This window comes from Streptomyces sp. NPDC001292, assembly GCF_042896465.1.
Lineage (GTDB): Bacteria > Actinomycetota > Actinomycetes > Streptomycetales > Streptomycetaceae > Streptomyces.
On the sequence record NZ_JBIAXG010000032.1, the window covers coordinates 1 to 56,533 of the forward strand.

The window sequence follows — 56,533 nt, forward strand, 5'->3', positions numbered from 1 at the left end:
ACGCGGACGACCCTCCGCCTTGCGATGCACCGCACCAGACGCCGCGGGGCCCGCCCTCCGGGCGGACGGCGCTACTTTCGAAACACGCCCTAGCCGCCGATCGCCGACATCGGACGCTCCGGCTGGACGAACGACGGGTCGTCCAGGCCCGCTCCCGCCTTCTTGCCCCACATCGCCACCCGCCAGATGCGGGCGATCTCCTCGTCGGAGGCGCCGGAGCGCAGGGCGGCGCGCAGGTCGGTCTCCTCGGTGGCGAACAAGCAGGTGCGGACCTGGCCGTCGGCCGTGAGCCGGGTGCGGTCGCAGGCCGCGCAGAACGGGCGAGTGACGGAGGCGATGACGCCGACGCGGTGCGGGCCGCCGTCGACGATCCAGCGCTCGGCCGGGGCCGAGCCGCGCTCCTCGGCGCTCTCCGGGGTCAGCGCGAAGCGGGTGCGCAGCGAGGCGAGGATCTCGGCCGCGGTCACCATGCCCTCGCGTTTCCAGCCGTGCTGGGCGTCCAGGGGCATCTGCTCGATGAAGCGGAGCTCGTACTCGTGCTCCACCGCCCAGGCCAGCAGGTCCGGGGCCTCGTCCGCGTTCAGGTCGCGCATCAGGACGGTGTTGACCTTCACCGGGGTCAGGCCGGCCTCACGGGCGGCTTCGAGGCCCTCGATGACGTCGTGGTGCCGGTCCCGGCGGGTGAGCGCCTTGAAGACGTCCGGGCGCAGGGTGTCCAGGGAGACGTTGACCCGGTCCAGGCCCGCGCTCCTCAGGGCGGTCGCGGTGCGCCTCAGTCCGATGCCGTTGGTGGTGAGGGACGTCCGGGGACGGGGATCCAGGGCCGCGACCCGCTCGACGATGCCGACCAGGCCGGGGCGCAGCAGGGGTTCGCCGCCGGTGAAGCGGACCTCCGTGATGCCGAGGATGGTGACGGCTATGTCGATCAGGCGGACGATCTCGTCGTCGGTGAGCAGGGTCGTCTTGGCCAGCCACTGCATGCCTTCTTCCGGCATGCAGTACGTACAGCGCAGGTTGCACCGGTCGGTCAGCGAGACCCTCAGATCGGTGGCCACCCGGCCGTAGGTGTCGATGAGCATGTGGCCCCCTCCCTCGTCGCGGATCCCTGTGGCGTACCACTCGAAGTTCTCGTCATCTGCGAGCCTACGTGACACCGCTGACAACGACAGCGCCCAAAGTCACGAGATACGGCACGGCCGCGTCGTAGGGACCTACGATCCCCGCGACGCGGCCGCCTTGCACGGGTGGGCACTCAGTGCGCTCCGGTGCCCGTCATGGAGCGCACCTCCAGTTCGGCGTACTTGGCGTCGTCCGGGGTCTCCTTGGACAGGAGGGTGCCCACGACGCCGAGCAGGAAGCCGACCGGGATCGAGATGAGGCCCGGGTTCTCCAGCGGGAACCAGTGGAAGTCGACGTCGGGGAACATCGACGTCGGCTTGCCCGACACCACCGGCGAGAACAGCACCAGGCCGACCGCGGTGACCAGGCCGCCGTAGATCGACCACAGTGCTCCGGAGGTGGTGAACCGCTTCCAGAACAGGCTGTAGAGGATCGTGGGCAGGTTGGCGGAGGCGGCGACGGCGAAGGCGAGCGCGACCAGGCCGGCGACGTTCAGGTCGCGGGCCAGGGCGCCCAGGACGATCGAGACCGCGCCGATGCCGACGGTCGCCCAGCGGGCCGCGTTCACCTCCTGCTTCTCGGAGGCGGTGCCCTTCTTGATGACGTTGGCGTAGATGTCGTGGGCGAAGGAGGAGGACGAGGCCAGGGTCAGGCCCGCGACGACGGCGAGGATCGTGGCGAAGGCGACGGCGGAGATGGAGGCCAGCAGGATGGCGCCCCAGTTGGAGTCGACTCCGCCGAGGTGCAGGGCGAGCAGTGGTGCGGCGGTGTTGCCCGCCTTGTTGGAGGCGATGATCTCGTCGGACTTGATGAGCGCGGCGGCGCCGAAGCCGAGCGCGAGGGTCATCAGGTAGAAGGCGCCGATCAGGCCGATCGCCCAGATCACGGACTTCCGGGCGGCCTTGGCCGTGGGGACGGTGTAGAAGCGGATCAGGATGTGCGGCAGACCGGCGGTGCCGAGGACCAGGGCGATGCCGAGGGAGAGGAAGTCCAGCTTGGTGGTGCCCGTGGCGCCGTACTTCAGTCCGGGCTCCAGGAAGGCGCTGCCCTTGCCGCTGTTGGCGGCGGCCTCGCCGAGCAGGTCGGAGATGTTGAAGTTGAACTTCAGCATGACCAGGAAGGTGAGCAGCAGGGCACCGGCGATGAGCAGCACGGCCTTGACCATCTGCACCCAGGTGGTGCCCTTCATGCCGCCGATGGTGACGTAGACGATCATCAGCACGCCGACCAGCGCGACGATGCCGATCTTGCCTCCGTCGCTGGTGATGCCGAGCAGCAGGGAGACCAGGACGCCGGCGCCGGCCATCTGGGCCAGCAGGTAGAAGATCGACACGATGATGGTGGAGGTGCCGGCCGCGGTGCGGACCGGGCGCTGGCGCATCCGGTAGGCCAGTACGTCGCCCATGGTGTACCGGCCGGAGTTGCGCAGTGGTTCGGCGACCAGGAGCAGGGCGACCAGCCAGGCGACGAGGAAGCCGATGGAGTACAGGAAGCCGTCGTAGCCGAACAGCGCGATGGCGCCGGCGATGCCGAGGAAGGACGCGGCGGACATGTAGTCGCCGGAGACGGCGAGGCCGTTCTGGAAGCCGGTGAACTGCCGGCCGCCGGCGTAGAAGTCGGCGGCGTCCTTGGTCTGCCGGCCGGCCCAGACGGTGATGACGAGGGTCGCGACGACGAACACCGCGAACAGGGTGATGATCAGCGGCCGGTGCTCGCTCGCCTCTCCGGCGGCGAGAGTGATCGCGGGGCTCATGCTGCGTCCTCCATCCGGGACTTGATGGCCTCGGCCTTGGGGTCGAGCTTGGCGGCGGCGTGCCGCGCGTACCACCAGGCGATGAGGAACGTGGTGAGGAACTGGGCGAGGCCCAGGACGAGTGCGACGTTGATGTTGCCGAAGAGCTTGGTGCCCATGAAGCCGCCGGCGTAGTTGGAGAGCAGCACGTACAGCAGGTACCAGGCGGTGAAGGCGACGGTCAGCGGGAAGGCGAAGGATCGGTAGGAACGGCGCAGTTCACCGAACTCCGCGCTGTCCCGCACCGCGACGAACTCCTCGGTGGTCGGGAGTGGGGCCTGGGTCTTCGAGGGTGGCGGTGTCTCGGTGGCCACTTCGGTCTCCTCGCGTGTCGGATGCGGTTGGGCAGGGGCCCGATCGTGCTCGGGTTCCCCGCCCAAGGTCCACGGCGCCACGCGGTGACCGGTTCAAGTCCTGTTGGTTGTTTCGCAACCGGCCTGAACAAGTCATTGCCAAGTCATTGCTGGTGAGCAAGGCGGCGAGATAGTTTCAGCTTTCACGACCCGTCATGTACCTGCCTGTGCTGCCATCTGTAGCCCCGCAGGTCTGCACCCGGATGATGTGGAGACCCCATGGCTCATCTGCGTTCCAGACGCCGCCTCGCCCTGGCCGTACCGGTCGCGCTGTCGCTGACCGCGTCACTCGGCTTCCTGCCCTCGGCGGCGTCGGCGGCGCCCCGAGCGGCCTCGGCGGCGGAGGCGAAGGACGCGCCCACCATGTCGTACGTCGTCAACACCACGACGGACCGTCAGACGGTCGCCGGCGTACAGCGGGCGATCGCCGCGGCCGGCGGGAACATCGTCATGACGTACGACAAGATCGGCGTCATCGTCGTCCGCTCCGCGAACCCGGACTTCGGCAAGCAGATGCGCGAAGTGCGCGGGGTGCAGTCGGCGGGTGCCACCCGCACCGCGCCGCTGAGCGCGTCCGGGACCACGGACGAGGGCGCGGCGCAGTACCTGTCCAAGTCCGAGGTCGCGAAGCTGGAGAAGGCCGCCGGGACGGCGCAGCAGCAGAAGGGCTCGGTACCCCTCGAGCCGTTCGAGGACGAGCAGTGGGACCTGCGGGCCATCGGCGCCGACAAGGCCGCCGCGATCAACCCGGGCAGCCCGGAGGTCACCGTCGCCGTGATCGACACCGGCGTCGACGACACCCACGAGGACCTCGAGCAGAACTTCTCCCCCTCCCAGTCCGCGAACTGTGTCAGCGGCAAGGCGGACACCACGTACGGCTCCTGGCGGCCGGTGGACGCGGACCACTACCACGGCACGCATGTGGCAGGCGAGATAGCCGCGGCCCGCAACGGCATCGGGGTCGCGGGCGTGGCGCCCGGTGTGCGGGTCGCGGGCATCACGGTCGCCCAGCCGGACGAGGACCAGCTGTTCTACGCCGAGAGCGTCGTCTGCGCCTTCGTGTTCGCCGCCGACCACGGCGTCGAGATCACCAACAACAGCTACTACGTGGACCCGTGGAAGTACAACTGCCCCGACGAGGCGGACCAGAGGGCCATCCTCGACGCCGTCAACCGGGCTCAGCTGTACGCGCAGGGCAAGGGCACCCTGCACGTGGCCTCGGCGGGCAACTCCAACCACGACCTGGCCGCCGAGGCGATCGAGGACACCTCCAGCCCGAACGACTCGACCGAGGTGACCCGCACGATCGACCCGGGGAAGTGCCTCGACGTCCCGGCGCAGTTGCCGGGTGTGGTGACGGTCAGCGCCACCGGCGTGCAGAACCTCAAGTCGTACTACTCCAACTACGGCGACGGCGTCATCGACGTCGCCGCGCCGGGCGGCGACAGGTACCAGATCCCCGGCACCCCGTCGGGCAACGGCCGCATCCTGTCCACGATGCCGAACGGCGAGTACGCCTACCTGCAGGGAACGTCGATGGCGGCCCCGCACGTCGCCGGTGTCGCGGCGCTGCTGAAGTCGACGCATCCGAAGGCCACGCCCGCCCAGTTGCAGGCCCTGCTCAAGGCCCAGGCGGACAACCCCGGATGCCCGGTCGAGCCCTACGACCCGGACGGCAACGGCACCGTCGAGTCCTTCTGCGAGGGCAACAAGTACCGCAACGGGTTCTACGGCTTCGGCGTAGTCAACGCGCTCCACGCGGTCAAGTGACCGGCACGGCCCGTCACTTCCACATACTCCCCCCACGTTTCGCATGCGTGTCGCATGCCGCACTGCAATGGTTCGAAACACTGGAGTCCACATGAGCGTTCGCCTCACCCGGCGTACCGTCACCATCCCGCTCGGCATGGCCGTCGCCTCCGCTCTCGCGTTCCTGCCGAACGTGGCGTCCGCCACCGAGGACGGTCCGCAGGTGACCGCCGCGCAGAGCGTCTCCGCCGCCGACGGGGACGCGCTGAGCTACGTCGTCAACGTCCGCGCCGGGCACAGCTCCGCGGCCGTGCAGAAGGCGATCGGCGAGGCCGGCGGCTCGGTCGTCATCGCCTACGACCAGATCGGCGTCATCGTCGTCCACTCGAAGAACGCCGGCTTCGCCAAGGAGATACGCAAGAACCAGGGGGTCGAGTCGGCCGGTGCCACGCGGACCGCTCCGCTGTCCCCGCAGAGGACCACGGAGATGTGGGCACCGGAGGTGCTCACCGACGCGGAGATGCAGGCGGTGGCCGAGGCGGCCACCCCCGGTCAGGAGCCGCTGCAGGGACTGCAGTGGGACCTGCCGATGATCAAGGCGGACAAGGCCCACGAGGTCACGTTGGGCAGCCGTGACGTCACGGTCGGCGTCATCGACACCGGTGTGGACGACACCCACGAGGACCTCGAGCACAACTTCGACCGGGCGGCGTCCGTGAACTGCGTGTCGGGCAAGCCGAACACGGCCGACGGTGCCTGGCGGCCGAACAAGGGCGAGAGCCCGCACGGCACGCACGTCGCCGGTGAGATCGCCGCCGCGAAGGACGGCAAGGGCGTCGTCGGTGTCGCCCCGGGTGTGAAGGTGTCCGGCATCAAGGTGTCGACGCCCGGCGGCTGGTTCTACACGGAGGCCGTGGTCTGCGGCTTCGTCTGGGCCGCCGAGCACGGCGTGGACATCACCAACAACAGCTACTACACCGACCCGTGGCAGTTCAACTGCGGGGACGACCTCGACCAGAAGGCTCTGGTGGAGGCCGTGTCGCGCGCCACCAAGTACGCGGAGGGCAAGGGCACGGTCAACGTCGCGGCCGCAGGCAACGACAACTGGGACCTGGCCGGCAAGTCGATCCTCGACGTGGTCAGCCCGAACGACTCGACCGAGACGACCCGCACGATCGACCCGAAGAAGTGCCTGGACATCCCGGCGCAGCTGCCGGGCGTCGTCACGGTCGCCTCCGTCGGCGCCAAGGGCATCAAGTCGTCCTTCTCCAACTACGGCCAGGGCGTCATCGACATCGCCGCGCCCGGCGGCGACTCGACCCGCTACCAGGCGCCCGACGCTCCCGCCACCGACGGCCGCATTTACAGCACTCTGCCGGGCGGCGGGTACGGCTACATGGCCGGCACGTCGATGGCCTCGCCGCACGCCGCCGCCGTCGCCGCGCTCATCAAGTCGACCCACCCGGAGGCCAGGCCGAACCAGGTCAAGGAGCTGCTGGCCCAGGGTGCCGACAAGAAGGAGTGCACGGCCCCGTACGACATCAACGGCGACGGCAAGATCGACGCCGTGTGCCAGGGCGGCGACGGCAAGAACGCCTTCTACGGCGAGGGCGTCGTCAACGCCCTCAACGCCGTGACCAAGTAGACACGGGAGATGTCGGTCAGCCCTGCATAGTGCGGTCATGACTGACAACACCTTCGCGTGGTCCGCGCTGGGCGGCGATCCCGCCCTCCTGTCGCGGGTCACCACCGTGCAGCGGGAAGGCGCGCTTCCGGCGCGCCTTCCCGTACGGGATCTGGCACGCACATGCGTGTGTGTCTGCGCCCTGGCCGCCGCCGAACTCGGCGCACGGCGGGCGGGGCTCGCCGCGGTGCCGGCGGTTCGGGGGGACGACGGCGCCGTGGCCACGGCCTTCGCGAGCGAGCGGCACCTGCGGGTGGGCGGAAAGGCGCCCGTCGCCTTCGCGCCGCTGTCGCGGTTCTGGCGGACGGCGGACGGCTGGGTGCGTACGCACGCCAACTACCCGCACCACAGGGAGCGGTTGCTCCGCGCGCTGGACGTGCAGGACGACGTGGACCGGGTGGCGTCCGTGCTCGCCGGGCGGTCCGCGCGGGAGGTCGAGGAGGCCGTGTACGCGGCCGGAGGCCTCGCCGTCGCGCTGCGCACCCCCGAGGAATGGGCCGCGCACGAGCAGGGTGCCGCGGTGGCCGCCCGGCCGCTGGTCGAGCGGGAGCGGCTGGACGAGGCACACGCGCGCGTACTCGCGCCGGTGCCGAGCGCTCCCCTGCTGCCCGCCGCCGGACTGCGTGTTCTCGATCTGACCCGGGTCCTCGCGGGTCCCGTCGCCACCCGCACGCTCGCCCTGCTGGGCGCGGACGTGCTGCGCCTGGACGCGCCGGACCTGCCCGAGACGACCGACCTGCACACGGACACCGGGTTCGGAAAGCGGTCGGCGACGCTGGATCTCGCAGCGGACCGGGCGGTCTTCGAGGAACTGCTCGCCGAGGCGGACGTCGTGGTCACCGGGTACCGGCCGGGAGCCCTGGACCGGTTCGGGCTCTCTGCCGAGGCGCTGGCCGAGCGCCGGCCCGGCCTGGTCGTGGCACGGCTGTCGGCGTGGGGCGGATACGGGCCGTGGGGCGGGCGCCGGGGCTTCGACAGCCTCGTACAGGTCGCCACCGGCATCGCCGCGATCGAGGGTTCGCCCGAGCAGCCCGGCGCCCTGCCCGCGCAGGCCCTCGACCACGGCACGGGCTATCTGCTGGCGGCGGCGGTGCTGCGCGCCCTGACCGAGCAGACGCAGGAGGGCGGCACCCGGGTCGTACGGCTGTCCCTGGCACGCACGGCGTCCTGGCTGACGCGGACCGGTGCCGGGCCGATCCCGGCGGCGAACGCCGTGCAGGGCTCCGCGTACGACAGCCCCGGCCCCTGGCTCGGCGAGACGACCAGCCGGATCGGCCGTCTGCGCCACGCACGCTCGCCGGTCGCCTTCACCGACGCCCCGTCCGGCTGGTCCCGGCCGCCGGAGCCCTGGGGCGCGGCCGCGCCACGCTGGGTCTGACCGAGACGGGCGGCGCGCGGGCACCTGACGGCACGTGACGCCGGGTGTCGCCCGGGACGGAGCGCGCGAAGTCGCCGGGACGGGGCGCGGCAAGACGGCGTGGGCGGAACCGTGCTCCCCCACTTGGTCGCGCGCGCTTGCCCCGTTCGGGGTGGCTGGCGAAGATCGTTGCGTGACGCTCATACGACCGGCCGCCGGGACGGAGGAGGCACGAGGGACGGGGCGGCGCGGCGCGACGGTCCGGACCGTCGCCGTCCTCGTCCTGGTGGCGCTCGCAGCGCTCATACCCCTGCTCGGTCCGTCCGCCGCCCTGCACGGCACCGGGGAGGCGGCGGCCCCCGGCGTCGGCGGCACAGCGGTCCTGCGGACAGTGCTGTTCGCGGCGGTCTGCGTCCCCGTCGGCGAGTTGTTCGTGAACCGGCCGGCCGCCCGCCTGCCCGGGGCCCCGGCCGAACTTCCGCGCAGTTGGGCCCTCTACGCGGCCGCCGCCGGTTTCCTCGCCGCCCTGGGCCTCGCTTCCGTGGTGGCCACCGGCAACCTGGTGCCGCACGACCCGGCCCAGATCGACCTGGGCGGCCTCCACCGGACCCGGGACGGGGCACTGGCCCTGCTGGAGGTCAACGCGTTCCTCGTCACCGGCCTGTGCGCGGTCTCCCGGCGCCCCGCGACGCAGTTGTGGCCGCTCGCCGCGGTGGTCGTGGCCGAGGCGCTGCGCACGCACCCCGGGGCCGAGAGCACCCCGCGCCTCGGCTCCGCGCTGACCGTCGTGCACCTGGTCTGCGCCGCGCTGTGGGTGGGCGGTCTGCTGCACGTGCTGCGCACGCTGCGACTGTGGCGCGGGGCGGCCGCGGGTGCCGCTCTGCTGGGCCGCTACGCGCGCGTGGCGGCCGCCGCGCTCGCCGGGGTGACCGCGACGGGTGTGTGCAGCGCGCTGCGCCGGATGCCGGCGGACACGGTGCTGCACCAGTTGACGGCGACGGCCTACGGCCGCACCCTGCTCGCCAAGGTGATCCTCGTGGCCGGCGTCGCCCTGCTCGCCCTGTGGGCCCGGATCCGGCTGCGGCGGGCACCCGACCCGCTGACCGCGTGCGCCCCCGCGCGGGCCGAGGTCGCCGTCCTCGGCGCGGTCGTCACGGTGTCCGGACTGCTGACGGCGCTGCCGCTGCCGATCCGCTGGTGAACGGACTCGGCCGGCCCGGTGCGCGAAGGTGGGTCAGACCCCCACCGCACCCAGCAAGGTTCCCGCCACATAGGTCACCGCCATGGCCAGCGCCCCGCCGGCCACGTTCCGCAGCACCGCCCGGCCGGGCCTGGCCGCCCCCAGGCGAGCGCTGCTCCAGCCGGTGAGGACGAGGGCGGCCAGGACGGACGGCACGGTGACGCCCAACCGCCAGGCCGCCGGCGGCAGCACGATCGCCAGCAGGGGGAGCAGCGCGCCCACGGTGAACGCCAGGAAGCTCGCCCCGGCCGCGTGCCACGGGTTGGTCAGCTCGTCGGGGTTGATGCCGAGCTCCACGCTCGCGTGTGCCCGCAGCGCGTCCCGCTCGGTGAGCTGTTCCGCCGCTTCCCTGGCCACGTCAAGCGAGAGTCCGCGCGCCTGGAGCAGGTCGGTCAGCTCCCGCAGCTCCGCCTCGGGCTCCTCGCGCAGCTCCCGTCTCTCCATGGCGAGCGCGGCCATCTCCGAGTCCCGCTGGGTCGACACCGACACGTACTCCCCCGCCGCCATCGACATCGAACCGGCGAGCAGCCCGGCCAGTCCCGCGGTCAGCAGTGCCGAACGGGAGCCCGTCGCACCGGCCACGCCGACGACGAGTCCGGCGGTGGACACGATGCCGTCGTTGGCACCGAGGACGGCCGCCCGCAGCCAGTTGAGCCGCGCGCCGAGCGCGCCGCCGTGCGCCTCGTCATGCGTTGGTTCCGTCACAGGACGGAGGATCGCACGGTTCGTCCGCCCTGTCCCCGCACCGCTCGGCTCCGGTGGGCCCTGCCCGCTCGGGCTTCCGCCGCCGGGCGCACGGCCCTGATGTCCCGTCAGGCACGCCCCCGGTCCTGCCGGAGGCCGTTCACCGGCTCCGCGGGGCGACCGGTGGGCGAGGCTGTCAGTCGTGACCCGTATCCTCAGTGACCATGCTCGAAGACCGCACGCTCGCAGGGTTGTCCCCCACACCGTGGCCGGCCGCGTATCCGAAGGGATACGCGGTCGTTGACGTGGAGACCACCGGCCTGGCCCGGGACGACCGCATCATCTCCGCGGCGGTCTACCGGCTGGACGCGCGCGGCGAGGTCGAGGACCACTGGTACACGCTGGTCAACCCCGAGCGGGACCCGGGGCCGGTGTGGATCCACGGACTGACGAGCGAGGCCCTGGAGGGCGCCCCGCTGTTCGCGGACATCGCGGAGGAGTTCGCCGTGCGGCTGGCGGGCCGGGTGCTCGTCGCGCACAACGCGGTGTTCGACTGGCAGATGATCGCGCGGGAGTACGCGCGCGCGAAACGTGAGGCGCCGGTGCGGCAGCGGCTGTGCACCATCGCGCTCGCCAAGGAGCTGGACCTGCCGCTGCCCAACCACAAGCTGGAGTCGCTGGCGGCGCACTTCGGCGTCGTGCAGCAGCGGGCGCACCACGCGCTGGACGACGCGCGCGTGCTGGCCGAGGCGTTCCGGCCGAGCCTGCGGGCCGCGGCGGCGGGCGGGGTGCGGCTGCCGCTGCTGGAGTGCCGGCCGCTGACGGAGTGGTCGGACCGGCCGGTGCCCCGGCAGCAGTCGGGCGGCTACGGCGGCTACCGCTCGGGCAGTTGGCGCCCCTCACGCAAACGGCCCGCGTGCCCGTACCCCAACCCGGGCCGCTACGAGGAGGGCAAGCGCCTCAAGCAGGGCATGCGGGTGGCCTTCTCCGGCGACACCTCCACCGACCGGGAACTGCTGGAGGACCGGGCCACCGAGGCCGGGCTGCACGTGTCCACCAGCCTGTCCCGGCTCACCAGCCTGCTGGTGACCAACGACCCGGACTCGGGCACGTCGAAGGCGGTCAAGGCACGCCAGTACGGCACTCCGGTGGTGGACGAGGCGGCGTTCGGGCAGTTGCTCGGGGACGTGGAACCGGCGGAGAGCCGCTGACGGGCGTACGGGTGATTACCGGGCGACTCGCCCACGGTCCGCTCGCCCGCGCTGCGGCCACGGCTCACCCTGTGGCGCATGGCGAGATGTGAAGTATGCGGCAATGACTACGGAATGACCTTCGAGGTGCACGCCCAGGGATCGGTGCACGTCTTCGACTGCTTCGCCTGCGCGATCCACCGCATGGCACCGATCTGCGAGCACTGTCGTGTCCAGATCATCGGTCAGGGCGTCGAGGCCGAGGGCCACTGGTACTGCGGGGCGCACTGCGCCCGCGCCGAGGGGAGGGTCGGAATCGTCGACCGCGTTTGAGGACACCCCTGCCGAAAACACCCCACGGCCGCAGAGGTACCGTCGTGGGGTGTACCGCTTCCTGTTGACCCGCCAGTGGGTGATCCTCACCGTCGTCGCGATCGCGCTGGTCCCGACGATGATCCGGCTGGGTTTCTGGCAGTTGCACCGCCATGAGCACAAGGTCGCGCTGAACAAGGTGATCGCCGAGTCACTGGCCGCGCAGCCGGTGCCGGCCGAGTCGCTGACCTCGCCCGGCGCCACGGTCAAGCACGCCGACCTGTACCGCAGGGTCACCGCCAAGGGGCACTTCGACACCGCGGACGAGGAGGTCGTGCGCCGCCGCACCAACGCCGACGGCGATGTCGGCTACCACGTGCTGACCCCCTTCGTCCTGGACGACGGCAGGATCCTCCTGGTCAACCGGGGCTGGGTCCCCGCGGACGCCTCGCAGACGGCGTTCCCGAAGATCCCGGCGCCCCCGCGCGGAGAGATCACCGTCACCGGCCGGCTGATGCCCGACGAGACGACCGCGGAGAGCGGCATCAAGGACGTCAAGGGCCTGCCCGACCGCCAGGTGATGCTGATCAACAGCGCGCAGCAGGCCGAGCGGCTCGGGAAGCAGGTCCTCGGCGGATACGTCCAGCTCACCTCGCCCGCGTCCCAGGGCGGCAGCCCCCAGCTGCTGCCCGACCCCGAGCACGGCGACATCGGCCCGCACCTGGCGTACGCCATCCAGTGGTGGCTGTTCACGGCGGGCATCCCGGTCGGCTGGGTGGTCCTGCTGCGCCGCGAGGCGCGTGAGCGCGCGCAGGCGGCGGCGAAGGCAGCGGCGCCGGAGGCGGAACCCGCCGCGGTCGAGGTGTGCTGACCGGCCAGGTCGGTGACGCCCGGTCTGGCACACACATCCGCGGCGTTGTCGTCGGTCGCCGACTCCCCCAAGCTCTTGACGAGCAGGGCCCCCATCGCGTCGACTCCCTCCTGTGCCTTGCAGCCCCACGCACCGGAACCCCGCGCACCTGGGCTGACAGCCACCGCCGTTTTCTCCCGACTCGATCCGCCGGACAGGCCCAGGCGCTGGACGTCCCCTCCGGCCTCGCCCCGTGCCGGGACGACCGGGCAGGATAGGGGCCATGGATCTTGGACTGAAGGATCGGGTGTACGTCGTCACCGGCTCGACGCGCGGACTGGGCAACGCCACCGCGCGCGAGCTCGTCGCCGACGGCGCGAAGGTGGTCATCACCGGGCGGGACGGCGAGCGGGTCGCCGAGGCGGCGGCCGAGCTGGGCCCGAACGCCGTCGGGGTGGCCGTGGACAACGCGGACGCCGAGGCGCCTGCGCGGCTGATCGCGGCGGCGCGGGAGCACTTCGGCGGCTTCCACGGCGTGCTCGTGAGCGTCGGCGGGCCGCCGGCCGGTTTCGTCGCTGACAACACCGACGAGCAGTGGCAGGCCGCGTTCGAGTCGGTGTTCCTCGGCGCGGTGCGGCTCGCCCGCGCGGCGGCGGCCGAGCTGGAGCCGGGCGGGGTCGTCGGATTCGTGCTGTCCGGGTCCGTGTACGAGCCGATCCCGGGGCTGACCATCTCCAACGGGCTGCGGCCCGGTCTGGCCGGGTTCGCCAAGTCCCTCGCCGACGAGCTGGGACCGCGGGGCATCCGGGTCGTGGGTGTGCTGCCGGGCCGCATCGACACGGACCGCGTGCGCGAGCTGGACGCGCTGTCCGCGGATCCGGAGGCGACACGGGCGGCCGCCGAGTCGCGGGTGCCGCTGCGGCGGTACGGGGCGCCGGAGGAGTTCGGCCGGGCGGCCGCGTTCCTGCTGTCGCCCGCGGCGTCCTACATCACCGGTGTGATGCTGCCGGTGGACGGCGGGGCCCGGCACGGGTTCTGAGCGCGGCGCGGCCGGGACGCCGGGGCCGCGGGCGGGTCAGCTCACCCGTTCCGCACGGTGCCTGACCGCGCTCAGCCTCACCTCCGCCACAAGCGCCGTGAGGTTGGCGGAGTCCCGGGCGTGGGCGAGTGCCTGGCCGGTGAGGTGGTCCAGGGCCGCTCCCGGGTCCACGTGGGGTTCCAGGAGGAGCTGCACATGGGTCCTGGGGGCGCCGCGGCGGCCGGTCAGACGGACCTGGGCGCGGGCGACGCCGTCCGGCTGCTCGGCGTCCGCGGCCAGGACGCCCTCCAGGGCCCGGCCCCGCAGCAGGGCCGCCTCGCCGTCCCCGGTGTCGACGACCACCTCGGCGAGCCGCCGCCGGCGCACCACCACGACCAGCCACCACAGGGCCAGCAGCACCAGGACGGCCAGGGCGGCGAGAACGGCGGGCCACCACCAGCCGGCCTCCCGCCACCGCGTCCGCTCGGCGCTGCTCAGCAGTACGTCGTGCCGGCCGCCGTGGATCCACCACGAGGGCGGCCGTACGCCCAGCCCCACGGCGAGCACCGACCCGCCCACCACCAGCAGCACCAGCCCGACGAGCCCGGTCAGCACCCGGTTGACGATCCTGAGCACGTCCTCACCCCTTCCGCCCGGGCCGCGCGACGCACACCGACAGGGCGGGCGCCCGGGCCAGGCCCAGCCCCGCGACCGCCTCGGTGAGCACGGTGTCCAGGTCGGCGCGCACCTCCTCCAGCGCACGGAAGTGCGCGACCGCGCGGACGTCGGCCCTGCGGCGGCGCAGCCGTACGCGCACCGACCGCACTCCGGCGATCTCCATGGCCCGGTCGCGCAGCACCAGCGCGGCGGCGTCCCGGTGCAGCCCGGCCCGTACGTCGGGGTGGGTGCGCCGCATGGGCAGCAGGCGGCGCAGCCCCGGAGTGGCCGCCAGCACGATCAGCCACAGGCCGAGGACCGCGGTGACGCCCGCGCCGACGAGCACCCAGGTGTCGTCCAGCGGCCGCTGCGCCAGCTGCCGGGCCAGCTCCCGGCGCCAGCCCAGGCCGAGCCGGCCGGCGCGGACGGCCGCGATGTCGTACAGGAAGGCGCCCGCCACGATCAGGAGCAACAGCGCGACGATGCCCGCGGGCACCCGGCGTGCCGACCAGAAGCGGCCGCTGCGGCCGTCCGCGCCGTCCTGGACGGGCGGCGAGCCGTCGGTGTCCGGGGCGGCGGGCCGCCCGAGGGTGTCGTCCTTCTCGTTCTCGATGACCGGCAGGCGCTGCGTGGTGCCCTCGGAGCCCTGGGGCTCGCTCATCGCGTCCTCCCCTGTGCCGCGCCGTACGCGGGTGCCAGGTGCAGCCGTTCGACCCGGACTGCGACCTCCGGCACCTGCATTCCCACCAACGCGCCTACCCGCTCGACCACTTGGCGACGCACCGCACGGCAGCACGCGCCGATGTCGGCCGGGTAGGCGAGGTCGAGGACGATCCGGACGCGTGCGACGTCGTGGCGCACCACCACCGTGGCGTGCGGTGGCGCGGCGTCCGATGGCAGGGGGCCGAGCGCTTCGCGGGCCGCTCGCGCGGCGATCTTGGCGACGACACGGTCGGCGATCGTCGTCGCGCCGCGCTCGCCGGGCAGCAGGTCGGCCGGGGTGGTGCCCGGCTCGCTGTTCCCACCGCTCACCGCGGGTCACCTCCGGCGGTGGTCACGGGGGCGGAAGAAGTCGCCGAGTTCCAGGTCCCCCTCCAGGAACCGGCCGACGACGAAGCCGACGGCGCCCAGGGCCGCCACCAGCAGGAAGGCGCCGAAGCCGCCGAAGTACCCGGCGAAGCCCAGCGCCATACCGGCGATCATGCCGACCACGGCCATGCTCATTGCGCGCTCCTCAACTCCTCGGCCGTCGCCGGGCCGTCTTCCGGTCGCCCATCGTCATTGGTCCCTCAGTGGCGTGATTGGTCCCTCGGTGGCGTGGTGCCGACGGGTCACTGGATGCGCGGCTCGACCTCCTCTTCTTCTTCCTCCGGCAGCTGTACGTCGCTGACGGCGATGTTGACCTCGACGACCTCGAGACCTGTCATCCGCTCCACCGACGCGATCACGTTCTCCCGGACCGCCCGCGCCACCTCGATGATCGACACGCCGTAGTCGACGACGATCTCCAGGTCGAGCGCGGTCTGCACCTCGCCGACCTCGGCCTTCACCCCGCGGGTCACCGACTTCGTACCGCCCGGGACGCGGTCGCGCACGGCCCCGAAGGTCCGGGAGAACCCGCTGCCCATGGCGCTCACACCGACCACGTCGCGTGCGGCCATCCCGGCGATCTTCTCCACGACCCCGTCGGCGATGGTGGTCCGTCCCCGGGTGGCCGGCTCTCCCAGGCCGCGCCGGGTCGCCTGTGCTTTGCGGGTCGCGGTGGTCTCCGGTACCTCCCGCTCGCCCTCGGGGGTCCTCGTCCGGTCCTGTTCCGTGGTCATCGCCGTACGTCCTTTCGGTCGTCGTCCCGAACCACGGTAGGCGGACCGGCACGATCGCGCGCCCGGTGCGGCGTCGGTGTCAGTCGCCGGCGCCGGCGAGGTCCCGCAGGCGACGGGCCTGCGCCTCGCGTTCGGCGACACGCTGCTCCTCGTACGACCGTGCCTGGGCACCGCGCAGCAGCGCCTTGGTCTCGACCACGGCGTCACGGGGCGCGGCCAGGAGCGCCGCGGCCAGGTCCCGTACCGTCGCGTCGAGCTGGTCCGCGGGCACGGCGAGGTTCGCCAGCCCGGTGTTCACCGCCTCGGCGGCACCCACGTACCGACCGGTGAGGCAGATCTCCAGCGCGCGGGCATGGCCGATCAGCCCCACCAGCGGATGCGTGCCGGTGAGGTCCGGCACCAGCCCGAGGCTGGTCTCGCGCATGGCGAACTGCACGTCGTCCGCGACGACGCGCAGATCACAGGCCAGCGCCAGTTGGAAGCCCGCCCCGATGGCGTGCCCCTGGACCGCGGCGACGGACACGATGTCGTTGCGCCGCCACCAGGTGAACGCCTCCTGGTACTCGGCGATGGTCGCGTCCAGCTCGGCGTCGGAGCCACGCGCGAGGTCGATGAACGACGGCTCGCCGTCGAAGCCCTCGGGCGTGAACGCCTGCCGGTCGAGCCCCGCGGAGAAGGACTTGCCCTCGCCGCGCAGCAGCACGACGCGGACGGAGCCCGGCAGCAGCCGCCCGGCCTCGGTGAGCGCCCGCCACAGAGCCGGGCTCTGCGCGTTGCGCTTGGCCGGGTTGGTCAGCGTCACCGTGGCGATCGCGTCGTCGACGGTGAGCCGTACGCCGTCCTTGTCGAGTACCGGATCGAGGTCGTGCTCGGGCGAAGCCATGGTGCGCCTCCGACGGGTGCGGTCATCCTGGATGCCCTGCGGGCATCATAAGTGACTGCACAGTAACCATCCGGCCGATCGGAGAACCGACCGGGTGGTCACTCGAAAGCCGACGGGCCGCCCGCGGTTTCAGGCCGACGGGGCCTTCTTGCCCCGCGTCGCCCCGCCACGCCCACGGAGCGTGACACCCGACTCGCTGAGCATCCGATGGACGAAGCCATACGAGCGGCCGGTTTCCTCGGCCAACGCCCGAATGCTCGCACCGGCGTCGTACTTCTTCTTCAGGTCTGCCGCGAGCTTGTCGCGCGCGGCGCCGGTCACCCGGCTGCCCTTCTTCAGAGTCTCGGCCACCCGTGCCTCCTCATGGGAAGTGCGCTCTGGTCCCCTCATGATCACCCCTCCGGGGCCCGATGGCCACCCATTCGGCAAGGTCCGTGAGACCCACCCGTGACGACAGGAGCACATCCCCACAAGCGGAATCCGCTCTTCCGCGCCTCGGTGGCCGTACCGCCGATCGGGTTCTTCCGCGAAGTCCCTGGTCAGCGGCGTACGGCGGCCGAGCCCTTGGCACATAAGGGCTCGGCCGCGAAATCGATGGAGGACACACCTCGATACGAGGAGATCTCACACAGATGATGGATCACGGATGGGCCGAATGATCCATACGCCGTTGATCACTTGTTCGGTCAAGCGAGGGCGACGAGGTCCGCGTAGTCCGCGCCCCACAGGTCCTCGACGCCGTCGGGCAGCAGGATGATCCGCTCCGGTTGCAGCGCCTCGACCGCGCCCTCGTCGTGCGTGACGAGGACGACGGCGCCCTTGTACGTGCGCAGCGCGCCGAGGATCTCCTCGCGGCTGGCCGGGTCGAGGTTGTTGGTGGGCTCGTCGAGGAGCAGGACGTTGGCGGAGGAGACGACCAGGGTCGCCAGTGCCAGGCGGGTCTTCTCACCGCCGGAGAGGACCCCGGCCGGCTTGTCGACGTCGTCGCCGGAGAACAGGAACGAGCCCAGCACCTTGCGGACCTCGACGAGGTCCATGTCGGGAGCGGCCGAGCGCATGTTCTCCAGCACCGTGCGGTCCGCGTCCAGGGTCTCGTGCTCCTGGGCGTAGTAGCCGAGCTTGAGGCCGTGGCCCTCGACGACCCGGCCGGTGTCGGGCTTCTCCACCCCGCCCAGCAGGCGCAGCAGCGTGGTCTTGCCCGCGCCGTTCAGGCCGAGGATGACGACTCGGGAGCCCTTGTCGATGGCCAGGTCGACGTCGGTGAAGATCTCCAGGGAGCCGTACGACTTCGACAGGCCCTCGGCGGTCAGCGGCGTCCTGCCACAGGGCGCCGGCTCCGGGAAGCGGAGCTTGGCGACCTTGTCGGACTGGCGGACCGCTTCCAGGCCGCTGAGCAGCTTGTCCGCGCGGCGGGCCATGTTCTGCGCGGCGACCGTCTTGGTGGCCTTGGCGCGCATCTTGTCGGCCTGCGCGTTGAGCGCGGCGGCCTTCTTCTCGGCGTTGGCCCGCTCCCGCTTGCGGCGCTTCTCGTCGGCCTCGCGCTGCTGCTGGTAGAGCTTCCAGCCCATGTTGTAGACGTCGATCTGCGCGCGGTTGGCGTCCAGGTAGAACACCTTGTTGACGACCGTCTCGACCAGGTCGACGTCGTGGGAGATGACGATGAAGCCGCCGCGGTAGGTCTTCAGGTAGTCGCGCAGCCAGATGATCGAGTCGGCGTCGAGGTGGTTGGTGGGCTCGTCGAGGAGCAGGGTGTCGGCGTCGGAGAACAGGATCCGGGCCAGCTCGATCCGGCGGCGCTGACCGCCGGAGAGGGTGTGCAGGGGCTGGCCGAGCACCCGGTCGGGCAGGTTGAGCGCGGCGGCGATGGTGGCGGCCTCGGCCTCGGCGGCGTACCCGCCCTTGGTGAGGAACTCGGTCTCCTGCCGCTCGTACTGCTTGAGCGCCTTCTCACGGGTGGAGCCCTTGCCGGTCGCGATGCGCTGCTCGTTCTCGCGCATCCTGCGGATCAGCACGTCCAGGCCGCGCGCGGAGAGGACGCGGTCGCGGGCCAGCACGTCGAGGTCGCCGGTGCGGGGATCCTGCGGGAGGTAGCCGACCTCACCGGACCGGGTGACGGTGCCGGCGGCGGGGATGCCCTCGCCGGCCAGGACCTTGGTGAGGGTGGTCTTGCCGGCGCCGTTGCGGCCGACCAGGCCGATGCGGTCGCCCTTGGCGACGCGAAAGGTGGCGGACTCGATGAGGACGCGGGCACCGGCGCGCAGCTCGATGCCGGAAGCGGAGATCACGGACAGACTCCAGGGCTGGGGTGCCCCCTGCTGGAAGAGCTTGGGGGAGGGGTGGCGGGTGGGCGGCTGAGGACGTACCCGCCGTCTAATGCGCGAGGAGAATGGCCATGGGGGACAGTCTAACGGGGGTGGGCAAGCGCTTTTCCGGGTGTTCGCGCCAGGGCGTTGTCGGTGGCCGGTGCCAGACTGGGCGGCGCACCGGACTCCTCGGTGCGAACCGACTCACGAGGAAGTGATCGGCATGGCGGACACGGCCGGCGAACGCCCGAGCATCTACCCGACGCTGCTGTACGCGGACGCCAAGGCGGCCGTCAAGCAGCTGACGGAGGCCTTCGGCTTCACGGAACTCGTGGTGTACGAGGGGGAGGACGGCCTCGTGCACCACGCCGAACTGGTGCAGGGCAACGGCGCGGTGATGCTGGGCTCGAAGGGCCGCGGCGGCCGCTTCGACGAGGCGATGCGCGGCGCGGGCCCCACGGGGGTGTACGTCGTGGTGGACGACGTGGACGCCCACCACCGGCGCGCGGCGGACCACGGGGCGGAGATCCTGATGCCCCCGACGGACCAGGACTACGGCTCCCGGGACTACATGGCCCGGGACGTCGAGGGCAACATCTGGAGCTTCGGCACGTACGCCCCCCGCGTCGAGGGCTGACCGCCCCGGCGGCCCGGGAGACCAGTGCTCCGGCAGGCAACGCTCGCCCCGTCGCGACGCCCGGCACGCTCCCCCGAGCTCTTCGAGCAGAGGGGAAGGGGGGACCCCGCTCGCCGCACCGGGTGAAAGCCCAGGTACGTCCACTACGAGGACTTCCAGCCGGCACCCCCCAAGCTCTTCGAGCAGGGGGAACCCCCAGGGCACGCACCGGACGCCGCTCCTTGACGGGCGAACGTTGCCTGCCGCGGCACTAGCTGCCGCCGGTGTGGACCTGGAAGGCCGCCCGGCGGACGGCCTTGGCCAGCGCCGGGTCGGGGTGCGCGGCGGCGAGCGCGACCAGCACCTGCACGGTGCGGGGGTGGCCCACGGTGCGCACCTCGTCGAGCAGCATCGGGACGGTGGGCTGCACCGCGGCCTCCAGGTGCCGTACGAGCATCGAGGCCTCGCCGTGGTCGGTGACCGCGGCGGCGGTGTCCACCCACAGCCACGTGGCCTCCTCGCGGGTGAGCACCTCGTGGGCGTCCTCCGCGTCGACGCCGTCGTGCTCGGCGAGCCACAGCAGGGCGTACGGCCTGAGCGCCGGCTCGTCGAGCACGGCCCGTACGTCGGGCTCGGCGGGCGCGCCGACGACGCGCAGCGCCTCGAAGGCGAGCCCGCGCAGCAGGGCGTCCTCCCCGCGGGCGGCGCCGAGCAGCTCGGTGACGGCGCTGCCGACGGGCCGGGCGGCGAGCCAGGCGCGGTACTCGGCCCGGGCCGCGTTGGGCCGCAGCTGCGCGCAGCCGCGGAGCATGTCCTCGGCCGACTGCTCGATGTTCCCGGCGGGGCTCTGCGCGGCCACGCAGATCTGCTCCAGCTTCACCCACACCGCCCAGCTCCCGAGCGGGGTGAGTGTGGCCTGCCCGTCCCCGTCGGTCAGCGCCCCCACCGCCGCGAGGGCCCGCAGGGCCCAGTCGAGGAGGGGCGCCAGCGCGGTGCCCTCGGCGGCGGCATCGGCCAGTGGCCCCACGGCGCCCCCCGCCTCGCGAACGGCGGCAGCGGCACCGCCGGGCGCCGGGGCCCTCCCACCCTCGGCCCCGGAGACGGCCGCGGCCGGACCGCCCGGCACCTGGGCCTGCGCCCCGGACGCTGGAGCGGCGGCGCCGGCACCGTCGGGCGCCGGCGAGGCGGACTCGGGCCCGTGGATTGCCGAGGCCGACGCCCCGTCCTCCGGGCCGAGACCGGCACCGGGGCCAGGCGCGGAGGCGGCCGTGGCACCTTCCGGCGCCGGGGCCTTCGCACTGTCAGGGTCGGAGACGGCGGTGGGCCCGACGGCAGGGGCCGCCCGGAGGCCCGTCTGCCGCCCGGGGACGGCGCCCAGCACGGTGGCGGGCCCGGTAGCCGGGTCCGCGGAGGCGGAGGCCCCAGACGTGGCACCACCGTCGGAGTCGGAGACTGCGGTGGGCCGGGGGGCGGGGGCCGTGCGAAGGCCGGTCTCCGGGCCGGGGGCGGCACCCGGTGCGGCGGTGGGTCCCTCGGCCGCGGCCTGGGGCCCGGAGGCCGCGGTCGTGGCACCGTCCAGCGCCGGGCCGGCAAGGGCGGCGTCGGGGTCGTAGGGGACCTCGCAGCGGTCGGTGCGCAGTTCGGTGACGCGTTGCCTGAGGAGGTCGAGGAGCTGCTCGACGGGGACGGGGCCGGCGGAGAGCTGGAGGAAGGACAGGACCTGCGGCATGGCCGAGACGACCTCGGCGACGGCGGCCGCCTCGTGGCCCTCCGGTTCCGGGCAGGCGAGCGACCAGGCGTCGAAGAGGGCCACCCAGCCGCGCAGGACGGCGCTGTCGTCGCGGTTCCAGGCGCGCAGCCGCCAGCCGGGCCGGGCGATGTCGCCGTGCACCTCGATGAGGCCGGCGAGCCGGGCGGTGTCCCAGTCGGCGCGGACCTGAGCGGCGGTCAGGCCCAGATCGGCGGCCGCCCTTTCTGCGGTCGCGTCGGAGAGGGTGGCCTTGTCGTCGGTGGTCGGCCCCCCGCGGCCGGGCCCGAGGGCGGCGTCCGCCCACCGGGCGACGCGGGCCGCCCCGGCCAGACGGGAGCGCGCCATTCTGGCCAGCTCCGCGGGTGCCGGAGTGCCCTCCGGGGGGCGCGGGGCGGGGCGGCGCGAGTGCCGCTGGTTCACGGCTCGGGGGGCGGCGGCCAGGGGTCGTGGGCGGACGATGCGAAGCCTGGAGTCGCGCGGGATACGGGACGTCACGGGTGCAGTCTTCCGGTTGACGGTCGGAAAACCCAAACGGAATGTCACGGCGGGCGATCGAGAAGGCCAAGGCAGGGCCGGCAGGACGCCGACGGGGCACCATCCGGCCGGTTACGAATGGTCCCGGAGACCTGTCCCGACGCCGGTCCCGGGGCGAGTGACACGGGGCGAAACGGAACCGGCCCCCCTCACATCAGCGGTGTCAGGAAGCGTCGCAGGGCTTCCTCGTACCCCTCGGGGTCCGCGTTCCACATCGCGCCGTGCGGAGCGTTCGGCACCGTGTGCAGCGCGACCAGGTTGGGACGGCGTTCGGCGAGGCGGCGGGAGAGCTGCCAGGGAGCCACCTGGTCGCCCGGGCCGTGGAAGATCAGCGTCGGTACCGTGAGCCCCTCCGGGCCCGTCGTCTCGGCCAGGCGGTCGCCGTACAGACCGGTGCGCCCCTGCGCGGCGCGCACCGCGAGCGGCAGCAGCGGGCCCGGGGTGTGCCGCGCCCGGGCCAGGGCCCGCAGCGTCACCTCCCAGTTGAGCACCGGGGAGTCCAGCACCAGTCCGGCGATCCGGTCGCGCACCGCCGAGCGGGTGGCGGCGCGCAGCGCCATCGTGGCGCCGGTGGACCAGCCGTGCAGAACGATCCGCTCGGCCCCGTACCGCACGGCGTAGCGGATCGCCGCGTCCAGGTCCCGCCACTCGGTCTCGCCGAGGTGGTTCAGTCCGTCCGGCGGACGGGGCGCGCCGAGGTCGCCGCGGTACGCGAGGGCCAGCACCGGGAAGTGCCGGCGGTGGAGGAACCCCAGGATGTTCATGGGGAGTTCGCGGGTGCCGCCCAGGCCGTGCACCGCGATCAACCAGGTCTCGCGCACCCCGGGCACGAACCAGGCGGGCAGGGGGCCGAGTTCGCCCGGTACGTCGACGTCGGCGTGCTCGATGCCGAGGGCGGTGCGCGGGTTGCCGACGTGCAGGTTCGGGGTGAGCCACACCTTGTCGCCGCTGTGCAGGGTGCCGTGGGTGACGCGCTCCAGCCGGCGCACGACGGTGTCGGGCCGGTGCGGGGCGGTGGGCAGGACGGGGCCCACCACCGCGTGGGAACCGTTGCCGGCCAGGCCGTAGGTGCCCGGGCGCAGGGAGGCGAGGTCCCGGGTGAGGCTGATCTGGCCGGCGGCCGTGCCGTGCACGGTGAGCCGGGGTTCGGTGGGCAGGGGCCGGCCCGGGAGCGCCTTGAGCGCGGCGTCGCTGGCGAGCCGGCCCGCGGCGACGCTCGCCGCGCCGGCCGCCAGGGCTGCGGTGACGGCCGCGGCCGTCGCTTTGACAGTGGGCACGGCTCCAGTGTCCTGGCGCACCCGGTCACCGGCCAGTGGGACGGAGGGTCGGCGTGACATGTCCGCGCGGGTTCCATGAAGAGCGGCGTTCATTCCCGCGCGGCCCGCACACGGGGCTGCCGTCCCGCGCCGTCCCCGGTCCCTGCCCGGGGGCCCGCCCCTGCCCCCTGTCCCTGTCCCTGCCTATCCCTGTCCCTGTCCCTGTCCCATCCCCATCCCCATCCCCATCCCTGCCCCTGCCCCTGCCCTATCCCGATCCCTGCCCCGGCTGTCCGTACGCCCGCAGCCGCTCCCCCGCCTCCGCCAGTTGCTCCGGCGTCAGCAGAGCCGGTGTCAGGCCGGGGACGCAGGACGCCGCCAGCCACACACGGCACATCCACTCCAGTTGGGCCGTGCGGTCGTAGGCCTGGTCGAGGGTGGCGCCGTAGGTGACCGTGCCGTGGTTGCGCAGCAGGCAGCCGGTGCGGCCGGCGAGGGCGCGCAGCATGTTCCCGGCCAGCTCCTCGGTGCCGTACGCGGCGTACGGGGCCACGCGGACGGGCCCGCCGAGCGCGCCGGCCATGTAGTGGATCAGCGGGAGCTCGGTGACGAGGGTCGAGACGGCCGTCGCGTGCACGGCGTGGGTGTGGACGACGGCGCCCGCGTCGGTGCTGCGGTAGACCGCGAGGTGCATGGGCAGCTCGCTGGTCGGCACCAGGGTGCCGAGCACCTGCCGGCCGTCCAGGTCGACGCCGGTGACGTCGTCGTCCGTGAGCCGTTCGTAAGGGACGCCCGAGGGGGTGACGAGCACGGTGTCGCCCACGCGTACGGACACGTTGCCGGAGGTGCCGACGACCAGTCCGTCCGACACCGTGCGGCGGGCCGCCGCGACCAGCGCCCGCCAGGCGTGGGCCATGTCCTCCGACACGTCCGCTCGGGCCCCTCGTAGGTCCACCCGCTCCCCTTGTACGTCCGCTTGTACGTCCGCTCGGTCCCGCCGCTGTCCGGTCATGCGCCGATCCTGCCAGGACACCTCCCAGGACACCTCCCACGGGCGACCGCTCTCTCCCCGCCGGACCGCGAGAACGGACACCCCGATGACCGTCTCAGTTCATCTTCCGTTCACCCGGGTTACCTACGTTCAACGCGCCAATGACGCTCGAACGATTGCCTGGGTAAATGGAAAGCTTCTCGCTGATCCTCGCGATGGTGGTTATCACCGCACTCGCGTTCGATTTCACGAACGGTTTCCACGACACCGCCAACGCGATGGCCACGACCATCTCGACCGGTGCACTCAAGCCCAAGGTCGCGGTGGCCATGTCCGCCGTGCTGAACCTGGTGGGCGCCTTCCTCTCCGTGGAGGTCGCCAACACGATCTCCAAGGGTCTCGTCGACGAGGGCGGCATCCGTCCCGAGGTCATCTTCGCCGCCCTGGTGGGCGCGATCCTCTGGAACCTGCTGACCTGGCTGGTCGGACTCCCCTCCAGCTCCTCGCACGCCCTCATGGGCGGTCTGATCGGCGCCACCATCGCCTCGGCCGGCTTCAGCGCCGTGCACGGCGGTGTCCTGCTCACCAAGGTCCTCATCCCGGCGGTCGCCGCCCCTGTCGTCGCGGGTCTGGCCGCGCTGGTCTCGACCCGGCTGTCGTACGGCATCGGCAGCAAGTCGGACGGCAAGGCGGCCGAGAAGGGCCACCGCGCCGGACAGATCGCCTCCGCCGGCCTGGTCTCGCTGGCCCACGGCACCAACGACGCGCAGAAGACGATGGGCGTCATCACCCTCGCCCTGATCGCCGGCGGCGCCCTCGCCCCCGGCTCCAACCCTCCCACCTGGGTCATCCTCTCCGCCGGCGTGGCCATCGCGCTCGGCACCTACATCGGCGGCTGGCGCATCATCCGCACCATGGGCAAGGGCCTGACCGACCTCCAGCCGCAGCAGGGCTTCGCCGCCCAGACCAGCGCGGCCACCGCCATCCTGGCCTCCTCCCACCTCGGCTTCTCCCTGTCCACCACGCACGTCGTCTCCGGTTCGGTGATGGGCGCGGGTCTGGGCCGCAAGGGCGGCGTGGTCCGCTGGTCCACCGCGACCCGCATGGCCGTCGCCTGGGCGCTCACGCTGCCCGCCGCGGCCCTGGTCGGGGCCGGCGCGGAGGCCGTGACGCGCCTCGGCGACTGGGGCACCTGGCTCGTCGCCGTGTTCCTGGTGGCCTCCAGCGCCGCGATCTGGAAGATCTCCCGCCGCGAGGTCGTCGACCACACCAACGTCAACGACACCGAGGAGCCGGCCGGCGTGGTCACCCAGGCCATCGCCGCCGTCACCCCGCCCCCGGCCTCCCCGGTGACCGAGGAGCTCACGGCCACGATCCCCGCCCAGGCCTCCGCGTCCGCCGGTGACCCCGCGTCCGCGGCGACCCCGCCGGCCGCCGCCGTCTGAGCCCGCGCCACAGGCAGAAGGAAGAGAAGCAGATGAAGATCGACTGGGCGGCCCTCGGCTCCGTCTTCGGCGTCAGCCTCGGCGTCGCGGTGGGCCTCGTGGCCCTGTTCACCCTCGGCATCGCCGGTCTCTCCCACCGCGAGCGGGCCGTCGCCCAGGGCGACGGCGGCGGGGCCCTCGCGGTCACCGGCGCCTACGCCTGCTTCGCCGCGTGCGCCGCCGCCGTGGCCTACGGGATCTACCTGATCGTGGCCTAGTTGTAGTGCCCCGGCAGGCACCGCGCGACCAGGATCCGGGCAACCGGGTCCGAGCCGCGCCCCACCACGTCGCCCGCCCTTCCCGGACCGTCCCCACGACGGCCCGGGAAGGGCGGTTTCCCGTGTCCGGCGCGTCCCGCGGTGTGGGCCTCATCTCAGAACCCCTGCGCAGGTCAACGGCAGGTTGACGGGCGTTCGCGGTGCGTGGTGGACTGCCGGAGCCAAGTACGGCGGCAGAAGAGGAAGTCCGGTGCGAATCCGGCGCGGTCCCGCCACTGTGACCGGGGAAGAACCTCCCCGGGAGCCAGGAACTCTCACCGCCGGTCTCGTCGAACCAGGGCGTGGACACCCTGAGTGAGGACATATCGCCATGCGCGGCTGCCGACCGAGGTTCACCAGCGACTCACTGACCCACCCCACGACCGGCTGACCCGATGGGTGCCGATCGCGTCTTCGCGTACGGCGCCGCCGCCGGCCTCCTCGGTGACCTGCTCCTCGGCGATCCGCGCCGCGGGCACCCCGTCGCCGTGTTCGGACGGGCCGCGGGTGCCGTGGAACGCGCGCTGTGGCGGGACCACCGCGGCTGGGGCGCCCTGCACACCGCCGTGTGCGCGGGTGGTGTCGTGTCGTCGGCCGCGCTGGCCGCGTCCGCCGCACGTCCCTCCCGTGCCGCGTCCGTCGCGCTGACCGCCGCCGCCACCTGGACCGTCGTCGGCGGGACCTCCCTCGCCCGGGAGGCACGGGAGATCGGGCACGCGCTGCGGGCCGGGGACGTCGAGGGCGCCCGGGCGCGGCTGCCGCATCTGTGCGGGCGCGATCCGCAGGCGCTGGACACCGACGGGATCGCCCGGGCCGTCGTCGAGTCCGTCGCCGAGAACACCTCCGACGCGGTCGTGGGCGCGCTGGTGTGGGGCGCCGCCGCCGGTGTGCCGGGGCTCCTCGGCTTCCGCGCGGTCAACACCCTGGACGCCATGGTGGGGCACAAGTCCCCCCGGTACCGCCGCTACGGCTGGGCCTCGGCCCGGCTCGACGACCTCGCCGGATGGCCGGGGGCGCGACTGACCGCCGCTCTGGCGGCCGTTGCGGGCGACGACCCGCGCGGTGCCGTACGGGCCTGGCGCGCCGACGCCGGCAAGCACCCGAGCCCCAACGCCGGCCCGGTGGAGGCCGCGTTCGCGGGGGCGCTCGGGGTGCGGCTGGGCGGCACGCTCTCGTACGGCGGGCGCGTGGAGCACCGCCCGGTGCTCAACGGCGCCGGACGCGCCGTCCGGCCCGGTGACATCGAGCGCGCGGTACGGCTCTCCCGCCGCGTGGGCTGGCTCGCGCTCGGCGTGTGCGCGGGCGTACGGCTGCTGAAGAGAGGACGGACGTCATGAGCGGCGGTCTGCTCGTCGCCGGCACCACCTCCGACGCCGGGAAGAGCGTCGTCACGGCCGGGATCTGCCGGTGGCTGGTGCGCCAGGGCGTGAAGGTCGCCCCCTTCAAGGCGCAGAACATGTCCCTCAACTCCTTCGTCACCCGTGAGGGCGCCGAGATCGGACGGGCGCAGGCCATGCAGGCCCAGGCGTGCCGGATCGAGCCCACCGCGCTGATGAACCCGGTGCTGCTCAAGCCGGGCGGCGAGCAGAGCAGCCAGGTGGTGCTGCTGGGCAGGCCGGTGGGCGAGTTGAGCGCCCGCGGCTACCACGGCGGCCGGCAGCGAAAGCTCCTCGGCACCGTGCTGGACTGTCTCGCCGAGTTGCGGAGCACGTACGACGCGGTGATCTGCGAGGGGGCGGGCAGCCCGGCGGAGATCAACCTGCGCCGGACCGACATCGTCAACATGGGGATCGCGCGCGGCGCGCGGCTGCCCGTGCTCGTCGTCGGCGACATCGACCGCGGCGGCGTCTTCGCCTCCTTCTTCGGCACGCTCGCCCTGCTGTCGCCGGAGGATCAGGAGCTCGTCGCCGGGTTCCTCGTCAACAAGTTCCGCGGGGACGTCTCGCTGCTCGAACCCGGGCTCGACATGCTGCACCGGCTCACCGGACGGCGCACGTACGGCGTCCTGCCGTTCCGGCACGGGCTCGGCATCGACGAGGAGGACGGGCTCCGGGTCTCGCTACGGGGCGCTGTGCGGGAGTCCACCGTGGCGCCGCCGGTCGGCGAGGAGGTGCTGCGGGTCGCCGTCTGCGCCGTCCCGCTGATGTCCAACTTCACCGACGTGGACGCGCTCGCCGCCGAACCGGGCGTCGTCGTGCGGTTCGTGGACCGGCCCGAGGAACTGACCGACGCCGACCTCGTCGTCGTGCCCGGCACGCGGGGCACGGTCAGGGCGCTGGAATGGCTGCGGGAGCGGGGGCTCGCGCGCGCCCTGGCGAGCAGGGCGGCCCGGGGGCGGCCGGTGCTCGGCGTCTGCGGCGGCTTCCAGATCCTCGGCGAGCACATCGAGGACGACGTGGAGAGCCGGCGCGGACATGTCGACGGGCTGGGCCTGCTGCCCGTACGGGTCAGGTTCGCCCGCGAGAAGACCCTCACCCGCCCGCGGGGCGAAGCCCTCGGTGAACGGGTCGAGGGATACGAGATCCACCACGGGGTCGCCGAAGTCAGCGGCGGCGAAGCCTTCCTGGACGGCTGCCGGGTCGGGGCCGTCTGGGGCACGCACTGGCACGGCTCACTGGAGTCGGACGGGTTCCGGCGGGCCTTCCTGCGCGAGGTGGCGACCGCCGCCGGCCGCCGTTTCGTGCCGGCGCCCGACACCTCGTTCGCCGCGCTGCGCGAGGAGCAGCTCGACCGGCTCGGCGACCTGATCGAACAGCACGCGGACACGGACGCGCTCTGGCGGCTCATCGAGTCGGGCGCGCCGCAAGGACTGCCTTTCATTCCACCGGGAGCGCCCGCATGAGCACAGTGTTGTTGTTGTCGACCGCCGACACCGATCTGCTCGCCGCCCGAGCCTCGGCCGCCTCCTACCGGATCGGCAACCCGACTCGCGTGGACGTCGGTGAGGAGCTTCCGGGGCTGCTCGACGGCGCGGACATCGCCGTCGTACGGCTGCTCGGCGGCAAGCGCGCCTGGGAGGACGGGCTGGCCGCGCTGAAGGCCTCCGGGGTCCCGACCGTGCTGCTGGGTGGAGAGGCCGTACCGGACGCCGAGCTGATGGCGGAGTCGTCGGTGCCGGCCGGAGTGGTGGCGGAGGCGCTGAAGTACCTCGTCGAGGGCGGCCCGGAGAACCTGGCGGAACTCGCCCGTTTCCTCTCCGACACGGTGCTGCTGACCGGCGAGGGCTTCGAGGAGCCGCGGAGGATGCCCGAATACGGCGTCCACGGCGAACGTGCCCTCGTGGCCGGCCGCCCGACCGTCGGCGTGCTCTTCTACCGCGCCCACGAACTGAGCGGCAACAGCGCGTTCGTCGACACCCTGTGCGACGCGATCGAGGCGCACGGCGCCAACGCCCTTCCCGTCTACTGCGGTTCACTCCGTGGTGCGGACGCCGGGCTGTACGAGATCCTCGGGCGCGCCGACGCCCTGGTCGCCACCGTCCTCGCGGCCGGCGGCACGCACGCCTCGCAGGCCTCGGCGGGCGGCGAGGAGGAGGCCTGGGACATCGGGGCGCTCGCGGACCTGGACGTCCCGGTGCTGCAAGGGCTCTGCCTGACCTCCTCGCGCGCCGCGTGGGACGAGTCCGACGCCGCGCTGTCCCCCATGGACGCGGCCATGCAGGTCGCGATCCCGGAGTTCGACGGGCGGCTGATCACCGTCCCGTTCTCCTTCAAGGAGCGGGGCCCGGACGACGTGCCGGTGTACGCGGCCGACCCGGAGCGGGCCGCCCGGGTCGCCGGGATCGCCGTACGGCACGCGCGGTTGAGGCACAAGGCCGACGCGGAGAAGCGGATCGCCCTCGTCTTCACGGCCTACCCGACCAAGCACTCGCGGGTCGGCAACGCGGTGGGGCTCGACACTCCGGCATCGGCGGTACGGGTGCTGGACGCGCTGCGGGACGCGGGGTACGCGGTCGAGGGCCACCCCGACAACGGCGACGAGCTCATCCACCGCCTCATCGAGGCCGGCGGACACGACGTGGAGTGGCTGACGGAGGAGCAGCTGGCCGCCGCACCCGCGCGCGTGCCGCTGGCCGACTACCGGGCGTGGTTCGACCGGCTGGACCCGGAGCTGCGGGACGCGATGACGGAGGCGTGGGGCGAGCCGCCGGGCAGCCTGTACGTCGACGGCGACGACATCGTCCTGGCCTCCCTCCGGTTCGGGAACGTGGTCGTCATGATCCAGCCGCCGCGCGGCTTCGGCGAGAACCCGATCGCGATCTACCACGACCCCGACATGCCGCCGTCCCACCACTACATGGCGGCCTACCGGTGGCTGGAGAACTCGTTCGGCGCCGACGCGATCGTGCACATGGGCAAGCACGGCACGATGGAGTGGCTGCCCGGCAAGGGGCTGGGCCTGTCACGCGGATGCGCGCCGGACGCGGTGCTCGGTGACCTGCCGCTGGTGTACCCGTTCATCGTCAACGACCCCGGCGAGGGCACCCAGGCCAAGCGGCGCGGGCACGCCACGGTCGTCGACCACCTCGTCCCGCCGATGGCGCGCGCGGACACGTACGGCGACCTGGCCAAACTGGAGCAGCTCCTCGACGAGTACGCGCTCGTCTCCGACCTGGACCCGGTCAAGGCGCCCGCCGTACGGGCCCAGATCTGGACCCTGGTCAAGGCCGCCGAGCTGCACCACGACCTGCATGTGGACGAGCAGCCGGACGACGACGCGTTCGACGAGTTCGTCATGCACATCGACGGCTATCTGTGCGAGATCAAGGACGTGCAGATCAGGGACGGTCTGCACATCCTCGGCGGCGGCCCGGTCGGCGAGCCGCGGGTGAACCTGGTGCTGGCCGTGCTGCGCGCCTCGCAGGTGTGGGGCGGGCAGGCGAACGCGCTGCCGGGGCTGCGCGCCTGTATCGCGGAGCACTTCGGTCTGGTGGAGAAGGAGTTGCTGGCCGAGCCGGGCGCTCCGGTGAAGGTGCCGGTGGAGCTGACGGACCTGGTGGAGGGTCCCTCGCGCACGGCGGCGGACGCCATCGACCTGCTGGAGCAGCTGTGCCGACGGATCGCCGAGGGCATGGAGGAGCGCGGCTGGGCGGCCGACGCGGGTCCGGCGCTCGTACGGGAGGTGCTGGGCACCGAACTCCCGGACGCGGCGGCCGTGCTGGAGTTCGCCTGCACCGAGGTCGTGCCGCGGCTCGCCCGCACGACGGACGAGATCGGCCACATCCTGCGGGCGCTGGACGGCGGTTACGTCCCCGCGGGACCGTCCGGCTCCCCGACCCGGGGCCTGGTCAACGTGCTGCCGACCGGGCGCAACTTCTACTCGGTCGACCCAAAGGCGATCCCGTCGCGGCTGAGTTGGGAGGTCGGCCAGTCGCTAGCGGACTCGCTGGTGGCCCGCTATCTCCAGGACACGGGCGAGTACCCGGAGTCGGTCGGCCTGACGGTCTGGGGCACGTCCGCGATGCGCACCCAGGGCGACGACATCGCCGAGATCCTGGCGCTGCTGGGCTGCCGCCCGGTGTGGGACGAGGCCTCCCGCCGGGTGACCGGCTTCGAGGTGGTCTCCCTGGAGGAGCTGGGCCGGCCGCGCATCGACGTGACGGTCCGTATCTCGGGCTTCTTCCGGGACGCGTTCCCGCACGTCGTCGGGCTGATCGACGACGCGGTACGGGCGGTGGCGGAGCTGGACGAGCCCGCCGAGCGGAACTTCGTGAAGGCCCACGCCGACGAGGACACCGCCGGGCACGGCGACCGGCGCCGCGCCACGGCCCGCGTCTTCGGCTCCAAGCCGGGCGCGTACGGCGCCGGTCTGCTGCCGCTGATCGACGCGCGCAACTGGCGCTCCGACGCGGACCTCGCCGAGGTGTACGCGGTGTGGGGCGGTTACGCGTATGGGCGCGGGCTCGACGGGCGGGCGGCGCGCGGGGACATGGAGACGGCGTTCCGGCGGATCGCGGTGGCGGCGAAGAATGTCGACACGAGAGAACATGACATCGCGGACGCCGACGACTACTTCCAGTACCACGGCGGCATGGTGGCCATGGTGCGGCATCTGACGGGGGCGAGCCCCGAGGCGTACGTCGGAGACTCCGCCGTACCGGACCAGGTGAAGACGCGGACCCTCAGTGAGGAGACCCACCGGGTCTTCCGGGCACGTGTGGTCAACCCACGCTGGATGAGCGCGATGAGAAGGCACGGCTACAAGGGCGCCTTCGAGATGGCGGCGACCGTGGACTACCTCTTCGGGTACGACGCCACGGCCGGGGTCGTGGACGACTGGATGTACGAGAAGCTCAGCGCCGAGTACGTCTTCTCCCCGGAGAACCAGGACTTCATGCGCAAGTCCAACCCCTGGGCGCTGCGCGGCATCACCGAGCGGCTGCTGGAGGCGGCGGAGCGCGGGCTGTGGGCGGAGCCGGACCAGGAGACCCTGGACCGGCTCCGGGCGACCTACCTCGAACTTGAGGGAGATCTGGAGGGAGACGCGTGATCTCCCTGGGAACCCCCGCGCTGGCGGGGAGCAATCGACCAGTTCGTGATCGCGAGTGTCGACGTTCGGACCACCCCCGCGTCGGCGGGGAGCACATCCCCACTCTGACCAGCCTCGTGTCAGACCGCCGACCAACCGCCCCCGAGTCGCTCGGAGGAGTGATCATCGCGTGAGCGCGCCCTACCCGTTCACCGCCATCGTCGGTCAGGACGATCTGCGGTTGGCCTTGTTGCTCAACGCGGTTTCGCCGCGGGTGGGCGGCGTCCTCGTCCGCGGGGAGAAAGGGACCGCGAAGTCAACCGCGGTAAGAGCGCTGGCCGCGCTCCTACCGGACGTCGACGTCGTCTCCGGATGTCGGTTCTCGTGCGATCCCGGCTCCCCCGATCCCACCTGCCCCGACGGCCCGCATTCCGCAGGGGCCTTCGAGTCCCGGCCGACCCGTATGGTCGAACTGCCCGTCGGCGCCTCCGAGGATCGGCTGATCGGCGCCCTCGACATCGAGCGTGCGCTCTCGGAAGGCGTGAAGGCCTACGAACCCGGTCTGCTCGCCCACGCTCACCGCGGCATCCTCTACGTCGATGAGGTCAACCTCCTCTCCGACCACCTCGTCGACGGCATGCTGGATGCCGCCGCCATGGGTGCCTGCCACGTCGAGCGCGAGGGCGTCTCCGTACGGCACGCCGCCCGTTTCCTGCTGGTCGGGACCATGAACCCGGAGGAGGGCGAGCTGCGGCCCCAGCTCCTCGACAGGTTCGGGCTGACCGTGGAGGTCGCAGCCTCGCGGGAGCCCGAGGAGCGGGTGGAGGTCGTACGGCGCAGGCTGGCCCACGACGACGACCCGAAGGGGTTCGCCGCTCGCTGGGCCGCCGAGGAGGCCGCTGTGCGGCAGCGGATCGTCGCCGCGCGGGAGTTGCTGCCGTCGGTGCGGCTCGGGGACGGGGCGCTGCGGCAGATCGCGGCCACGTGCAGCGCTTTCGAGGTGGACGGGATGCGGGCCGACATCGTGATGGCGCGGACCGCGACCGCGCTGGCGGCCTGGGCCGGGCGCACCGATGTGCTCGCCGAGGACGTACGGCAGGCCGCTCTGCTGGCCCTCCCGCACCGGCGGCGGCGCAACCCCTTCGACGCGCCGGGGCTCGACGAGGACAAGCTCGACGAGACGCTGGAGCAGTTCGGGGACCCGGAGGACGACGATCCCGACCCCGACTCCGATCCGGACGGCGGCCCCGGCGGTGGCGGCGGGCAGCCGGCGCCCGACGACGGCGGCCCGCAGGACGGCGGCTCGGCCGCGCAGCCCGAGGCCGGCGACGGCGGCGAGCCGCAGCCCTCCGGTGCCGGCGCGGGTGAGCAGTCCGCCGTACGAGCCTCCGAGCCGTTCCGCACCAAGGTGCTGAGCGTGCCCGGCCTCGGCGAGGGCTCCGCCGGGCGGCGTTCGCGGGCGCGGACCGAGCACGGGCGCACGATCGGGGCGCGGCGGCCCCGAGGCGCCCTGACCAGGCTGCACCTGGCGGCCACCGTGCAGGCCGCCGCCCCGCACCAGCGGACACGTGGGCGCTCCGGGCCGGGGCTGGTGGTCCGCCGGGACGATCTGCGGCAGGCGACCCGCGAGGGGCGTGAGGGGAACCTCGTGCTGTTCGTCGTCGACGCCTCCGGCTCGATGGCCGCGCGGCAGCGGATGAGCGCCGTGAAGGGCGCGGTGCTGTCGCTGCTCCTCGACGCCTATCAGCGGCGGGACAAGGTGGGGCTGGTGACCTTCCGGGGCAAGGACGCCCAGGTCGCGCTGCCGCCGACGTCGTCCGTCGACGCCGCCGCGGTCCGGCTGGAGTCACTGCCGACGGGCGGGCGCACTCCGCTGGCGGCCGGGCTGCTGCGCGCCCACGAGGTGCTGCGGGTCGAGCGGCTGCGTGATCCCGCGCGGCGGGCGCTGGTCGTGGTGGTGACCGACGGGCGGGCCACCGACACAGGGGCGGCGCGAAGCGCCTCCGGCCGGGGTGGTGGTCGGACGGGTGGGACGGAGCCGGTGGCCCTGGCCGGGCGCGCGGCGCGGCTGTTCGCGGCCGAGGGGATCGCCTCCGTGGTCGTGGACTGCGAGTCGGGGCCGGTGCGGCTGGGACTCGCCGGGCAGCTCGCGGGTGAACTGGGCGGTACGGCCGTGACGTTGGACGAGCTGCGGGCGGACAGCATCGCCGGACTTGTCAGGGACGTCCAGGGGACTTCGAGGAGGGCCGCGTAATGCCTCAGGGGCAGCCGAGCGTCGTACCGGAGGACGGGCTGACGACCCGTCAGCGGCGCAACCGTCCGCTGGTCGTCGTGCACACCGGGGTCGGCAAGGGCAAGTCCACCGCCGCCTTCGGGCTGGCGCTGCGCGCCTGGAACCAGGGCTGGCCGATCGGAGTGTTCCAGTTCGTCAAGTCGGCGAAGTGGCGGGTCGGCGAGGAGCGCGCGCTGCGGGTGCTCGGCGACTCGGGCGAGGGCGGGTCCGTCGCGTGGCACAAGATGGGCGAGGGCTGGTCCTGGGTGCAGCGGGACGCACAGATGGACAACGAGCAGAAGGCTCGTGAGGGCTGGGAGCAGGTCAGGCGGGACCTGGCCGCCGAGACGTACCGGCTTTACGTGCTCGACGAGTTCGCGTATCCGATGCACTGGGGCTGGGTCGACACCGACGAGGTCGTGGACGTGCTGCGGAACCGGCCCGGGACCCAGCACGTGGTGATCACCGGGCGGAACGCGCCGCAGAAGCTGGTGGACTTCGCCGACCTCGTCACCGACATGTCCAAGGTCAAGCATCCGATGGACGCCGGGCAGAAGGGCCAGAGGGGCATCGAGTGGTGACGTGCCTGTCCGTGCCCCGGCTGGTCGTCGCCGCGCCCTCGTCGGGCAGCGGCAAGACCACCGTCGCCACGGGGCTGATGGCCGCGCTGACCCGGCGGGGCCTTTCGGTGTCCCCGCACAAGGTCGGCCCGGACTACATCGATCCCGGGTATCACGGGCTCGCCACCGGGCGTGCGGGGCGGAACCTGGACGCGTACCTGTGCGGGCCGGAGCTGATCGGGCCGTTGTTCCTGCACGGGGCACGCGGGTGTGACATCGCCGTCGTCGAGGGCGTGATGGGGCTGTACGACGGGGCCGCCGGGGAGGGAGAACTGGCGTCCACCGCGCAGGTGGCGAAGCTGTTGCGGGCGCCGGTGGTGCTGGTCGTCGACGCGTCGTCGCAGTCCCGGTCGGTGGCGGCGCTGGTGCACGGGTTCGTGACGTGGGATCCCGAGGTGCGGGTCGGAGGCGTGATCCTCAACAAGGTGGCCTCCGACCGGCACGAGGTGCTGCTGCGCGAGGCACTGGACTCGGTCGGGGTGCCCGTGCTGGGAGTTCTTCGGCGGGTCGAGCAGGTCGACACGCCCTCTCGCCATCTCGGCCTGGTGCCGGTCGCCGAGCGGCGGGCGGCGGCCGTGGACGCGGTGGCGGCGATGGCGGCGCAGGTCTCCGACGGGTGCGACCTGGAGGCGCTGGCCGCGGTGGCGCGCACTGCGGGGGCGTTGTCCTGTGCGGCTTGGGACGCGGCCGAGGTCCTGCCCCCCTCGAGCGGGGAGTGCCCCCGGGACAGGCCGAGAGTCGCCCTGGCCGGAGGGGCGGCCTTCACCTTCTCCTACGCCGAGCACGCCGAGTTGCTCGGTGCCGCCGGGGCCGAGGTCGTGCCCTTCGACCCGCTGCGGGACGAGCGACTGCCCGAGGGGACCCGCGGGCTGGTCGTCGGGGGCGGGTTTCCCGAGGTGTACGCGGCGGAGCTGTCCGCCAACGAGCCGTTGCGCGGAGCCGTCGCCGAGCTCGCGCTCGGCGGTGCTCCCGTCGCCGCCGAGTGTGCCGGGCTGCTGTATCTGTGCCGGCAGCTGGACGGGCAGCCCATGTGCGGGGTGCTGGACGCCTCGGCGCGGATGACCGGGCGGCTCACGCTCGGCTACCGGGACGCCGTGGCCGTCAGCGACAGCGTGCTCGCCGGGGCCGGGGAGCGGATGCGGGGGCACGAGTTCCACCGGACCGTCGTCGAGCCCGGCTGGGGGACGGGAGCGGCGGCCCCCGCCTGGGGCGTGCGCGTTCCGGAGCGGCGGGTCGAAGGCTTCGTACGGAAGAACGTGCACGCGAGTTATCTGCACACGCACTGGGCCGCCGCGCCCGGTGTCGCCCGTCGGTTCGTCGAGAGGTGCCGGACGTCATGAGCAGCAGGCTGATCGGAGTCGGGGTGGGGCCCGGCGATCCGGAGCTGGTGACCGTCAAGGGCGTCAACGCCCTGCGTGCCGCGGACGTCGTCGTCGTGCCCGTCATGGGCGCGTCCGACGGAACGGACGGCGGGGAACGGGGGCGTGCCGAGGCGACCGTGCTGCACTACGTGCCCGCGGAGAAGGTCGTCCGGGTGGTGTTCGCGCTGAACGAGCGGTCGGACCGGGCGCGGCGGGAGGCCGCGTGGGACGCGGCCGGGGAGCGGGTCGCCGGGCTGCTCGAAGCCCGCGGCACGGTCGCCTTCGCCACCATCGGCGATCCCAACGTCTATTCGACCTTCACGTATCTCGCGCAGACCGTCGTGGGGCTGGTGCCGGGGACCGTGGTGGAGACCGTGCCCGGGATCACCGCGATGCAGGATCTGGCGGCGCGTTCGGGGGCCGTGCTGACCGAGGGCACCGAGCCGCTGACGCTCGTGCCGGTCACCGCGGGGGCCGCCGTGCTCAAGGAGGCGCTGAGCGGGCCCGGGACCGTCGTGGCGTACAAGTTCGGGCGGCAGGCGCGGGAGGTGGCCGAGGCGCTGCGGGAGAGCGGGCGGATCGACGACGCGGTGTGGGGGTCGGCGCTGGGGCTGCCGGAGGAGTCGATCCGGCCGGCCTCGGGGCTCGACGGGGCCCCGCTGCCGTACCTCTCGACGCTCCTCGCGCCCGCGCGGCGCGAGGGCGGGCGGGGCGGCAAGCTGTGAGCCGTACCCGTGCGTGGGGGGACCGGTCACGCCGCCAGGCCGACCACCACCCAGATGAAGGCCACGCCCGCGACCGTGCACAGCAGGGTCGAGCGGGCGGGGTGCTCGTGGTGGGCCTCGGGGAGGATCTCGGCCGCGGCGAGGTAGAGCAGTGCCCCGCCGAAGAGGCCGAGATAGCCGCCGAGGAACCACTCCGGGATGCTGACGAGCGTGGTCGCGGCGGCGCCCGCCATGGGGGCCAGGGCGTCCGCGACGAGCATGGCGACGGCTTTGCGGCGCGCGTTGCCGTACAGGCTGGTGATGGTGAACGTGTTGAAGCCGTCGGCGAAGTCGTGGGCGATGACGGCGAGCGCGACCGCGGCGCCCATGCCGTCGTTCACCTGGAAGGCGGCACCTATGGCCACGCCGTCCATGGCGCTGTGACCGACCATGGCGGCCGCCGCCGTCAGGCCCACCTCGGGGGCGCGGTGGTTGTGCCGCTCGTCGCCGCCGTGCGCGGCCTGCCGCGCGGCCAGCAGGCGTTCCACCAAGTGGGCCACCAGGAACCCGGCCACGAACAGCAGCAGGGCCGCCGGTACGCCGAACACCTCCCGGCCGGCCGCGTGCAGCGCCTCGGGCAGCAGGTCAAGGCCGACCACGCCCAGCATCAGGCCGCCCGCCAGTCCCAGGACCAGGTGGCGGCGGTCGGTCACCCGCTGTGCCGTCCAGCCGCCGGCCAGCGTCATCAGGAACGCGCCGAGCGCGACGAAGACCGCCATGTGCCCTTGCTATCCGATCAGGCCCTGATCGCGCACGTCCGGCCACCGCTGCACCCCCGCACACCATGACATTTCGTACGAGAGGACCCGAACCCATGGCCGATGCCCCGACCGGCAAGGTGACCTTCGTCGGTGCCGGCCCCGGCGCCGCCGACCTGCTGACGTTCCGCGCCGCCCGCGCGATCGCCGAGGCCGACGTGGTGATCTGGGCGGCCAGCCTGGTGCAGGCCGAGGTGCTCCGGCACGCGCGGGAGGACGCGGAGATCCTGGACTCGGCGGCCATGTCCCTGGAGGACGTCGTCGCCGTGTACGAGCGGGCCCGCGCCGAGGGCCTGAAGGTGGCCCGCATCCACTCCGGCGACCCGGCGCTGTGGGGCGGCACCCAGGAGCAGCTCGACCGGTGCGCGGACATCGGGATCGCGACGGAGGTCGTGCCCGGCGTCTCGTCCTTCTCCGCCGTGGCCGCGCTGGCCCGGCGCGAGCTGACGATCCCGGAGGTCGCGCAGTCGGTCGTGCTGACCCGGCTCGGTGGCGGGAAGACGCCCATGCCGCCCGGCGAGGAGGTGCGCGAGTTCGCCCGGCACGGCACCACCATGGCGGTGTTCCTGTCGGCGGCCCGCAGCGGCCAGCTGGTCCGGGAACTGCTGGAGGGCGGCTACCCGACGTCCACGCCGGTCGTGGTCGCGTACCAGGCGACCTGGCCGGAGGAGCTGGTCGTCAAGTGCACGGTCGGCACGCTGGAGGAGACGGTCAAGGAGCACAAGCTCTGGAAGCACACGCTGTTCCTGGTCGGCCCGGCCCTCGACGCGCACGGCACCCGCTCGCACCTGTACCACCCAGGTCACTTCCACGGCCACCGCAAGGCCGACCCCGAGGCCCGCAAGGCCCTGCGCGCGCGGGGTGCGAGCACGTGATCACGGTCGTCGGTACGGGCACCGGGGCGGTGTACGGCACTCGGGTGCCTCCCGGCGCCGGGCTCGTCGTGGGCGCCCGGCGGCACCTGGACGCCGCACGGCTGCCGGAGGGCGCCGAACGGGTCGTCCTGGGTCCGCTGGCGCCCGCCCTCGACACCATCGGGGAGTACGTCGGCAAGGAGCGGCCCGTGCTCGTGCTGGCCTCCGGGGATCCCGGTTTCTTCGGGATCGTACGGGCGCTCGCCGAGCGGTTCGGGCCCGAGCTGCTGGACGTCCACCCCGGTGTCTCCTCCGTCGCCGCCGCCTTCGCGCGGATCGGGCTGCCCTGGGACGACGCGGTGGTGGTCAGCGCGCACGGGCGGGATCTGCGTACGGCGGTGAACGTGTGCCGGGCGCGTGCGAAGGTCGCCGTGCTGACCGGGCCGGGGGCGGGGCCCGCCGAGCTGGGCGCCGCGCTGGCCGGCACCTGCGGCGACCGGGTCCTGGTCGTCGCCTCCGCGCTGGGCGACCCGCAGGGCGAGCGCGTGGAACGGCTCACGCCGGCCGAGGCCGCCGCCCGCGACTGGGGTGCGGCGGTGAACGTGGTGCTGTGCCTGGCCGGGGCGCGGGCGCCGGGGCCGGCGCGTACGGTCGCGGGGCCGCCGGCCGCGCCGTCCCGATGGGCCCTGGAGGAGAGTGAGTTCGCCCACCGCGACTCGATGATCACCAAGTTCGAGGTGCGCGCCCTGGCGCTGGCCCGGCTCGGGCCGCGCCTCGGCGACCTGGTCTGGGACGTGGGCGCGGGCTCCGGGTCGGTCGCCGTCGAGTGCGCCCGGCTGGGCGCCGCCGTCACCGCAGTGGAGAAGACGGCCGACGGCGTGGAGCGGATCCGCGCCAACGCGGCGGCGCACGCGGTGGACGTGTCGGTGGTGCACGGGGCCGCGCCGGAGGCGCTGGACGGACTCACCGCCCCCGACGCGGTGTTCGTCGGCGGCGGCGGGCGCGCGTTGCCCGCCGTCGTGACCGCGTGCGCGCGGCGGGCCCGGCGGACCGTCGTGGTCGCCGTGGCGGCGCTCGACCGGGTGCCGCCCGTGCGCGAGGCGCTGGTCGACGCCGGATTCGCCTGCGACGGCGTGCTGCTCCAGTCCTCGCGGCTCGCGCCGCTGCCGGGCGACGTGACCCGGCTCGCGGCCACCAACCCTGTTTTTCTGCTGTGGGGCACGCGGCCCCCGGTGCGACATGAAGGAGGCGCTGAGTGATCGGCCTCATTTCCGCAACGGCGGCGGGCGCGGCTGCGCGGGACCGGCTGGCCGCGGCCTGGCCGGACCGTACCCGGGTGTACGACGGGCCCGTCGGGGACGCCGTGCGGACCGCCTTCGCCGAGTGCGGGCGGTTGGTGTGCTTCCTGGCGACGGGGGCGGTCGTACGGCTGGTCGCGCCGCTGCTGGGCGAGAAGGCCTCCGATCCGGGTGTGGTGTGCGTCGACGAGGGCGGCCGGTTCGCGGTGTCCCTGGTGGGCGGGCACGCGGGCGGGGCGAACGAACTGGCCCGCGCGGTGGGCGAGGTGCTGGGCGCGGAGCCGGTCGTGACGACCGCGACGGACGCCGTGGGGCTGCCCGGCCTCGACACGCTCGGGCTTCCGGTGGAGGGCGATGTAGCCGGGGTCTCGCGGGTGCTGCTCGACGGGGAGCCGGTCGTGCTGGACACGGAGGTGCGCTGGCCGCTGCCGCCGCTGCCGGTCGCCGCCGAGGGCGCGTACACGATCCGGGTCACCGACCGTGCCGCCGCCCCCGCCGAACGGGAGGTGGTCCTGCGGCCGCCGACCCTGGTCGTGGGCGTCGGCGCGTCCAGGGGTGCACCCGTCGAGGAGGTGATGGGCCTGGTCGGGGGCGCGCTCGCGGAGGCCGGGCTGTCCGCGGCGTCGCTCGCCGAACTGGCCACGGTCGACGCCAAGGCGGACGAGCCCGGCGTCGTCGAGGCGGCCCGGCGGCTCGGGGTGCCCCTGGTGACCCACTCGGCCGAGGAGCTGGCGGCGGTCGACGTGCCCAACCCGTCGCGGGCGCCCCTCGCCGCCGTCGGCACCCCGTCGGTCGCGGAGGCCGCCGCGCTCGTGCGCGGGGGTGAACTCCTTGTGCCCAAGCGGAAGTCGGAGCGCTCCGACGGGACGCCCGCGATGGCCACCTGCGCGGTCGTACGGCGGCCGGGCCGCGGGCGGCTCGCGATCGTCGGGCTGGGGCCGGGCGCGCGGGACCTGGTCACACCGCGCGCGAAGGCGGAGTTGTGGCGCGCTTCCGTGCTCGTGGGACTCGACCAGTACGTCGACCAGATCCGCGACCTGCTGCGGCCCGGCACCCGGATCCTCCAGTCGGGGCTGGGCGCGGAGGAGGAGCGGGCGCGCACAGCGGTCGCCGAGGCCCGGCGCGGGCACGCCGTCGCGCTGATCGGCAGCGGGGACGCCGGGGTGTACGCCATGGCCTCCCCCGCGCTCGCCGAGGCGTCCGACGACATCGACGTGGTCGGCGTTCCGGGGGTCACGGCGGCGCTGGCGGCCGGGGCGGTCCTCGGCGCGCCGCTCGGGCACGACCATGTGTCGATCAGCCTCTCCGACCTGCACACGCCGTGGGAGGTCATCGAGCGGCGGGTGCGGGCTGCGGCCGATGCGGATCTCGTCGTGACGTTCTACAACCCCCGCTCCCGGGGCCGGGACTGGCAGTTGCCGAAGGCGCTGGCGATTCTGGCCGCGCACCGGGAGCCGACGACGCCGGTCGGTGTCGTACGCAACGCCTCGCGGCCCGGCGAGTCCAGCCGGGTCACCACGCTGGCCGGTCTCGACCCGGAGACGGTCGACATGATGACGGTCGTGACCGTGGGCAACACCGCGACCCGCGAGATCGCGGGGCGCATGGTCACGCCGCGCGGCTACCGCTGGCAGGCACCCCGGGAGGAGCCCGAGTGAACCGCGTCGTACACCCGATCGAGCAGGAGTCGTTCCGGCGGCTGCGCGCCCGCCTGGACACCTCGCACTTCGCGCCGCTGACGCGGGCGGTGGTGGAGCGGGTCGTCCACTCCTCCGCCGACCTGGAGTACGCCTCCGACCTCGTCATGGACGAGGACGAGCTGGTGCGGGCGCACGCCGCGCTGCACGCGGGGGCTCCGGTGGTCGTGGACGTGGAGATGGTGGCCGCCGGGATCACCCGGCGCGACACCTTCTGCCGGTTGAAGGACGCCAGGTCCGGTCCCGGGATGACCCGTTCCGCGCACGCGATCCGGCTGGCGTACGAGGACGTCGGCCCCGGCGCCCTCTGGGTGATCGGCTGCGCCCCGACCGCCCTGGAGGAGCTGCTGAAGCTGGACGCCTCCCCCGCGCTCGTCGTCGGTCTGCCCGTCGGTTTCGTCGGGGCGGCCGAGTCCAAGGCAGCGTTGCGCGAGAGCGGGCTGCCCGCCGTGAGCAACGTGTCCGAGAAGGGCGGTTCGGCGGTCGCCGCGGCCGCGCTCAACGCCCTGCTGTACCACCCCACTTCGCTTGAGGAGACCCTGTGACCACCCCGCCGCCGCCCGCCCTGCTCATCGCCGGTCACGGCACCCGGGACGACGCCGGAGCCGAGGCCTTCCGCGACTTCGTACGGCAGTTGGGGCGTCGCCGGCCCGAACTGCCCGTCGCGGGCGGCTTCATCGAACTGTCCCCGCCGCCGCTGGGCGAGGCCGTGGCCGAGCTGGTGGAGCGGGGCGTGCGGCGGTTCGCCGCCGTACCGCTGATGCTGGTGTCCGCCGGGCATGCCAAGGGCGACATCCCGGCGGCGCTGGCCCGTGAGAAGGAACGGCACCCGGGGATCTCGTACGCCTACGGCCGGCCGCTGGGTCCGCACCCCGCGCTGCTGAGCGTGCTGGAGCGGCGGCTGGACGAGGTGGTCGATCCCTCCTGGGACCGCTCCGAGGTGACGGTGCTGCTGGTCGGGCGCGGCTCGACCGACCCGGACGCCAACGCCGAGGTGCACAAGGCCGCGCGGCTGCTGTGGGAGGGACGCGGATACGCGAGCGTGGAGACGGCGTTCGTGTCGCTCGCCGCACCCGACGTGCCGAGCGGCCTTGACCGGTGCGCGAAGCTGGGCGCGCGGCGGATCGTGGTCCTCCCCTACTTCCTGTTCACGGGCGTCCTGCCGGACCGGGTGCGGCGGCAGACGGCGGACTGGGCGGCGGCGCACCCGGAGGTCGACGTGCGCTCGGCGGACGTGATCGGGCCGGAGCCGGAGCTGCTGGACCTGGTGATGGAGCGGTACGAGGAGGCAGTGAAGGGCGATCTGCGGATGAACTGCGACTCGTGCGTGTACCGGATCGCGCTGCCGGGTTTCGAGGACAAGGTGGGCCTGCCGCAGCAGCCGCACTTCCACCCGGACGACGACGGGCACGGACACGGCCACCACCATGGAGGGCACGCTCACTCCCATGCGCACTGAGGATGCGGCCGGGCACGATCTGCGGCACCACGGGGACGCCGAGGTGCGCGACGGCGGGGCGGCACTGGTCGATCTGGCCGTGAACGTACGGGCGGACACACCGCCGGCGTGGCTGCGGGAGCGGATCGCCGCCTCCCTGACCGGTCTCGCCGCCTACCCGGACGGGCGGGCCGCGCGGGCGGCGGTGGCCGCGCGGCACGGACTGCCGGTGGAGCGGGTGCTGCTGACGGCGGGGGCCGCGGAGGCGTTCGTGCTGCTGGCGCGGGCGTTGAAGGTTCGGCGGCCGGTCGTCGTGCACCCGCAGTTCACCGAGCCCGAGGCGGCGCTGCGGGACGCGGGGCACACGGTGGACCGGGTGCTGCTGCGGGCGGAGGACGGCTTCCGGCTCGATCCGGCGGCCGTCCCCGAGGACGCGGACCTGGTGGTGGTCGGCAACCCGACGAATCCGACGTCGGTACTGCACCCGACCGCGTCCGTCGCCCAACTGGCCCGTCCGGGACGGGTGCTGGTGGTCGACGAGGCCTTCATCGACGCGGTGCCGGGCGAGCGGGAGGCGCTGGCGGGGCGGACGGACGTGCCCGGCCTCGTGGTGCTGCGCAGCCTGACCAAGACATGGGGGCTGGCGGGGCTGCGGATCGGCTACGTGCTGTCGTCACCCGAGGTGATCGCCGAGTTGGAACGGGCCCAGCCGCTGTGGCCCGTGTCCACTCCGGCGCTGGCGGCGGCGGTCGCGTGCGTGGAGCCGCGGGCGCTGGCGGAGGCGGAGGGCGCGGCCCGCCGCGTCGCCGCGGACCGGGCCCACCTGATGGCGGGCCTGGACTCCTTCGCGGGGCTCGGGGTGCGGGTGGTGCGGCCCGCCGAGGGCCCCTTCGTGCTGGTGCGCATGCCGGGGGCGGCGGACGTACGGCGACGGCTGCGCGCCCTGGGATACGCGGTGCGGCGCGGGGACACGTTCCCCGGGCTGGGCGAGGACTGGCTGCGGCTGGCGGTGCGGGACGGGGGGACGGTGGACGGTTTCGTCCGCGCCCTGGGCTCGGCGCTGTCTCCGCCCACCGGCCCCCGGCTCACCGGTCCGGGAAGTCCTGCCGGTCCAGGACTTCCCGGCTGAGCCACGAGGTCCCGGCCGTCAGCCCCGGCGCCGCCGTGCCACCGCCAGCGCGCCTCCCCCGGCCGCCAGCAGGACGGCGGAGCCCGCCGCCAGGTAGGGCGTGAGGGAGCTGCCGCCCGTCTCCGCCAGGTCGACGGCCTTCTTCTCGGGTGCGGCCTGCGGCTTCACGCCGGCGCCCTGGGGCTTCACGTCGCCGCCCTCGGGCTTGTCGTCGCCGCCCTGCTCGGCGGGCGGGGCCGACTCCTTCTCCGGCGCCGCCGGGGACTCGCACGTCGCCTTGGCGAGGGTGACCGTGCCCTCCACCTCGGCGACGTTCAGCTTGAGCGGGTTGACGGAGACCTTGAGTTCGAGGGCCGTCGCCGCGGCCGTGCGGGAGGTCGTCTCCCGCTTCGACAGGTCGAGGCGGACCTCGCCGACGCCGGGGACCCGGACGTGGGTCGTGCCGCCGGCGGTGAGCGTCACCCTCTTGCCGAGCACCGTCACGGAGCCCAGGACGTTGCTGCTCGCGACCGGGGACTCGCCGGCCTCGCAGGTCGCCTTGGAGGTCACCTGGTCGACCTCGATCAGGGACAGCAGGGGCAGGCCGGGGACGTGGATGCGGGCGTGGGCCAGTTGGACCACGCCCTCCGCCTTGTCCGCGGAGACGGTCGCGTCGGTCTTCGCCACGTCCGCGCGGATCACGCTGAAGGGCTTCCCGCCGTCGACGCCGTCGAGACGGGCGGTCAGCGCGGTCCGCTGCTTGCTCTGCGGTGCCTCGACCTCGTTGAGGGAGACGGCGAGCGGGACGTTCACCGTCTTGTTGAGCAGGGACACGTCCAGCCCGGTGCGCAGGACGGAGGCGCTCGCGTGACCCTCCTGCCCACCGGTCGCGTGCGCGGAGCCCGCGCCGGCCAGCGTCACCGGACCGGCGGCCAGGACGGTGGCCGCTGCTGCGGTGGCGCAACGGCGAGCGGACATACGGAAGTTGTTGCCGTTCAAGGTGTGGGACCCCCAGAAAGGAATGCTTGGGACCCCGAAAGGATTACGCACTGAGAGTGAATGGTCAGCGATCCTGCGTGACTTCACCCCTTCGTGGGGTTTCCGTGCATCCTTTCGATTCCTCCGGCACGGACGGTCCCACCGGCCCGTCGCACGTCCCCCTCCGTGCGAGCGCACTGGTCACCACACGGGCGCCCGCACCGGCGCGCACGCCCGCCATCGGCGACGTCAGACGTCGAGGCACGGTTCTCAGCCGGTCACGCGGCCGTTCAGGACCACCCGCCGCGGTGCCGCCAGTGCGCGGACGTCCGCGCGCGGGTCCTCGTCGTAGACGACGAGGTCGGCGGGGGCGCCCTCGTCCAGGCCGGGGCGGCCCAGCCAGCTCCGGGCGGCCCAGGTCGTCGCCGAGAGGGCTTCCAGGGGCGGGATGCCGGCCTTGACCAGTTCGGCGACCTCGGCCGCCGCCAGGCCGTGGGGCAGACTGCCGCCGGCGTCGGTGCCGACGTAGACCGGGATGCCGGCGTCGTAGGCGGCCCGGACGGTGTCGTAGCGGCGTTCGTACAGGCGCCGCATGTGGGCCGACCAGCGCGGGAACTTGGCCTCGCCGCCGGCGGCGAGGCGGGGGAAGGTGGCGATGTTGACGAGGGTGGGGACGATCGCGACGCCGCGTTCGGCGAACAGCGGGATCAGGTCCTCGGTCAGGCCCGTGGCGTGCTCGATGCAGTCGATGCCCGCCTCGACCAGGTCGCGCAGGGAGTCCTTTGCGAAGCAGTGGGCCGTCACGCGCGCGCCCAGGCGGTGGGCCTCCGCTATCCCCGCCTCGACCGCCTCGCGCGGCCAGCAGGCCGACAGATCGCCGAGGTCGCGGTCGATCCAGTCGCCGACCAGCTTGACCCAGCCGTCGCCTCGCCGGGCCTCCTGAGCGACGTAGGCGACCAGGTCCTCCGGCTCGATCTCCCAGGCGTAGTTGCGAATGTAGCGGCGGGTGCGGGCGATGTGACGGCCCGCACGGATGATCTTCGGCAGGTCCTCACGCTCGTCGATCCAGCGGGTGTCCGAGGGCGAGCCCGCGTCCCTCAGGAGGAGCGTGCCGGCCTCGCGGTCGGTGAGCGCCTGCTTCTCCGAGACGTCGTCGGGCACCGGTCCGTGCTCGTCGAGACCGACGTGGCAGTGCGCGTCGACCAGACCGGGCAGCACCCAGCCCTCGACGGTCGTCACTTCGGTCGCGCCGGCTGGACGGTCGTAGGAGATCCTGCCGCCGACCACCCACAACTCGTCCCGGACCCGGTCCTCGTCCGGGCCGACGAGCACCCGACCCTTCACGTGCAGCACCGCCTGATCGCTCATGCACCGCACCTTAGTGAGCCGGCGCCCGCGGCGGACCACCCGGTCCGAGGTCACCGGGTGAAAGCGGGGCAGACCCGCCGACTACGCTCGATGCGTTCACCCTCGCCCCTACGAAGAGAGCACCGCCGTGACGAACCCGTTCCTGGACCTCGCTCCGCTGAGCGCCGACCGCTTCGCCTCGATCGAGGAGCGGGTGGCACGGCTGCTGGACACCGAGCAGGATGTCGTGATCACGCAGGGCGAGGCGCTGCTGCCGCTGGAGGGCGCGATCAGGGGCACGGCCGGTCCCGGCACGACCGCGCTGAACGTGATCACGGGGCCGTACGGGCAGACGTTCGGCAACTGGCTGCGCGACTGCGGTGCGACGGTGTACGACCTGTCCGTGCCGTACCACACGGCGGTCACGGCGGACCAGGTCAGGGAGGCTTTCGCCGAGCACCCGGAGATCGACTTCGTGTCGCTGGTACACGCGGAGGCGGCGACCGGCAACACCAATCCGGTCGCGGAGATCGGCAAGGCCGTGTCGGAGCAGGGTGCCCTGTTCTACCTGGACGCCGTGGCCTCAGTCGGCGCTGAGCAGGTGCTGCCGGACGCGTGGGGTGTGGACCTGTGCGTGATCGGGGCGCAGAAGGCGATGGGCGGGCCGGCCGGGGTGTCGGCGGTGTCGGTCAGCGAGCGCGCCTGGGCCCGGATGGCGGCGAACCCGCAGGCGCCGCGCCGCTCCTACCTGTCCCTGCTGGACTGGAAGGAGCGCTGGATCGACGGCGGCCGCAAGGCGCTGCTGCACGCGCCCGCGCAGTTGGAGATGCTGGCGCTCGAGGCCTGCCTGGAGCGCATCGAGACGGTCGGCCTGGACGCGGTGATGGACCGGCACCGCCGCGCCGCCGCGGCGACCCGCACGGGTGCGCTCGCCCTGGGCGGAGGCCTGGAGCCGTACGTGCACGACGCGTCCGAGGCGGCCCCGGTCGCCACCACCCTGCGGGCCCCGTCGGACATCGACGCCTCCGAGCTGGTGGCCCGCGCCCTGGAGACCGACCCCGCCCTCCCGCTGGCCGCGGGCGGCGGCCCGCTCGCCAAGGAGATGATCCGCGTCAACCACTACGGGACGGACGCCACCCGGGACGTGGTCGAGGCCGCCCTGACGGCTCTGGCCGCCACCCTGACCGGCCATGGCGCGACCGTGGACGTTCCGGCCGCCCGGAACGCGGTCACGGAGGCCTGGCAGCGGTAGGCACGCGGGCGGCGGGCCGAACGGAGGCCGGGATGCGGGGTGTTCGTGACCGTGATGGAACATGACTGTGAAGTGCGCCCGGCACAACGGGCGGAACGGCATTCTTCAGAAGTGGATCGACGGGTTTACCGGGGTTTGTTGGCGAGATAATTCGGCAATTTAATTCGGGCAGCTTCCCGTATTCTCCTGCCCCGTTTCCTCAGGCCTAAACGCAGAGATTCCATGAACGCTCGGGGGAACAATTCGAAGGCCCCCGGGAGCGTTACGCGACTGTGATGCACTCCACAAACGCGACCCTTTTGCCCGGTAATTAACGGACAAATTGGGCCATACAGCCGCCCTCTCGCGCGATCACGCGCCCGCGCGATAACACATGTGCCTGGTTCACGTAAGGCTCCAGGGCGATGCATTTTTGAATGCTGCTCGGTAAGTTCATTCCACATGACTGCCGCCCAAGCAGACCTGCATTCCCCCCACACAGAATTGCCCGAGGCGCCCCGCATCGAGCGTCCCTCCCCCGCCGACGGCGCCGCACTCTGGCGACTCGCGAAGGAATCCGGGACGCTGGATGTGAACTCCTCGTACAGCTATCTCCTCTGGTGCCGCGACTTCGCCGCCACGTCCGCGGTGGCGCGCGGCGCCGACGGCGAGCCGGTCGGTTTCGTCACCGGATACGTGCGGCCCGACCGTCCGCACACCCTGCTCGTGTGGCAGGTGGCCGTGGACGCCGGCCACCGCGGCCGGGGTCTGGCGGCCCAGCTGCTGGACGCGCTCACCGCCCGGGTCGCCGCCGAGCGCGGGCTCACCTCCGTGGAGACCACGATCACCCCGGGCAACACCGCCTCCGAGCGGCTCTTCACCTCCTACGCCGCCCGGCACGGCGCCAAGGTCGAGCGCGAGGTCCTGTTCGGGGCCGAGCAGTTCCCGGACGGACCGCACGACCCGGAGGTCCTTCACCGGATCGGTCCGCTCTCCTTCTGACCGCGGCCTCTCCGGCTCCCCCCTCCGGCCAACCTCCGGTCCCAGCCACCTCTCCCCCCGCCTCCCTCTCACTCCCCACACCGAGGAGCGATTCGTCGTGACCATCACCCAGCCGGACCTGAGCGTCTTCGAGACCCTGGAGTCCGAGGTGCGCAGCTACTGCCGCGGCTGGCCGACCGTCTTCGACCACGCGCGCGGCAGCCGCATGTACGACGAGGACGGCCACGAGTACCTCGACTTCTTCGCGGGCGCAGGCTCGCTCAACTACGGCCACAACAACCCCGTACTGAAACGGGCGTTGATCGACTACCTGGAGCGCGACGGGGTCACCCACGGCCTCGACATGTCGACCACCGCCAAGCGCACGTTCCTCCAGACCTTCCAGAACCTGGTCCTGCGCCCCCGCGACCTGCCGTACAAGGTGATGTTCCCGGGCCCGACCGGCACCAACGCCGTGGAGTCGGCGCTGAAGCTGGCCCGCAAGGTCAAGGGGCGCGAGGCGATCGTGTCGTTCACCAACGCCTTCCACGGCATGTCGCTGGGCTCCCTGGCCGTCACCGGGAACGCCTTCAAACGGGCCGGCGCCGGCATCCCGCTCGTGCACGGCACGCCCATGCCGTTCGACAACTACTTCGACGGCCAGGTCCCGGACTTCCTGTGGTTCGAGCGGCTGCTGGAGGACCAGGGCTCCGGTCTCGACAAGCCGGCCGCCGTGATCGTCGAGACGGTGCAGGGTGAGGGCGGCATCAACGTCGCCCGGCCCGAGTGGCTGCGCGCGCTCAAGGAGCTGTGCGAGCGGCAGGACATGCTGCTGATCGTCGACGACATCCAGATGGGGTGCGGGCGCACCGGGGCCTTCTTCTCCTTCGAGGAGGCCGGGATCGTGCCCGACATCGTCACCGTCTCGAAGTCCATCAGCGGCTACGGCCTGCCGATGTCGCTGTGTCTGTTCCGGCCGGAGCTGGACGTGTGGGAGCCGGGCGAGCACAACGGCACCTTCCGCGGCAACAACCCGGCCTTCGTCACGGCCACGGCCACCCTGGAGGCCTACTGGACGGACGGCTCGGCGATGGAGAAGCAGACCCGCGCCCGCGGTGAGCTCCTCGAGAAGTGGCTGATCTCGATCACCGAGGAGAACCTCGCGGACGTCAGGGAGTACCGGGGCCGGGGCCTGGTGTGGGGCATGGAGTTCCACGACCCGGAGCGGGCCGGGCGGATCGCGCGGCGCGCCTTCGACCTCGGACTGCTCGTCGAGACGTCCGGCCCGCAGGGCGAGGTCGTCAAGCTGCTGCCGGCCCTGACCATCACCCCCGAGGAGCTGGACGAGGGCATGAGCATCCTCGCCCGCGCGGTCCGCGAGACCGCCTGACCACACAGCGACAGAGCGACAGAGCACCTACGACACAAGGAGGCACGCACCACCGTGATCGTCCGTTCGTTCAAGGACATCGAAGGCACCGACCGGCATGTGAAGGCCGCGTCCGGCACCTGGGAGAGCAAGCGCATCGTCCTCGCCAAGGAGAAGGTCGGCTTCTCCGTGCACGAGACGATCCTGTACGCCGGCACGGAGACGTCGATGTGGTACGCCAACCACATCGAGGCCGTCGTCTGCGTCGAGGGCGAGGCCGAGCTGACCGACCGCGAGACCGGGAAGACGTACACGATCACGCCCGGGACCATGTACCTCCTCGACGGCCACGAGCGGCACACGCTCCGCGTCAAGGAGGACTTCCGCTGCATCTGCGTGTTCAACCCGCCCGTCACCGGGCGGGAGGACCACGACGAGAACGGCGTCTACCCCCTGCTCACCGAGCCCGAGGAGGTGTGAAGACCCCATGACCGACGTCACCGACCTGTACCCCACCCGCGGCACCACCGAGGTGACCACTCCCCGCCAGGACCCGGTCGTCTGGGGCTCCCCCGACACGCCCGGCCCGATCGACACCGCCGGCCTCCAGGCGTTCGAGCGTGACGGCTTCCTCGCCGTCGACCAGCTGATCACCGAGGACGAGGTCGCCGTCTACCGGCGGGAGCTGGACCGGCTGGTGAGCGATCCGGCGATCCGGGCCGACGAACGCTCCATCGTGGAGCCGAAGTCCAAGGAGATCCGCTCGGTCTTCGAGGTGCACCGGATCAGCGAGGTGTTCGCCGGGCTGGTGCGCGACGAGCGCGTCGTCGGGCGGGCCCGGCAGATCCTCGGCTCGGACGTGTACGTCCACCAGTCGCGGATCAACGTCAAGCCGGGCTTCGGGGCCAGCGGCTTCTACTGGCACTCGGACTTCGAGACCTGGCACGCCGAGGACGGCCTGCCGAACATGCGGACGGTGTCCGTGTCGATCGCGCTGACCGAGAACCACGACACCAACGGCGGCCTCATGATCATGCCGGGGTCGCACCGCACGTTCCTCGGTTGTGCGGGGGCCACGCCGAAGGACAACTACAAGAAGTCGCTGCAGATGCAGGACGCGGGCACGCCGTCCGACGAGGCGCTGACCGCCCTGGCCGGGCAGTACGGCATCAAGCTGTTCACGGGCAGGGCCGGCTCGGCGACCTGGTTCGACTGCAACTGCATGCACGGCTCCGGTGACAACATCACGCCGTTCCCGCGCAGCAACGTGTTCATCGTGTTCAACAGCGTGGAGAACACGGCGGTCGAGCCGTTCGCGGCGCCGGTGCGGCGTCCGGAGTTCATCGGCGCGCGGGACTTCACCCCGGTGCGGTGAGACGAACCGGCCGGGGGTCCGGGGGTTGACCCCCGCAAGACACGGCATCGGCGCGCGGGACTTCACCCCGGTGCGGTGACCCCTGGGTGGTACGGGCCGGGGCCTCCTCGTGTGGGACGGGAGGCCCCGGCCCGTGTCCGTATCCCGGCGGCGGTCTCAGCCGGCCAGTGCGTCCAGCAGGCGGTCGACGTCGGCGGGCGTGTTGTAGAGGTGGAACGCGGCCCGCAGATTCCCCGCGCGCTGGGAGACCTCGATGCCCTTGGCACTCAACTCGCCCTGGCGGGAGCCGAGTCCGGGCACGGCGACGATCGGGGAGCCCGGCGCGCCGACGGGTTCGTGGCCGAGGGAGCGCAGCCCGGTGCGGAAGCGGTCGGCGAGGGCGACGTCGTGGGCGCGTACGGCGGACACGCCGAGTTCCTCGATGAGTTCGAGCGAGCGGCGGGCGCCGGCGTAGCAGAGGAGTGCGGGGCTCTCGTCGAACCGCCGTGCGGAGTGGGCGAGTTCCTCGACGGGGCCGTAGCAGCTGTCCCAGGGCCGCTCCCCGGCCACCCAGCCCGCGAACAGCGGGTTCAGGCCGCCGAGGTCGTCGGGGACGACCAGGAAGGCCACGCCCCGCGGGCACAGGAGCCACTTGAAGGCGACGGCGCTGACGTAGTCGTAGGCGTCCGCGTCGAGGTCCAGCCAGCCGGCGGCCTGGGAGGCGTCGACGTACGTGCGCGCGCCGTGCTCGCGCGCGGCCGCGCGGATGGCGGGCAGGTCGGCGATCCGGCCGTCGGCCGACTGTGCGGCGCTCACCGCGACCAGTGCCGTGCCGGGCCGTACCGCCTCGGCGATCCGCTCCAGCGGTGCGCTGCGCACCTTGAGGTCCCGGCGAACGTGGAAGGGGTGCACCAGGGAGCTGAAGTCGCCCTCCGCGGTGAGGACTTCGGCGCCCTCGGGCAGTGCGGCGGCGATCAGCCCGGTGTAGACGGCGACCGAGGCGCCGGCCGCCACACGCCGGTCCGGAACCCTGACCAGCCGGGCGAAGGAGGCGCGCGCGGCCTCGACGTCGGCGAACATGTCGGTCGGCTGCCCCGCGGCGGCCGCCGCCACGGCGGTGCCCAGGGCCTCCACCGTACGGACGGGCGGGAGACCGAGGGACGCGCTGTTCAGATAGGTGGTCTTCGGGGCGAACTCGGCGCGGACGAGGGTCTCGAAGGTTTCCATGGGTCCACTGTGCGGCCCGGCGCGGTCCCCGTCCATCGCGCGTTCACCGCGGAGTGCTCCGAAGGTTCCCTTATGCATCCGCCCCGACCTGCGGCTCGTCCTCGCCGCTCAGCTACGCGGCACCGCGCATCCGTCCGGGCCGCAGGCGTCCCCGTCCGCGTCGCCGCCCTGGAGGAGGGTCAGCGGGGAGCGCTCGCCCCATGCCTGGGTGAGGGCCTGGGCGAAGACCTCGGCGGGCTGGGCGCCGGAGACGCCGTACTTCCGGTCGAGCACGAAGAACGGCACACCGGAGGCGCCGAGTTGCGCGGCCTCCCGCTCGTCGGCGCGGACCTCGGCGGCGTAGGCGTCGGGGTCGGCGAGCACCTTGCGGGCGGCGTCGGCGTCGAGCCCGGCGGCGACGGCCAGCTCCACGAGCCGCTCGTCGCCCTCGGTGAAGACGGACCGCTCCTCGGCGAAGTTCGCCCGGTACAGCGCGTCCAGCAGCTCGCTCTGCCTGCCGTGCTCCTTGGCGAGGTGCAGCAGGCGGTGCATGTCGAAGGTGTTGCCGTGGTCCCGGTCCCGGGTGCGGTACGCGAGCCCCTCGGCGGCGGCCTGCCGTCCCAGGTTCTCCTCACCGTCGCGCGCCTGGGCCGCGCTCATCCCGTACTTCTTGGTGAGCATGGTGATCACCGGCTGGACGTCGTCCTTGGCCCGCCCCGGGTCCAGCTCGAACGACCGGTGCACCACCTCGACCTGCTCCCGGTGCGGGAAGGCCGCGAGTGCCCTCTCGAAGCGCGCCTTCCCGACGTAGCACCACGGACAGGCGATGTCCGACCAGATCTCGACGCGCATGCTCTCGGCTCTCTCCCGCTCGTACGGAAGCGGAGGTGGACGACCTCCGCCGGGTCCGTGAACGTTCAAGCAGCGGGTTTCATTCCCCGCTCACCGCGTAGCGCAGCCATGGACGATGCCCGCCCTCGGCGGGCACGGCCGCACGGATCGCCGGGCGTCGGCGCACGCTGTTCGCCGATCAGGCGGGGGAGGGCGCGGACGCCCGGCGATCCGGTCGCGTGCGGCTGCTCAGCGCTCCAGGCGGCCGTTGAAGCGGCGGGGCAGCCCGAGCGGGTTGTCGTCGCGCAGCTCGGGCGGCAGCAGTGCTTCCGGGGCGTTCTGGTACGCCACCGGACGCATCCACCGCTCGATCGCCGTACCGCCCACGGAGGTGGACGTCGAGGTCGTCGCGGGGTAGGGGCCGCCGTGGTGCTGGGCGGGAGCCACCGCGACACCGGTCGGCCAGCCGTTGACGAGCACGCGTCCGGCGAGCGGGGTCAGCCGGGCGAGCAGTTCGGCGCCGCGTCCCTCGCCGGCCGCCTCCTCGGCGGACAGGTGCACCGTCGCGCTGAGGTTGCCGGGCAGCCGCGACAGGACGGCCTCGACCTCGGTCTCGTCCTCGTAGCGGGCCACCACGGTGACCGGCCCGAAGCACTCCTCCAGGAGCAGGTCGTGCTCCCCCTCCTCGGTGAGCTTGTCGGCCGGGACGGTCAGGAAGCCCGCGCTGACCGTGTGCGCGCCGCCCGCGCCCGGGGTGACCGGCGACTCGACGCCGGGCAGTGCGGAGCGCTCGGCGATGCCGGTGAGGAAGTTGTCGCGCATCCGGTGGTCGAGCAGGACGCCCGGGTCGGTGTCGCTGACGGCGTCGGTGAGCGACTTGACCAGGCCGTCGCCCGCGGCTCCGGACGGCACGAGGACCAGTCCGGGCTTCACGCAGAACTGCCCGACGCCCATCGTCATCGACCCGGCCAGCCCGGCCCCGATGGTCTCGGCCCGCTCGGCGGCCGCCGCCTCGGTGACGAGGACCGGGTTGAGCGACCCCAGCTCGCCGTGGAACGGGATCGGCGCCGGCCGCGCGGCCGCCGCGTCGAACAGCGCCCGGCCGCCGCGCACGGAACCGGTGAAGCCGGCGGCCGCGACCAGCGGGTGCCGGACGAGTTCGATGCCCGCCTCGAAGCCGTGGACGAGACCGATCACGGCCTCGGGCACACCGTGGTGGGCGGCCGCCCCGCGGAGCGCCCTGGCGACCAGTTCGGACAGGGCCGGGTGGTCGGGGTGGGCCTTGACGACGACGGGGCAGCCCGCGGCGAGCGCGCTCGCGGTGTCGCCGCCGGCGACCGAGAAGGCGAAGGGGAAGTTGGAGGCGCAGTAGACGGCGACGACCCCGAGCGGCACCTTGTAGCGGCGCAGGTCCGGGATCGGCGGGGCCGCCGTGGCGTCGGGGTGGTTGATGATCACGTCGAGGAAGGCGCCCTCGTCGACGATGTCCGCGAAGGCCCGCAACTGGTAGCAGGTCCGCGCCAGTTCGCCGGTGAGCCGGACGGGTCCGAGCGCGGTCTCGGCGTCGGCGGCCTCGACGAGCCGGTCCCGGGCCCCTTCCAGCCGGTCGGCGGCGGAGCGCAGGAAGGCCGCGCGGACGGCGCGGTCGGCGAGCGCCCCGCGCGCCTCGTGCGCGGCCCGCACGGCGGCGTCCACCTCCTGCGCTGTGGCCTCCACCGCAACCTGTTCCCGCTGCTTCCCGGTACGGGGGTCGACACTCCAGACTGGTGCTGCCACCGCGGATCCCTCCACATGTCTTGCCGCAGTATCCGGCCGGTCCCTACGGTCGGCCGCATTCGGGTCACCACCAGGGCGTTCGACATGTTCGATATACTGAACGCCGTCTCTGATGGTGAATACACCGTCGGAGACTATATCTCCGGCTTCTCGTCGAACGAAGGGGTCCAGGGCGATGTCGGCAGGCGACGCGAGCGGCGGGGCGCAGGTCAAGTCGGCGGTACGGACCGTGGAGCTGCTCGAGTTCTTCGCCGGCCGGCCCGGTATGCACTCGCTGGCCGCGGTCCAGGAGGCCGTCGGCTATCCCAAGTCCAGCCTGTACATGCTGCTCCGCACGCTCGTCGAGCTGGGCTGGGTGGAGACCGACGCCACCGGCACCCGCTACGGCATCGGTGTGCGGGCGCTGCTCGTCGGCACCTCCTACATCGACGGCGACGAGGTGGTCGCGGCGGCCCGTCCCACGCTGGACCGGCTGTCCGACGACACCACCGAGACGATCCACCTCGCCCGACTGGACGGCACGAACGTCGTCTACCTGGCGACCCGCCAGTCGCAGCACTACCTGCGCCCCTTCACCCGGGTCGGCCGCCGTCTGCCCGCCCACTCCACCTCGCTGGGCAAGGCGCTGCTGAGCACGTACACGGACGAGCAGGTGCGCAAGATGCTCCCCGAGACCCTGCCCGCGCTGACCGAGCACACCATCACCGACCGCGAGCGGCTCATCGAGGAGCTGCATCAGATCCGCGAGCAGGGGTACGCCGTCGACCGCGAGGAGAACACCCTGGGCCTGCGCTGCTTCGGTGTGGCGATCCCGTACCGCACCCCGGCCCGGGACGCGGTCAGCTGCTCGGTGCCGGTGGCGCGCCTGACGCCGGCGCACGAGCAGACGGTGAAGGATGCTCTCTTCGACGCCCGTGACC

51 protein-coding genes and 1 riboswitch (1 of these 52 cut by a window edge) are annotated in these 56,533 nt (G+C 73.1%); of the genes, 30 read left to right on the plus strand and 21 right to left on the minus strand.

Features of this window, described 5'->3' with window-relative positions:
* Positions 1-89: 89 nt before the first annotated feature.
* From moaA to ACFY4A_RS28555, 3 genes are all read right to left on the minus strand, one after another.
* Positions 90-1,079, minus strand: coding sequence for a GTP 3',8-cyclase MoaA (gene moaA, locus ACFY4A_RS28545; protein ID WP_390832215.1), 990 nt, complete (start codon positions 1,077-1,079; stop codon positions 90-92).
* Positions 1,080-1,252: 173 nt separating this feature from the next.
* Positions 1,253-2,872 carry a cation acetate symporter gene (locus ACFY4A_RS28550; RefSeq protein WP_390832216.1) on the minus strand — a complete coding sequence of 540 codons (1,620 nt, stop codon included), beginning with the start codon at positions 2,870-2,872 and terminating at the stop codon, positions 1,253-1,255.
* Positions 2,869-3,225, minus strand: coding sequence for a DUF485 domain-containing protein (locus ACFY4A_RS28555; RefSeq protein WP_390832217.1), 357 nt, complete (start codon positions 3,223-3,225; stop codon positions 2,869-2,871). Before ACFY4A_RS28555 ends, ACFY4A_RS28550 begins: the two co-directional genes overlap by 4 nt.
* A 258-nt stretch (positions 3,226-3,483) precedes the next feature.
* Between ACFY4A_RS28555 and ACFY4A_RS28560 the strand changes: the two genes are divergently transcribed.
* The 4 genes from ACFY4A_RS28560 (at position 3,484) to ACFY4A_RS28575 (ending at position 9,255) form a co-directional block, all read left to right on the plus strand.
* Positions 3,484-5,034 (plus strand): S8 family serine peptidase, encoded by a 1,551-nt coding sequence (locus tag ACFY4A_RS28560; protein ID WP_390832218.1) that lies wholly within the window; start codon positions 3,484-3,486, stop codon positions 5,032-5,034.
* A 91-nt stretch (positions 5,035-5,125) separates the two neighbouring features.
* Positions 5,126-6,658 (plus strand): S8 family serine peptidase, encoded by a 1,533-nt coding sequence (locus tag ACFY4A_RS28565; RefSeq protein ID WP_390832219.1) that lies wholly within the window; start codon positions 5,126-5,128, stop codon positions 6,656-6,658.
* A 37-nt stretch (positions 6,659-6,695) separates the two neighbouring features.
* Positions 6,696-8,075 carry a CoA transferase gene (locus ACFY4A_RS28570; protein ID WP_390832220.1) on the plus strand — a complete coding sequence of 460 codons (1,380 nt, stop codon included), beginning with the start codon at positions 6,696-6,698 and terminating at the stop codon, positions 8,073-8,075.
* 172 nt (positions 8,076-8,247) lie between these two features.
* Entirely contained in the window at positions 8,248-9,255 is a 1,008-nt protein-coding gene (locus ACFY4A_RS28575; protein WP_390832221.1) for a CopD family protein, read from the plus strand.
* Between the two features lie 33 nt (positions 9,256-9,288).
* Here ACFY4A_RS28575 and ACFY4A_RS28580 read toward each other — a convergent pair whose 3' ends face one another.
* Entirely contained in the window at positions 9,289-9,999 is a 711-nt protein-coding gene (locus tag ACFY4A_RS28580) for a VIT family protein (protein ID WP_390832222.1), read from the minus strand.
* Between the two features lie 203 nt (positions 10,000-10,202).
* On the opposite strand from ACFY4A_RS28580, the gene ACFY4A_RS28585 reads away from it, so the two are divergent.
* The 4 genes from ACFY4A_RS28585 (at position 10,203) to ACFY4A_RS28600 (ending at position 13,369) form a co-directional block, all read left to right on the plus strand.
* Entirely contained in the window at positions 10,203-11,189 is a 987-nt protein-coding gene (locus tag ACFY4A_RS28585; RefSeq protein WP_390832223.1) for a DEDDh family exonuclease, read from the plus strand.
* A 78-nt stretch (positions 11,190-11,267) separates the two neighbouring features.
* On the plus strand, positions 11,268-11,501 hold the full coding sequence (locus tag ACFY4A_RS28590; RefSeq protein WP_390832224.1) for a hypothetical protein: 234 nt from the start codon (positions 11,268-11,270) through the stop codon (positions 11,499-11,501).
* A gap of 49 nt (positions 11,502-11,550) precedes the next feature.
* Positions 11,551-12,351: an SURF1 family protein gene (locus ACFY4A_RS28595; RefSeq protein ID WP_390832225.1), complete on the plus strand. Its 801-nt coding sequence runs from the start codon at positions 11,551-11,553 to the stop codon at positions 12,349-12,351.
* 262 nt (positions 12,352-12,613) lie between these two features.
* Complete coding sequence (locus ACFY4A_RS28600; protein ID WP_390832226.1) at positions 12,614-13,369, plus strand: SDR family oxidoreductase; 756 nt, start codon at positions 12,614-12,616, stop codon at positions 13,367-13,369.
* A 36-nt stretch (positions 13,370-13,405) separates the two neighbouring features.
* Here the strand turns inward: ACFY4A_RS28600 and amaP are convergent, their stop codons facing one another.
* From amaP to abc-f, 8 genes are all read right to left on the minus strand, one after another.
* Positions 13,406-13,984 (minus strand): alkaline shock response membrane anchor protein AmaP, encoded by a 579-nt coding sequence (gene amaP, locus ACFY4A_RS28605; protein WP_390832227.1) that lies wholly within the window; start codon positions 13,982-13,984, stop codon positions 13,406-13,408.
* A gap of 4 nt (positions 13,985-13,988) precedes the next feature.
* Positions 13,989-14,666 (minus strand): DUF6286 domain-containing protein, encoded by a 678-nt coding sequence (locus ACFY4A_RS28610; protein WP_390832228.1) that lies wholly within the window; start codon positions 14,664-14,666, stop codon positions 13,989-13,991.
* The gene (locus ACFY4A_RS28615) at positions 14,663-15,037 is read right to left on the minus strand and encodes an Asp23/Gls24 family envelope stress response protein (RefSeq protein ID WP_390832229.1); all 375 of its coding nucleotides are present in this window, start codon (positions 15,035-15,037) and stop codon (positions 14,663-14,665) included. Before ACFY4A_RS28615 ends, ACFY4A_RS28610 begins: the two co-directional genes overlap by 4 nt.
* 6 nt (positions 15,038-15,043) lie before the next feature.
* Positions 15,044-15,229: a hypothetical protein gene (locus ACFY4A_RS28620; protein ID WP_361411228.1), complete on the minus strand. Its 186-nt coding sequence runs from the start codon at positions 15,227-15,229 to the stop codon at positions 15,044-15,046.
* A gap of 107 nt (positions 15,230-15,336) precedes the next feature.
* Positions 15,337-15,828 carry an Asp23/Gls24 family envelope stress response protein gene (locus ACFY4A_RS28625; protein WP_390832230.1) on the minus strand — a complete coding sequence of 164 codons (492 nt, stop codon included), beginning with the start codon at positions 15,826-15,828 and terminating at the stop codon, positions 15,337-15,339.
* 79 nt (positions 15,829-15,907) lie between these two features.
* The gene (locus ACFY4A_RS28630; protein ID WP_390832231.1) at positions 15,908-16,711 is read right to left on the minus strand and encodes an enoyl-CoA hydratase/isomerase family protein; all 804 of its coding nucleotides are present in this window, start codon (positions 16,709-16,711) and stop codon (positions 15,908-15,910) included.
* A gap of 129 nt (positions 16,712-16,840) precedes the next feature.
* Entirely contained in the window at positions 16,841-17,062 is a 222-nt protein-coding gene (locus ACFY4A_RS28635; protein WP_029385158.1) for a helix-turn-helix domain-containing protein, read from the minus strand.
* Between the two features lie 335 nt (positions 17,063-17,397).
* On the minus strand, positions 17,398-18,996 hold the full coding sequence (gene abc-f / locus ACFY4A_RS28640) for a ribosomal protection-like ABC-F family protein (protein WP_390832232.1): 1,599 nt from the start codon (positions 18,994-18,996) through the stop codon (positions 17,398-17,400).
* A gap of 241 nt (positions 18,997-19,237) precedes the next feature.
* On the opposite strand from abc-f, the gene ACFY4A_RS28645 reads away from it, so the two are divergent.
* Complete coding sequence (locus tag ACFY4A_RS28645; protein WP_390832233.1) at positions 19,238-19,651, plus strand: VOC family protein; 414 nt, start codon at positions 19,238-19,240, stop codon at positions 19,649-19,651.
* Positions 19,652-19,901: 250 nt separating this feature from the next.
* On the opposite strand, the gene ACFY4A_RS28650 is transcribed toward ACFY4A_RS28645, so the two are convergent.
* From ACFY4A_RS28650 to ACFY4A_RS28660, 3 genes are all read right to left on the minus strand, one after another.
* Positions 19,902-21,725, minus strand: a complete 1,824-nt coding sequence (locus tag ACFY4A_RS28650; RefSeq protein ID WP_390832234.1) for a hypothetical protein — start codon at positions 21,723-21,725, stop codon at positions 19,902-19,904.
* A 338-nt stretch (positions 21,726-22,063) separates the two neighbouring features.
* Positions 22,064-23,191 (minus strand): alpha/beta hydrolase, encoded by a 1,128-nt coding sequence (locus ACFY4A_RS28655; RefSeq protein ID WP_390832235.1) that lies wholly within the window; start codon positions 23,189-23,191, stop codon positions 22,064-22,066.
* A gap of 247 nt (positions 23,192-23,438) precedes the next feature.
* Positions 23,439-24,182: a class II aldolase/adducin family protein gene (locus ACFY4A_RS28660; protein WP_390832236.1), complete on the minus strand. Its 744-nt coding sequence runs from the start codon at positions 24,180-24,182 to the stop codon at positions 23,439-23,441.
* A gap of 167 nt (positions 24,183-24,349) precedes the next feature.
* On the opposite strand from ACFY4A_RS28660, the gene ACFY4A_RS28665 reads away from it, so the two are divergent.
* The 9 genes from ACFY4A_RS28665 to cobI all read left to right on the plus strand — a co-directional run bounded on the left by ACFY4A_RS28665 (position 24,350) and on the right by cobI (position 37,348).
* Positions 24,350-25,606, plus strand: a complete 1,257-nt coding sequence (locus ACFY4A_RS28665) for an anion permease (protein ID WP_390832237.1) — start codon at positions 24,350-24,352, stop codon at positions 25,604-25,606.
* 32 nt (positions 25,607-25,638) lie between these two features.
* Entirely contained in the window at positions 25,639-25,863 is a 225-nt protein-coding gene (locus ACFY4A_RS28670; RefSeq protein WP_390832238.1) for a hypothetical protein, read from the plus strand.
* A 190-nt stretch (positions 25,864-26,053) separates the two neighbouring features.
* Positions 26,054-26,198: riboswitch (cobalamin riboswitch) on the plus strand.
* Positions 26,199-26,297: 99 nt separating this feature from the next.
* Complete coding sequence (locus ACFY4A_RS28675) at positions 26,298-27,239, plus strand: cobalamin biosynthesis protein (RefSeq protein ID WP_390832239.1); 942 nt, start codon at positions 26,298-26,300, stop codon at positions 27,237-27,239.
* The gene (locus tag ACFY4A_RS28680; RefSeq protein WP_390832240.1) at positions 27,236-28,744 is read left to right on the plus strand and encodes a cobyric acid synthase; all 1,509 of its coding nucleotides are present in this window, start codon (positions 27,236-27,238) and stop codon (positions 28,742-28,744) included. Before ACFY4A_RS28675 ends, ACFY4A_RS28680 begins: the two co-directional genes overlap by 4 nt.
* Positions 28,741-32,391: a cobaltochelatase subunit CobN gene (cobN, locus tag ACFY4A_RS28685; protein ID WP_390832241.1), complete on the plus strand. Its 3,651-nt coding sequence runs from the start codon at positions 28,741-28,743 to the stop codon at positions 32,389-32,391. The genes ACFY4A_RS28680 and cobN overlap by 4 nt, the downstream gene beginning before the upstream one ends.
* Before the next feature lie 169 nt (positions 32,392-32,560).
* A complete protein-coding gene (locus tag ACFY4A_RS28690) occupies positions 32,561-34,624 on the plus strand; it encodes a putative cobaltochelatase (RefSeq protein ID WP_390832242.1) in 2,064 nt (687 codons plus the stop codon).
* Positions 34,624-35,223, plus strand: coding sequence for a cob(I)yrinic acid a,c-diamide adenosyltransferase (gene cobO, locus ACFY4A_RS28695; protein ID WP_390832243.1), 600 nt, complete (start codon positions 34,624-34,626; stop codon positions 35,221-35,223). The genes ACFY4A_RS28690 and cobO overlap by 1 nt, the downstream gene beginning before the upstream one ends.
* Entirely contained in the window at positions 35,217-36,602 is a 1,386-nt protein-coding gene (locus ACFY4A_RS28700; protein WP_390832244.1) for a cobyrinate a,c-diamide synthase, read from the plus strand. The genes cobO and ACFY4A_RS28700 overlap by 7 nt, the downstream gene beginning before the upstream one ends.
* Complete coding sequence (cobI, locus tag ACFY4A_RS28705) at positions 36,599-37,348, plus strand: precorrin-2 C(20)-methyltransferase (protein WP_390832245.1); 750 nt, start codon at positions 36,599-36,601, stop codon at positions 37,346-37,348. The genes ACFY4A_RS28700 and cobI overlap by 4 nt, the downstream gene beginning before the upstream one ends.
* Positions 37,349-37,374: 26 nt before the next feature.
* On the opposite strand, the gene ACFY4A_RS28710 is transcribed toward cobI, so the two are convergent.
* The gene (locus ACFY4A_RS28710) at positions 37,375-38,106 is read right to left on the minus strand and encodes a ZIP family metal transporter (RefSeq protein WP_390832246.1); all 732 of its coding nucleotides are present in this window, start codon (positions 38,104-38,106) and stop codon (positions 37,375-37,377) included.
* A gap of 95 nt (positions 38,107-38,201) precedes the next feature.
* On the opposite strand from ACFY4A_RS28710, the gene cobM reads away from it, so the two are divergent.
* The 6 genes from cobM to cobC are packed head-to-tail and all read left to right on the plus strand — an operon-like array spanning position 38,202 to position 44,561.
* Entirely contained in the window at positions 38,202-39,020 is an 819-nt protein-coding gene (cobM, locus tag ACFY4A_RS28715; RefSeq protein WP_390832247.1) for a precorrin-4 C(11)-methyltransferase, read from the plus strand.
* A complete protein-coding gene (gene cbiE / locus ACFY4A_RS28720) occupies positions 39,017-40,258 on the plus strand; it encodes a precorrin-6y C5,15-methyltransferase (decarboxylating) subunit CbiE (RefSeq protein ID WP_390832248.1) in 1,242 nt (413 codons plus the stop codon). Before cobM ends, cbiE begins: the two co-directional genes overlap by 4 nt.
* Positions 40,255-41,955: a precorrin-3B C(17)-methyltransferase gene (gene cobJ, locus ACFY4A_RS28725; RefSeq protein ID WP_390832249.1), complete on the plus strand. Its 1,701-nt coding sequence runs from the start codon at positions 40,255-40,257 to the stop codon at positions 41,953-41,955. Before cbiE ends, cobJ begins: the two co-directional genes overlap by 4 nt.
* Positions 41,952-42,539 (plus strand): precorrin-8X methylmutase, encoded by a 588-nt coding sequence (locus tag ACFY4A_RS28730; protein WP_390832250.1) that lies wholly within the window; start codon positions 41,952-41,954, stop codon positions 42,537-42,539. Before cobJ ends, ACFY4A_RS28730 begins: the two co-directional genes overlap by 4 nt.
* The gene (locus ACFY4A_RS28735) at positions 42,536-43,453 is read left to right on the plus strand and encodes a sirohydrochlorin chelatase (RefSeq protein ID WP_390832251.1); all 918 of its coding nucleotides are present in this window, start codon (positions 42,536-42,538) and stop codon (positions 43,451-43,453) included. The genes ACFY4A_RS28730 and ACFY4A_RS28735 overlap by 4 nt, the downstream gene beginning before the upstream one ends.
* Positions 43,443-44,561: an Rv2231c family pyridoxal phosphate-dependent protein CobC gene (cobC, locus tag ACFY4A_RS28740; protein WP_390832252.1), complete on the plus strand. Its 1,119-nt coding sequence runs from the start codon at positions 43,443-43,445 to the stop codon at positions 44,559-44,561. The genes ACFY4A_RS28735 and cobC overlap by 11 nt, the downstream gene beginning before the upstream one ends.
* Positions 44,562-44,579: 18 nt before the next feature.
* Here the strand turns inward: cobC and ACFY4A_RS28745 are convergent, their stop codons facing one another.
* Complete coding sequence (locus tag ACFY4A_RS28745; protein WP_390832253.1) at positions 44,580-45,539, minus strand: SCO1860 family LAETG-anchored protein; 960 nt, start codon at positions 45,537-45,539, stop codon at positions 44,580-44,582.
* A gap of 249 nt (positions 45,540-45,788) precedes the next feature.
* A complete protein-coding gene (locus ACFY4A_RS28750) occupies positions 45,789-46,886 on the minus strand; it encodes an amidohydrolase family protein (RefSeq protein ID WP_390832254.1) in 1,098 nt (365 codons plus the stop codon).
* Positions 46,887-47,013: 127 nt separating this feature from the next.
* Between ACFY4A_RS28750 and ACFY4A_RS28755 the strand changes: the two genes are divergently transcribed.
* From ACFY4A_RS28755 to thpD, 5 genes are all read left to right on the plus strand, one after another.
* Positions 47,014-48,117 carry a pyridoxal-phosphate-dependent aminotransferase family protein gene (locus ACFY4A_RS28755; RefSeq protein WP_390832255.1) on the plus strand — a complete coding sequence of 368 codons (1,104 nt, stop codon included), beginning with the start codon at positions 47,014-47,016 and terminating at the stop codon, positions 48,115-48,117.
* 441 nt (positions 48,118-48,558) lie between these two features.
* Complete coding sequence (gene ectA / locus ACFY4A_RS28760) at positions 48,559-49,098, plus strand: diaminobutyrate acetyltransferase (protein ID WP_390832256.1); 540 nt, start codon at positions 48,559-48,561, stop codon at positions 49,096-49,098.
* Positions 49,099-49,195: 97 nt separating this feature from the next.
* Positions 49,196-50,467 carry a diaminobutyrate--2-oxoglutarate transaminase gene (gene ectB, locus ACFY4A_RS28765; protein ID WP_390832257.1) on the plus strand — a complete coding sequence of 424 codons (1,272 nt, stop codon included), beginning with the start codon at positions 49,196-49,198 and terminating at the stop codon, positions 50,465-50,467.
* 54 nt (positions 50,468-50,521) lie between these two features.
* Positions 50,522-50,926, plus strand: a complete 405-nt coding sequence (locus ACFY4A_RS28770) for an ectoine synthase (protein WP_225074089.1) — start codon at positions 50,522-50,524, stop codon at positions 50,924-50,926.
* Positions 50,927-50,933: 7 nt separating this feature from the next.
* The gene (thpD, locus tag ACFY4A_RS28775) at positions 50,934-51,821 is read left to right on the plus strand and encodes an ectoine hydroxylase (RefSeq protein ID WP_390832258.1); all 888 of its coding nucleotides are present in this window, start codon (positions 50,934-50,936) and stop codon (positions 51,819-51,821) included.
* 156 nt (positions 51,822-51,977) lie between these two features.
* On the opposite strand, the gene ACFY4A_RS28780 is transcribed toward thpD, so the two are convergent.
* The 3 genes from ACFY4A_RS28780 to ACFY4A_RS28790 all read right to left on the minus strand — a co-directional run bounded on the left by ACFY4A_RS28780 (position 51,978) and on the right by ACFY4A_RS28790 (position 55,613).
* The gene (locus ACFY4A_RS28780; RefSeq protein WP_390832259.1) at positions 51,978-53,027 is read right to left on the minus strand and encodes an aminotransferase class V-fold PLP-dependent enzyme; all 1,050 of its coding nucleotides are present in this window, start codon (positions 53,025-53,027) and stop codon (positions 51,978-51,980) included.
* A gap of 108 nt (positions 53,028-53,135) precedes the next feature.
* Entirely contained in the window at positions 53,136-53,858 is a 723-nt protein-coding gene (locus ACFY4A_RS28785) for a DsbA family oxidoreductase (protein ID WP_390832260.1), read from the minus strand.
* Between the two features lie 228 nt (positions 53,859-54,086).
* Positions 54,087-55,613, minus strand: a complete 1,527-nt coding sequence (locus tag ACFY4A_RS28790; RefSeq protein WP_390832261.1) for an aldehyde dehydrogenase (NADP(+)) — start codon at positions 55,611-55,613, stop codon at positions 54,087-54,089.
* A 175-nt stretch (positions 55,614-55,788) separates the two neighbouring features.
* On the opposite strand from ACFY4A_RS28790, the gene ACFY4A_RS28795 reads away from it, so the two are divergent.
* Positions 55,789-56,533: the 5' portion of an IclR family transcriptional regulator gene (locus ACFY4A_RS28795; RefSeq protein WP_390832262.1), read on the plus strand. It continues 29 nt past the right edge of the window; 745 of the gene's 774 nt are visible here — the first part of the coding sequence; it begins with the start codon at positions 55,789-55,791; the stop codon falls past the right edge of the window.

Coding starts and splice junctions, on each gene's coding strand:
- moaA (WP_390832215.1), bottom strand. CDS start 1,079: ATGCTCATCGACACCTACGGCCGGGTGGCCACCGATCTGAGGGTCTCG.
- ACFY4A_RS28550 (WP_390832216.1), bottom strand. CDS start 2,872: ATGAGCCCCGCGATCACTCTCGCCGCCGGAGAGGCGAGCGAGCACCGG.
- ACFY4A_RS28560 (WP_390832218.1), top strand. CDS start 3,484: ATGGCTCATCTGCGTTCCAGACGCCGCCTCGCCCTGGCCGTACCGGTC.
- ACFY4A_RS28565 (WP_390832219.1), top strand. CDS start 5,126: ATGAGCGTTCGCCTCACCCGGCGTACCGTCACCATCCCGCTCGGCATG.
- ACFY4A_RS28570 (WP_390832220.1), top strand. CDS start 6,696: ATGACTGACAACACCTTCGCGTGGTCCGCGCTGGGCGGCGATCCCGCC.
- ACFY4A_RS28585 (WP_390832223.1), top strand. CDS start 10,203: ATGCTCGAAGACCGCACGCTCGCAGGGTTGTCCCCCACACCGTGGCCG.
- ACFY4A_RS28590 (WP_390832224.1), top strand. CDS start 11,268: ATGGCGAGATGTGAAGTATGCGGCAATGACTACGGAATGACCTTCGAG.
- ACFY4A_RS28600 (WP_390832226.1), top strand. CDS start 12,614: ATGGATCTTGGACTGAAGGATCGGGTGTACGTCGTCACCGGCTCGACG.
- ACFY4A_RS28610 (WP_390832228.1), bottom strand. CDS start 14,666: ATGAGCGAGCCCCAGGGCTCCGAGGGCACCACGCAGCGCCTGCCGGTC.
- ACFY4A_RS28620 (WP_361411228.1), bottom strand. CDS start 15,229: ATGAGCATGGCCGTGGTCGGCATGATCGCCGGTATGGCGCTGGGCTTC.
- ACFY4A_RS28625 (WP_390832230.1), bottom strand. CDS start 15,828: ATGACCACGGAACAGGACCGGACGAGGACCCCCGAGGGCGAGCGGGAG.
- ACFY4A_RS28630 (WP_390832231.1), bottom strand. CDS start 16,711: ATGGCTTCGCCCGAGCACGACCTCGATCCGGTACTCGACAAGGACGGC.
- ACFY4A_RS28645 (WP_390832233.1), top strand. CDS start 19,238: ATGGCGGACACGGCCGGCGAACGCCCGAGCATCTACCCGACGCTGCTG.
- ACFY4A_RS28650 (WP_390832234.1), bottom strand. CDS start 21,725: ATGGCGCGCTCCCGTCTGGCCGGGGCGGCCCGCGTCGCCCGGTGGGCG.
- ACFY4A_RS28660 (WP_390832236.1), bottom strand. CDS start 24,182: ATGACCGGACAGCGGCGGGACCGAGCGGACGTACAAGCGGACGTACAA.
- ACFY4A_RS28665 (WP_390832237.1), top strand. CDS start 24,350: ATGGAAAGCTTCTCGCTGATCCTCGCGATGGTGGTTATCACCGCACTC.
- ACFY4A_RS28670 (WP_390832238.1), top strand. CDS start 25,639: ATGAAGATCGACTGGGCGGCCCTCGGCTCCGTCTTCGGCGTCAGCCTC.
- ACFY4A_RS28675 (WP_390832239.1), top strand. CDS start 26,298: ATGGGTGCCGATCGCGTCTTCGCGTACGGCGCCGCCGCCGGCCTCCTC.
- ACFY4A_RS28680 (WP_390832240.1), top strand. CDS start 27,236: ATGAGCGGCGGTCTGCTCGTCGCCGGCACCACCTCCGACGCCGGGAAG.
- cobN (WP_390832241.1), top strand. CDS start 28,741: ATGAGCACAGTGTTGTTGTTGTCGACCGCCGACACCGATCTGCTCGCC.
- cobO (WP_390832243.1), top strand. CDS start 34,624: ATGCCTCAGGGGCAGCCGAGCGTCGTACCGGAGGACGGGCTGACGACC.
- cobI (WP_390832245.1), top strand. CDS start 36,599: ATGAGCAGCAGGCTGATCGGAGTCGGGGTGGGGCCCGGCGATCCGGAG.
- ACFY4A_RS28710 (WP_390832246.1), bottom strand. CDS start 38,106: ATGGCGGTCTTCGTCGCGCTCGGCGCGTTCCTGATGACGCTGGCCGGC.
- cobM (WP_390832247.1), top strand. CDS start 38,202: ATGGCCGATGCCCCGACCGGCAAGGTGACCTTCGTCGGTGCCGGCCCC.
- cobC (WP_390832252.1), top strand. CDS start 43,443: ATGCGCACTGAGGATGCGGCCGGGCACGATCTGCGGCACCACGGGGAC.
- ACFY4A_RS28750 (WP_390832254.1), bottom strand. CDS start 46,886: ATGAGCGATCAGGCGGTGCTGCACGTGAAGGGTCGGGTGCTCGTCGGC.
- ectA (WP_390832256.1), top strand. CDS start 48,559: ATGACTGCCGCCCAAGCAGACCTGCATTCCCCCCACACAGAATTGCCC.
- thpD (WP_390832258.1), top strand. CDS start 50,934: ATGACCGACGTCACCGACCTGTACCCCACCCGCGGCACCACCGAGGTG.
- ACFY4A_RS28780 (WP_390832259.1), bottom strand. CDS start 53,027: ATGGAAACCTTCGAGACCCTCGTCCGCGCCGAGTTCGCCCCGAAGACC.
- ACFY4A_RS28785 (WP_390832260.1), bottom strand. CDS start 53,858: ATGCGCGTCGAGATCTGGTCGGACATCGCCTGTCCGTGGTGCTACGTC.